46 protein-coding genes (1 of these 46 running past the window's edge) are annotated in these 57,671 nt (G+C 62.0%); 19 read left to right on the forward strand and 27 right to left on the reverse strand.

Annotation, left to right across the window (positions count from 1 at the left end):
• Positions 1-481 precede the first annotated feature (481 nt).
• The 3 genes from P3T25_RS09200 to P3T25_RS09210 all read left to right on the forward strand — a co-directional run bounded on the left by P3T25_RS09200 (position 482) and on the right by P3T25_RS09210 (position 5,658).
• Positions 482-3,166 carry a hybrid sensor histidine kinase/response regulator gene (locus P3T25_RS09200; RefSeq protein WP_154566911.1) on the forward strand — a complete coding sequence of 895 codons (2,685 nt, stop codon included), beginning with the start codon at positions 482-484 and terminating at the stop codon, positions 3,164-3,166.
• A gap of 36 nt (positions 3,167-3,202) precedes the next feature.
• Positions 3,203-4,123, forward strand: a complete 921-nt coding sequence (locus tag P3T25_RS09205) for a DUF72 domain-containing protein (RefSeq protein WP_154566910.1) — start codon at positions 3,203-3,205, stop codon at positions 4,121-4,123.
• A 104-nt stretch (positions 4,124-4,227) separates the two neighbouring features.
• Positions 4,228-5,658, forward strand: a complete 1,431-nt coding sequence (locus P3T25_RS09210; protein WP_429358045.1) for an IS1182 family transposase — start codon at positions 4,228-4,230, stop codon at positions 5,656-5,658.
• Between the two features lie 213 nt (positions 5,659-5,871).
• Here the strand turns inward: P3T25_RS09210 and P3T25_RS09215 are convergent, their stop codons facing one another.
• Positions 5,872-6,789 (reverse strand): AraC family transcriptional regulator, encoded by a 918-nt coding sequence (locus P3T25_RS09215; RefSeq protein ID WP_154559983.1) that lies wholly within the window; start codon positions 6,787-6,789, stop codon positions 5,872-5,874.
• 203 nt (positions 6,790-6,992) lie between these two features.
• Between P3T25_RS09215 and P3T25_RS09220 the strand changes: the two genes are divergently transcribed.
• Positions 6,993-7,835, forward strand: a complete 843-nt coding sequence (locus P3T25_RS09220; protein WP_154559984.1) for an SDR family oxidoreductase — start codon at positions 6,993-6,995, stop codon at positions 7,833-7,835.
• Positions 7,836-7,922: 87 nt separating this feature from the next.
• Here the strand turns inward: P3T25_RS09220 and P3T25_RS09225 are convergent, their stop codons facing one another.
• Positions 7,923-8,339, reverse strand: a complete 417-nt coding sequence (locus P3T25_RS09225; RefSeq protein ID WP_154559985.1) for an ester cyclase — start codon at positions 8,337-8,339, stop codon at positions 7,923-7,925.
• A gap of 199 nt (positions 8,340-8,538) precedes the next feature.
• Between P3T25_RS09225 and P3T25_RS09230 the strand changes: the two genes are divergently transcribed.
• Positions 8,539-9,423, forward strand: a complete 885-nt coding sequence (locus tag P3T25_RS09230; RefSeq protein WP_429357942.1) for a LysR family transcriptional regulator — start codon at positions 8,539-8,541, stop codon at positions 9,421-9,423.
• A gap of 367 nt (positions 9,424-9,790) precedes the next feature.
• On the opposite strand, the gene P3T25_RS09235 is transcribed toward P3T25_RS09230, so the two are convergent.
• The gene (locus tag P3T25_RS09235; protein ID WP_168435665.1) at positions 9,791-11,347 is read right to left on the reverse strand and encodes a sensor domain-containing diguanylate cyclase; all 1,557 of its coding nucleotides are present in this window, start codon (positions 11,345-11,347) and stop codon (positions 9,791-9,793) included.
• Positions 11,348-11,896: 549 nt separating this feature from the next.
• On the opposite strand from P3T25_RS09235, the gene P3T25_RS09240 reads away from it, so the two are divergent.
• Entirely contained in the window at positions 11,897-12,922 is a 1,026-nt protein-coding gene (locus P3T25_RS09240) for an SGNH/GDSL hydrolase family protein (protein ID WP_154559988.1), read from the forward strand.
• Between the two features lie 294 nt (positions 12,923-13,216).
• Positions 13,217-13,483, forward strand: a complete 267-nt coding sequence (locus P3T25_RS09245; protein ID WP_154559989.1) for a hypothetical protein — start codon at positions 13,217-13,219, stop codon at positions 13,481-13,483.
• On the opposite strand, the gene P3T25_RS09250 is transcribed toward P3T25_RS09245, so the two are convergent.
• Genes P3T25_RS09250 through P3T25_RS09275 form a run of 6 tightly spaced genes read right to left on the reverse strand, consistent with a single transcriptional unit; the run spans position 13,428 to position 21,757 of the window.
• On the reverse strand, positions 13,428-14,819 hold the full coding sequence (locus P3T25_RS09250; RefSeq protein ID WP_154559990.1) for an ATP-binding protein: 1,392 nt from the start codon (positions 14,817-14,819) through the stop codon (positions 13,428-13,430). The two genes, P3T25_RS09245 and P3T25_RS09250, sit on opposite strands and share 56 nt — an antisense overlap.
• Complete coding sequence (locus P3T25_RS09255; RefSeq protein ID WP_154559991.1) at positions 14,816-15,529, reverse strand: response regulator; 714 nt, start codon at positions 15,527-15,529, stop codon at positions 14,816-14,818. The genes P3T25_RS09250 and P3T25_RS09255 overlap by 4 nt, the downstream gene beginning before the upstream one ends.
• Positions 15,530-15,545: 16 nt before the next feature.
• Positions 15,546-18,677, reverse strand: coding sequence for an efflux RND transporter permease subunit (locus P3T25_RS09260; protein WP_429357943.1), 3,132 nt, complete (start codon positions 18,675-18,677; stop codon positions 15,546-15,548).
• Positions 18,674-19,840 (reverse strand): efflux RND transporter periplasmic adaptor subunit, encoded by a 1,167-nt coding sequence (locus P3T25_RS09265; protein ID WP_429357944.1) that lies wholly within the window; start codon positions 19,838-19,840, stop codon positions 18,674-18,676. Before P3T25_RS09265 ends, P3T25_RS09260 begins: the two co-directional genes overlap by 4 nt.
• A 4-nt stretch (positions 19,841-19,844) precedes the next feature.
• On the reverse strand, positions 19,845-21,413 hold the full coding sequence (locus P3T25_RS09270) for an efflux transporter outer membrane subunit (RefSeq protein ID WP_429357945.1): 1,569 nt from the start codon (positions 21,411-21,413) through the stop codon (positions 19,845-19,847).
• A gap of 50 nt (positions 21,414-21,463) precedes the next feature.
• Positions 21,464-21,757 (reverse strand): hypothetical protein, encoded by a 294-nt coding sequence (locus tag P3T25_RS09275; RefSeq protein ID WP_097393818.1) that lies wholly within the window; start codon positions 21,755-21,757, stop codon positions 21,464-21,466.
• A gap of 25 nt (positions 21,758-21,782) precedes the next feature.
• Here P3T25_RS09275 and P3T25_RS09280 point away from each other — a divergent pair, with 25 nt between their 5' ends.
• The 3 genes from P3T25_RS09280 (at position 21,783) to P3T25_RS09290 (ending at position 23,350) form a co-directional block, all read left to right on the forward strand.
• On the forward strand, positions 21,783-21,995 hold the full coding sequence (locus P3T25_RS09280) for a hypothetical protein (protein WP_429357946.1): 213 nt from the start codon (positions 21,783-21,785) through the stop codon (positions 21,993-21,995).
• A gap of 194 nt (positions 21,996-22,189) precedes the next feature.
• Positions 22,190-22,528: a hypothetical protein gene (locus tag P3T25_RS09285; protein WP_171927505.1), complete on the forward strand. Its 339-nt coding sequence runs from the start codon at positions 22,190-22,192 to the stop codon at positions 22,526-22,528.
• A 576-nt stretch (positions 22,529-23,104) separates the two neighbouring features.
• Positions 23,105-23,350, forward strand: coding sequence for a hypothetical protein (locus P3T25_RS09290; RefSeq protein WP_429357947.1), 246 nt, complete (start codon positions 23,105-23,107; stop codon positions 23,348-23,350).
• Positions 23,351-23,371: 21 nt separating this feature from the next.
• On the opposite strand, the gene P3T25_RS09295 is transcribed toward P3T25_RS09290, so the two are convergent.
• Positions 23,372-24,622, reverse strand: a complete 1,251-nt coding sequence (locus P3T25_RS09295) for an arsenic transporter (RefSeq protein ID WP_171927506.1) — start codon at positions 24,620-24,622, stop codon at positions 23,372-23,374.
• A gap of 456 nt (positions 24,623-25,078) precedes the next feature.
• Here P3T25_RS09295 and P3T25_RS09300 point away from each other — a divergent pair, with 456 nt between their 5' ends.
• The 3 genes from P3T25_RS09300 (at position 25,079) to P3T25_RS09310 (ending at position 26,920) form a co-directional block, all read left to right on the forward strand.
• Complete coding sequence (locus P3T25_RS09300) at positions 25,079-25,633, forward strand: cytochrome b (RefSeq protein WP_154559998.1); 555 nt, start codon at positions 25,079-25,081, stop codon at positions 25,631-25,633.
• A gap of 96 nt (positions 25,634-25,729) precedes the next feature.
• Positions 25,730-26,293, forward strand: a complete 564-nt coding sequence (locus tag P3T25_RS09305) for a YceI family protein (RefSeq protein ID WP_429357948.1) — start codon at positions 25,730-25,732, stop codon at positions 26,291-26,293.
• A 48-nt stretch (positions 26,294-26,341) separates the two neighbouring features.
• The gene (locus tag P3T25_RS09310) at positions 26,342-26,920 is read left to right on the forward strand and encodes a YceI family protein (RefSeq protein ID WP_154560000.1); all 579 of its coding nucleotides are present in this window, start codon (positions 26,342-26,344) and stop codon (positions 26,918-26,920) included.
• A 76-nt stretch (positions 26,921-26,996) separates the two neighbouring features.
• Here the strand turns inward: P3T25_RS09310 and P3T25_RS09315 are convergent, their stop codons facing one another.
• The 4 genes from P3T25_RS09315 to P3T25_RS09330 form a co-directional block, all read right to left on the reverse strand.
• Positions 26,997-28,346, reverse strand: coding sequence for a DUF1254 domain-containing protein (locus tag P3T25_RS09315; protein ID WP_429357949.1), 1,350 nt, complete (start codon positions 28,344-28,346; stop codon positions 26,997-26,999).
• 13 nt (positions 28,347-28,359) lie between these two features.
• Positions 28,360-29,682: a DUF1254 domain-containing protein gene (locus P3T25_RS09320; protein WP_429357950.1), complete on the reverse strand. Its 1,323-nt coding sequence runs from the start codon at positions 29,680-29,682 to the stop codon at positions 28,360-28,362.
• Positions 29,675-31,018 (reverse strand): MFS transporter, encoded by a 1,344-nt coding sequence (locus P3T25_RS09325; RefSeq protein ID WP_429357951.1) that lies wholly within the window; start codon positions 31,016-31,018, stop codon positions 29,675-29,677. The genes P3T25_RS09320 and P3T25_RS09325 overlap by 8 nt, the downstream gene beginning before the upstream one ends.
• 155 nt (positions 31,019-31,173) lie before the next feature.
• Positions 31,174-32,082 carry a LysR family transcriptional regulator gene (locus P3T25_RS09330; protein ID WP_429357952.1) on the reverse strand — a complete coding sequence of 303 codons (909 nt, stop codon included), beginning with the start codon at positions 32,080-32,082 and terminating at the stop codon, positions 31,174-31,176.
• A 247-nt stretch (positions 32,083-32,329) separates the two neighbouring features.
• On the opposite strand from P3T25_RS09330, the gene P3T25_RS09335 reads away from it, so the two are divergent.
• Positions 32,330-33,055: a DeoR/GlpR family DNA-binding transcription regulator gene (locus P3T25_RS09335; RefSeq protein WP_429357953.1), complete on the forward strand. Its 726-nt coding sequence runs from the start codon at positions 32,330-32,332 to the stop codon at positions 33,053-33,055.
• A gap of 66 nt (positions 33,056-33,121) precedes the next feature.
• On the opposite strand, the gene P3T25_RS09340 is transcribed toward P3T25_RS09335, so the two are convergent.
• The 7 genes from P3T25_RS09340 to deoC all read right to left on the reverse strand — a co-directional run bounded on the left by P3T25_RS09340 (position 33,122) and on the right by deoC (position 42,619).
• Complete coding sequence (locus tag P3T25_RS09340) at positions 33,122-34,180, reverse strand: ABC transporter permease (protein ID WP_154560006.1); 1,059 nt, start codon at positions 34,178-34,180, stop codon at positions 33,122-33,124.
• 15 nt (positions 34,181-34,195) lie between these two features.
• Positions 34,196-35,752, reverse strand: a complete 1,557-nt coding sequence (locus P3T25_RS09345; RefSeq protein ID WP_429357954.1) for a sugar ABC transporter ATP-binding protein — start codon at positions 35,750-35,752, stop codon at positions 34,196-34,198.
• A 96-nt stretch (positions 35,753-35,848) separates the two neighbouring features.
• Positions 35,849-36,853, reverse strand: a complete 1,005-nt coding sequence (locus P3T25_RS09350; RefSeq protein ID WP_429357955.1) for an autoinducer 2 ABC transporter substrate-binding protein — start codon at positions 36,851-36,853, stop codon at positions 35,849-35,851.
• A 124-nt stretch (positions 36,854-36,977) separates the two neighbouring features.
• The gene (locus tag P3T25_RS09355; protein ID WP_429357956.1) at positions 36,978-38,036 is read right to left on the reverse strand and encodes an ABC transporter permease; all 1,059 of its coding nucleotides are present in this window, start codon (positions 38,034-38,036) and stop codon (positions 36,978-36,980) included.
• A 34-nt stretch (positions 38,037-38,070) separates the two neighbouring features.
• Positions 38,071-39,036 carry a ribokinase gene (rbsK, locus tag P3T25_RS09360; protein WP_429357957.1) on the reverse strand — a complete coding sequence of 322 codons (966 nt, stop codon included), beginning with the start codon at positions 39,034-39,036 and terminating at the stop codon, positions 38,071-38,073.
• A gap of 162 nt (positions 39,037-39,198) precedes the next feature.
• Entirely contained in the window at positions 39,199-41,592 is a 2,394-nt protein-coding gene (locus P3T25_RS09365; RefSeq protein WP_429357958.1) for an aldehyde dehydrogenase family protein, read from the reverse strand.
• 16 nt (positions 41,593-41,608) lie between these two features.
• Positions 41,609-42,619 carry a deoxyribose-phosphate aldolase gene (gene deoC / locus P3T25_RS09370; protein WP_429357959.1) on the reverse strand — a complete coding sequence of 337 codons (1,011 nt, stop codon included), beginning with the start codon at positions 42,617-42,619 and terminating at the stop codon, positions 41,609-41,611.
• A 250-nt stretch (positions 42,620-42,869) separates the two neighbouring features.
• On the opposite strand from deoC, the gene P3T25_RS09375 reads away from it, so the two are divergent.
• The 4 genes from P3T25_RS09375 (at position 42,870) to dinB (ending at position 48,214) form a co-directional block, all read left to right on the forward strand.
• Positions 42,870-44,528, forward strand: a complete 1,659-nt coding sequence (locus P3T25_RS09375; RefSeq protein WP_429357960.1) for a sugar ABC transporter ATP-binding protein — start codon at positions 42,870-42,872, stop codon at positions 44,526-44,528.
• Complete coding sequence (locus P3T25_RS09380; RefSeq protein WP_154560014.1) at positions 44,525-45,526, forward strand: ABC transporter permease; 1,002 nt, start codon at positions 44,525-44,527, stop codon at positions 45,524-45,526. Before P3T25_RS09375 ends, P3T25_RS09380 begins: the two co-directional genes overlap by 4 nt.
• Positions 45,527-45,633: 107 nt before the next feature.
• Complete coding sequence (locus P3T25_RS09385) at positions 45,634-46,779, forward strand: substrate-binding domain-containing protein (RefSeq protein ID WP_154560015.1); 1,146 nt, start codon at positions 45,634-45,636, stop codon at positions 46,777-46,779.
• Between the two features lie 268 nt (positions 46,780-47,047).
• The gene (gene dinB, locus P3T25_RS09390; RefSeq protein ID WP_429357961.1) at positions 47,048-48,214 is read left to right on the forward strand and encodes a DNA polymerase IV; all 1,167 of its coding nucleotides are present in this window, start codon (positions 47,048-47,050) and stop codon (positions 48,212-48,214) included.
• On the opposite strand, the gene P3T25_RS09395 is transcribed toward dinB, so the two are convergent.
• The 6 genes from P3T25_RS09395 to P3T25_RS09420 all read right to left on the reverse strand — a co-directional run bounded on the left by P3T25_RS09395 (position 48,211) and on the right by P3T25_RS09420 (position 57,319).
• Complete coding sequence (locus P3T25_RS09395; RefSeq protein WP_171927522.1) at positions 48,211-49,635, reverse strand: heavy metal sensor histidine kinase; 1,425 nt, start codon at positions 49,633-49,635, stop codon at positions 48,211-48,213. The two genes, dinB and P3T25_RS09395, sit on opposite strands and share 4 nt — an antisense overlap.
• Positions 49,632-50,318, reverse strand: coding sequence for a heavy metal response regulator transcription factor (locus P3T25_RS09400; protein WP_007176723.1), 687 nt, complete (start codon positions 50,316-50,318; stop codon positions 49,632-49,634). Before P3T25_RS09400 ends, P3T25_RS09395 begins: the two co-directional genes overlap by 4 nt.
• A 79-nt stretch (positions 50,319-50,397) precedes the next feature.
• Positions 50,398-51,918: an efflux transporter outer membrane subunit gene (locus tag P3T25_RS09405; protein ID WP_429357962.1), complete on the reverse strand. Its 1,521-nt coding sequence runs from the start codon at positions 51,916-51,918 to the stop codon at positions 50,398-50,400.
• A gap of 50 nt (positions 51,919-51,968) precedes the next feature.
• Complete coding sequence (locus P3T25_RS09410) at positions 51,969-53,192, reverse strand: efflux RND transporter periplasmic adaptor subunit (RefSeq protein WP_154560019.1); 1,224 nt, start codon at positions 53,190-53,192, stop codon at positions 51,969-51,971.
• 41 nt (positions 53,193-53,233) lie between these two features.
• The gene (locus P3T25_RS09415) at positions 53,234-56,458 is read right to left on the reverse strand and encodes an efflux RND transporter permease subunit (RefSeq protein ID WP_429357963.1); all 3,225 of its coding nucleotides are present in this window, start codon (positions 56,456-56,458) and stop codon (positions 53,234-53,236) included.
• A 426-nt stretch (positions 56,459-56,884) separates the two neighbouring features.
• Positions 56,885-57,319 (reverse strand): VOC family protein, encoded by a 435-nt coding sequence (locus P3T25_RS09420; RefSeq protein ID WP_054038807.1) that lies wholly within the window; start codon positions 57,317-57,319, stop codon positions 56,885-56,887.
• Between the two features lie 155 nt (positions 57,320-57,474).
• Between P3T25_RS09420 and P3T25_RS09425 the strand changes: the two genes are divergently transcribed.
• A protein-coding gene (locus P3T25_RS09425) for a LysR family transcriptional regulator (protein ID WP_429357964.1) crosses the window boundary here: on the forward strand, positions 57,475-57,671 show its 5' portion. 679 nt of this gene lie beyond the right edge of the window; the window shows 197 of its 876 coding nt (coding positions 1-197); the start codon lies at positions 57,475-57,477; the stop codon falls past the right edge of the window.

Consider the following 57,671-nt stretch of genomic DNA (forward strand, 5'->3'; position numbering starts at 1 on the left):
CAGTTGGAGAATTATCCCCTTTAGAGGTGTCCACAGTCATTGAACCACTACAGTGCCGCCCCGCACAGGGGCAACGCTAATAGACCACTAACAATTCAAGGAAAGGCCAACACCCCAGGCACACAGACAGCAAGCGCCGCGCAGGCAACCAGCTCAAGAACAGGCCCCCCATTAAAAAAACACAAACCAAAAGACAGACAAAAAGGCGCCCTTCTTTCCGCTCTTCAACACCCCGCCTGCACAAGCCAGGTAAAAGTTCCCAACCCCTCCGCATACATCGGTTCGGCTAAACCCGCAAAGCCCTCTAGAGAGGGTCCCCACCCAACCGTTGTGACCTACAATTATTCCTGCCGCGTGGCCGCTTCGCGCCCGCTGTGCACGGCAGAAGATTCATCCCGCCTCCTGCTGAACATTCACGCGCCCCAGGCGCGCCGGCAGAGTGGGGACACACTCATTGACGTGACCTCTGTGGAGCGCAGCTATGCCATTTCCGGCACAAGACCATGGCTGCCCCGGCTGGAACGGGGAAATGGCGCGACGCATCAGCGAATTCGACTGGGCCGCCACCGACCTCGGCGCGATAGAAAACTGGCAGCGCAGTCTGACCGCCACCGTCCAGATGCTGCTCGCCTCACCCGTGCCCCTGGTACTTCTATGGGGCAAACCCGGCTACATGATCTACAACGACGCCTACGCGATATTCGCGGGCGGACGGCATCCGTATCTGCTCGGCTGTCCAGTCGAACACGGCTGGCCGGAGGTCGCCGATTTCAACCGTCATGTGATGACGACATGTCTTGCCGGCGGCACCCTGTCGTATCGCGACAAGGAACTGGTCCTGCTGCGCGACGGCAAGCCCGAAGACGTCTGGATGGACCTCTACTACAGCCCGGTCGCCGACGACAGCGGCGCACCCGCGGGCGTCCTCGCGATGGTCGTCGAAACCACCACGCGCGTCCTGACCGAACGCTGGCGGCAACATGCCGAGGCTGAACTGCGCGAAACCAACGAACGGCTGCAACTCGCGCTCAATACCGGCGCGGTGCTCGGTACATGGGTGCTCGATGCGCGCACCGGCACCCTCACCGGTGACGAACGTTTCGCGCGCACCTTTTCGTTTCCGTTGGAAGAGGCCGCGAAAGGGCTTGAACGCAATGCCGCGACACAAGTGATCCATCCTGACGACCAGCCGCTCAACGACCGCCTGACGGTCGAAGCGATGCGCACCGGCCAGCCGTTTCGCGCCGAATACCGGATTCGCCGCCCCGATGGCGATTACATGTGGGTGCAGGCAAACGGCCAGTGCGAGTTCGACGAACAGGGGGAGCCGACGCGCTTTCCCGGCGTGCTGATCGACATCCACGAACGCAAGATCGCCGAACAATCGCTGCGCCAGTTGACCGAAACGCTCGAACAACGCGTCGCCGATGAAGTCGCCGCACGGGCGCTCGCCGAAGAACAGTTGCGCCAGGCCCAGAAGATGGAAGCGATCGGCAGCCTCACAGGCGGGGTCGCGCACGACTTCAACAATGTGCTGCAAGTGATCAACGGCAATCTGCAGATGCTCGCGGCCGACGCCGGCGAGAGTCCGACCACGCTGCGGCGTTTGTCCGCCGCAACGGATGCCGTCAAACGCGGCGCAAAACTGGCCGCGCATCTGCTCGCCTTCGCGCGCCGTCAGCCGCTCTCGCCTACCGTGCTGAATCCGTGCCGCCTGCTCGCCGGCATGAGCGAGATGCTGCACCGAGCGCTCGGCGAGACCGTGAAGATCGAAACGGTGTTGAGCGACGACCTGTGGAATGTGCAGGCCGATCGCAATCAACTCGAAAACGCCCTGCTCAATCTCGCGATCAATGCACGCGACGCGATGCAAGCCGACGGCACGCTCACCGTTCGCGCGACAAACCGCGTGCTGGACCATGCGTTTTGCCGCGGCAAGCCGGAACTCTCGCCAGGCGAGTACGTAGTGTTCTCAGTAAACGACACGGGCACCGGCATGAAGCCCGAAATCCTGGAGCGCGTGTTCGAACCGTTCTTCACGACCAAGCCCGACGGCCACGGCACCGGCCTGGGCTTAAGCATGGTGTTCGGCTTCGTCAGGCAAAGCGGCGGCCATACGGTGATCGACAGTAAAGTGGGGCACGGCACGACCGTCTCGCTGTTTTTCCCGCGCTGCTGCGAGCCGGAAACCGTCGAAACCGTCGATCAGACCTCGGCGCCGGTGGGCGGCGGCGAAACGATTCTGGTGGTCGAAGACGATGCGGATGTGCGTCTGACCGCCGTCGAAATGCTCGCGCAACTCGGCTATAAAGTCCTCACTGCATCGAGTGGCGACGCGGCGCTCGAATTCATCGACAGCGACGTGCCAATCGATCTGCTGTTTACCGATGTCGTGATGCCCGGCCAGGTGAAAAGCGTGGAACTGGCGCAGCGTGCGGCGGCACGCTCGCCCACGGTGCCGACGCTCTTCACCTCGGGCTATACGCGCGACGAGATCGTCCATCACGGCAAGCTCGACGCCGGCATCACGCTGCTGTCCAAGCCTTACCGGCGCGACGACCTCGCGCGCAAGGTGCGCAGCGTGCTGCGCGGCGCCGGCGTCGCCAGCGTGAGTGACGGGCAGATTTCCCCCTGCGTACCGCGCACGGTCTACGATCCGGCCAGTGCAGCCGAAGCGTCCAACCCGCGCGAAAGCCTGCACGCGCCGGCCCCTTCGGGTGAAAAATCGCTCGCGCACGCCCCGGCGAATTCGCTGGCGGATTGCCTGGCAAGTCCGTCGTCGCACCCGCCCGGCACGCCGGCCCGCGTGCTGCTGGTCGAAGACGACGCCGATTCGCGCGACGCCCTCTGCGATCTGCTCGGTGCGCTGGGTCTCGACTGCACCGCGGTCGGGAGCGCCGAAGAAGCGCTGCCGCTCGTGCCCGCGCAACGTTTCGACGTCCTATTCACGGACCTGACCTTGCCCGGCATGTCCGGCGACAACCTGGCGCGCGCGGTGTTGAGCCGGCAGCCTGACATCCGCGTGTTGCTGGTGTCAGGTTATGGAGAGAACGCCGAGATCGGCGACACCATCCCGGGCGCACGGCAGCTCGGCAAGCCGCTCGATATCTCGCAGTTGCGGCGTGAACTCGCGGAGTGGCTCGATCACACGGAGGCGGCTTCCTAGGCTCGCCTACACCCGGCAACCAACACGACTCCGCCAATGGACATCCGCTGCGGCACCGCTGGCTGGACCGACAAAACGCTGATCGCCTGCAAGCGGTTTTACCCGCCCGGCAGCAGCAGCGCTGAAGCCCGGCTGCGCTTTTACGCATCGCAGTTTCCACTGGTCGAAGTCGATTCGGCCTACTACGCGATGCCGTCGGCAAGCAACGCGCAGTTGTGGACCGAACGCACGCCGGAAGGCTTCACGTTCAACTTCAAGGCGTTTCGGCTTTTTACCGGGCATCAGACTTCGCCCGACGTCCTGCCGAGAGACATTGCAATGGCGCTGCCGGAAGGCATCACGGGTCCGCGCAAGAAAAACGTTTATTACCGTGACATACCCGCCGAGATCCTCGACGAACTGTGGCGGCGCTATCTGGAAGCACTGGAGCCGTTGCGCGTGACCGGCCGGCTCGGCGCGGTGCTGTTCCAGTTCGCGCCGTGGATCACGCGGGCGCCGGACGGTCTCGCGCTCGTGGAAGAATGCCGGGCGCGCATGGCGGGCTACATGATGGCCGCCGAGTTTCGCAATCAGTCCTGGTTCGACGATCAGCACGCGCCATGGACGTTCGACTTTCTGCGCGAGCGCAGCCTCGTTCACGTGATCGTCGACGCACCGCCGGATGTGACGAACCGCGTGCACACCATCTGGGAAGCAACCCATCCTCAACTCGCGATGGTGCGTCTGCACGGCCGCAATACGCAGGCATGGAGCGCAACGGGTGCGGCGAGCGCGGCCGATCGCTTCGACTACGATTACAGCGACGACGAGCTGACCGGACTGGCCCCCTCGATCCGCGCAATCGCGACCCGGGCGGGCCGCACCCACGTCATCTTCAACAACTGCTTCGAGGACCAGGGGCAGCGCAACGCGCGGACGCTAATGAGCATTCTGGGGGCGGAGGCGAACCCGCCATGAAACGTTTCGATGGCCGGCTGCAAAGGCAGCAACCGGCCCAGAGTGTGTCAAAACGCCTTTTTGAAACGCTAGAATTGTTCATCCGATAGCGGAGGATGAGCAAGATGAAGCGGTTCGTTCAAGGTGACAATCGTACACAAAGCTTTCTCCTCCCCGAAGCACTTGACGACTACGTGACGGACACCAATCCCGTGCGCGTAGTCGATATTTTTGTAGATGAGCTCGATCTTCAGAAGCTCGGGTTTGAAGGTGTTGAGCCAGCGCTAACGGGTCGGCCTTCGTACCATCCGGAGGTGATGCTCAAGATCTACATTTACGGTTACCTGAACCGTATTCAATCTAGCCGTCGTCTTGAACGTGAGGCCCAGCGCAACGTTGAACTGATGTGGCTCACGGGCCGCCTGGCGCCGGACTTCAAGACCATTGCGCGGTTCCGCAAAGACAACGGCAAAGCGATCCGCAGTGTCTGTCGTCAGTTCGTGATGCTATGCCAACGTCTGGACCTCTTCGCAGACGCGCTCGTTGCGATCGACGGCAGCAAGTTCAAGGCGGTGAATCATCGCGACCGTAACTTCACGAGCGCAAAACTAGAACGACGGATGCGGGACATCGAGGCAAGCATCAGCCGCTATCTTGTGGAAATGGACACTGCCGATCGCCAGGAACCTACGATCGCGAAGGCGAAGACAGAACGGCTGCAAGACAAGATTGCAGCTCTCAAGGAGCAGATGCAAATCCTCAAGCAAGTCGAAGTTCAACTCGATGCGGCACCAGACAAGCAAGTGTCGCTCACGGACCCAGACTCGCGTTCGATGAAGACGCGGGGGACAGGCGTCGTCGGCTACAACGTCCAGGTAGCGGTCGATGCAAAGCACCATCTGATTGTCGCGCACGAGATCACCAACAACGGCATTGATCGTGACCAACTCACCTCGATGGCCAAGCTGGCGCGTAGCGAAATGGGTGTCGATGAACTCACGGCAGTTGCCGACCGAGGCTATTACAAGAGCGAGGAAATACTCGCATGCCACGAGGCCGGAATCACGGTGTTTGTTCCCAAGACGAAGACTTCGGGCGCGACCTTCGACGGGCGCTTCGGCAAAGACGATTTTATTTACGACGCTGAGACAAACGAGTATCGATGCCCGGCAGGCGAGCGCCTCATATGGCGCTACAAGACAACCGAACGTGGTCTGGAGTTTGATCGCTACTGGAGTTCGGAGTGCCAACAGTGCTCTTTGAAAGACAAATGCACTCCAAGTAGCGAACGTCGGGTAACGCGCCGGGAGCACGAAGGATTGCTCGAAGATATGCAGGTCCGGCTTGATCTTGCCCCGGACATGATGCGCATTCGACGACAGACAGTCGAGCATCCCTTCGGCACGATCAAGGCCTGGATGGGCGCAACTCATTTCCTAACTCGCACTATCGAGCGGGTGAGCACCGAGATGAGCTTGCACGTGCTCGCCTACAACATGAAGCGGGTTATCAAGCTTCTCGGTTCAGAAACGGTTATGAAAGCGATGCGGGTGTGAAACCCGTATGCGACTCACCGTCCCCGCAATACATTCGGCACTGAATTGACGTTTGTCGTGCCGCAATCGACTCGCCCCAATCTGCCAACGAGCCAGCGTGTCCTCAAATTTCCGCCGGCTGCGCGTTTTGACACACTCTGGGCCACAAACAGCCGTTCGACCCCGTGACCTGGATCGTCAACAATCGCTTCCTGCCGGTCGTGAACGTGCGCATCACGACAGCCGCAGTCGCCTCACGTCTTGCTGCGGAGGCGCGCCGAACAGACGGCTGTACTCGCGACTGAACTGCGAGGCGCTCTCGTAGCCGACCTGGATCGCGGCACTACCCGCGTCGATGCCAAGGTTGAGCATCAACTGCCGCGCTTCCTGCAGGCGCAACTGTTTCTGGTATTGCAGAGGACTTGTTCCGGTGATGTTGCGGAAATGCTGACGGAACGTCGAAGGACTCATGTGCGCGTGCGCGGCCAGGTCATCCACGTGGAGTCCCTTCGAGAAATTCTGCTTGAGCCATGTCACGGCCCTGGCGATTTGTTGGCTCGGCGATCCGTTGGCTGCAAGGTGCTGTAACTGCGGACTGTGGGGGCCAGCGAGAAGCCGCACAATAATTTCCTGCTGATAGAGCGGCGCTAATTGCGGAGCCAATGCCTGTTGGTCCAGCAATTCGATCAGCCGAATCAGCACGCCGATCAGGGCATCGTCAAGAGTTTCGATCGTGATGGGCGTGAAAGCTGGCGTTCGAGGCGGAGCCGGCAGCTGCATCTCCGCAGATGTCCTCACGATGTCACGGCTGTCCAGTGTCAGCATCAGGCCCAGCATCGGTTCCTCAATACTCGCGCGCGTGACGTGCGAGATCACAGGCAGGTCGATGCTTGCCAGCATCGACTGGCCGGGGCCGTAGTTCACCACCTGTTTTCCTACCAACGCCTGCTTATGGCCCTGCGCAACGACGCCCAGCCCGAGGCTAAAGATGCAGTGCAACGGCTCGGTTGGCCCCTTCCGGCGGTGAAGGGAAAGGGCTGGTATGGCTGTGGTGTAGTCGCCGTCAGACTGGGCAAAGCGGGCGATGGCTCGCGCGAGGCCGTGCGTGCGTGCGGTAGTCGTACTCATTGGCTCGGAAACCCGGTATTTCATGCGCAATCTCTAACGCCAAGACGATGGAAACACTTTACTCCGGTAGAAGACCATTCGCGTGGCTTTAAGCGCGCCTCGTCAGTTTAGGCAAGAAGTTCGGCGCTTTCGGCAACCTCCCTGGTGCCAATCGCGCGACACTGAAGCCAGTTAATTCATATCCGATGCTCGAATTTTGGGGCATCAAGAACACAAAGGACCAGCGTATGAATAGCAAGAAAGTGTGGCTGATTACCGGCGCCGGCCGCGGCATGGGCGTGGATATCGCCAAGGCAGCACTGGCGGCCGGCCACGATGTTGTGGCGACTGGGCGCAATCCCGAAAAGGTCAGGAGCGCCATCGGCGATCACGATAATCTTCTAGTCACCCAGCTCGACGTGACCAGCCCCGCCGATGCCGAGGCCGCCGTCGAAACTACCGTCCAGAGGTTTGGTCGCATTGACGTGCTGGTCAACAACGCGGGGAACTTCTATGGGGGCTTCTTCGAGGAGCTTAGCCCCGCCCAGGTGCGTAGCCAGCTCGAAACGCTTCTGTTCGGCCCGATGAATGTTGCCCGGGCCGTATTGCCGGTGATGCGCAAGCAGCACTCTGGCCTGTTAGTCACAATCTCATCGACGGCTGGCATTACTGCTGGCGTCTTTTGCAGTGCATATGCCGCTGCAAAGTTTGGCGTCGAAGGATGGATGGAGTCGCTTGCCCAGGAAATTGCTCCCTTTGGCATTCGCACCATGCTGGTGGAACCAGGTTTTTTTCGAACAGATCTCCTCAGCGCAGACTCAACTACCTACGCCGAACTCTCCATTGATGACTATGCGTCGCGCACTCGGGAGACCGTGACTGCGTGGAAGGGCATGAACGGCAAGCAAGGTGGCGATCCGGCCAAACTTGCCGCCGCGCTAGTGGAGTTGACGGCACAGGAAGAGCCGCCCGCTCGCTTCGCCGCCGGCGCGGATGCAGTTGAAGCTTTTGAATCCAAGGCGAACACCTTGCTCGCTCAGGCGAATGCCCACCGCGAGCTGTCTTCATCCCTTTCACACGACACAGAATAAAGACGGGCCTCGCCGGACAAGGGTTCGGCACCCTAGTCTTTGGTGCATCCGACCAGGGGGCGAGCGGCGGGCGCGACTATCTTCCGCTCAGGCAGGAATCGCACCGATTTGCTGCAAGAGGGCCAACAGGTCAGGTTGCGCGCGCTCTTCGACAATTTTTCCGTTGGAAAAGCGATAGAAGTTCACGGCCTGAACCTGAATCTTCTTTCCGCTCGCAGGCACGCCAAAGAAGGTGGCTTGGTGAGTACCGCGCATGATGAAACGTGCGGCAACCGTGTCGTTTTCCGCGATCATTTCTTCGAGCGTCCATTGAATGTCAGGGAAACCAGAACGCATCATGCCGAGGATTTCCATGTATCCGTGCGGCCCGATGAAAGGATCAGGGCTGACGGGGGCATGGAAGATTGCATTGGCATCAACAAGCTCTTCGGCAAGCACTTCGTTAGCTGTATTGATGAATTCAACAAAGCGGGACATCAACAGTTTGTTCGATTCGGCGGACATGATTTGAACCTTGTGAGTGAGTGTGGTCGCCCGCAACGGCGTCGTCTGCGTGCGCCGCCAAACGAGAGGCGGAGCAGGTTGCGGTAGGTCGCGTACGTGCCGGGTTCAGCCCGCTTACGACAACTGCAACAAGTCTAGACTGCAAATCCATTGAGATAAATGCGTGATATCTTTGGACATTCACAACAGGACGTTTCGAATGGATCGCCTCACGGGTATGAGCGTTTTCACGAAAGCAGTCGAGCTGGGTTCGTTCTCGGCGGCTGGGGATGCGCTTCAGATGTCGCCACAACTGGTCGGAAAACACGTCCAGGTGCTGGAACAGAGTCCCGGCGTGCGTCTGCTGAACAGAACGACCCGTAGGCAAAGCCCGACAGATATCGGCCGGGCTTATTACGAACGCGCCAAGATCATCCTCGCGGAGGTCGAGGCGGCCGAAAACCTCGTAGCCGAGACCCGTTCAATGCCGACTGGCCGTCTGAAGGTAAATGCGCCTGTGAGCTTCGGCATACACACCTTGGCGCCAAAATTGCCGGAGTACCTTAAGGCGTTTCCGCAGGTCGCAGTTGACGTGACTCTGTCGAATCGAGCCGTCGATCTGATTGACGAGGGTTATGACGCCGTGTTCAGGATTGGCGAACTGGGGGATAGCGGCCTGATTGCTCAGCCACTGGCTCCATACCAGTTAGTGCTCTGCGCCGCGCCGTCGTATCTTGCTGCAAACCCGCGCATAACAGTTCCCGCTGATCTCGAGCACCATGAGTGTCTTGGCTTTACGCATACGGAACTACGATCGGAGTGGACGTTTGATGGCCCTGAAGGCCGCGTCGCTGTGCAGGTCTCGGGGCGGTTCATGGGAGACCATGGTGAGGTGCTGCTGGCGGCCGCCGTGGCGGGCGTCGGGGTCATGCTTCAACCCGTGGAACTGGTGAAGGGCGAACTCGATCGGGGCAGTCTGGTTGTGGTGCTTCCGGACTATCAGGCGCCTTCGCGGCCATTACATGTTCTATATGCGCGTGATCGCCGCGTGACGCCCAAGTTGAGGAGCTTTCTGGATTTTGCGCGGGAGCACTTCGGAGCTTAGCGAAGTGATAGTTCCTCAGCGTTGTCCAAATGCCATCGGCGCCACACCCTGTCGAGCGGGCGCTGGTGGCAATGACCGCTTCCGGGAAAACTGAAGGTCTCGGATGGGTCGGCTACGGAAGTTCGGCACCAGGGGAAATCCAACACCATCCCGACGGCGCTGAACTTCCGGGTTCGTGGGCGAGCGAACCCAATGAGCGCCGGGCACTTTGTGACATCAATACATCAAGCGCCGGGGAGCGGTGCACGGAGGACTATTCGTCCCACATGGGATAGCCATATCGCCGCGATTGCCGCCGCCGGTAGTTCGGAGAATCCTAAATCCGATATTGCACGCGGCCTTCGCGAGACGCAACGGGTTGGGGCGCTCAGTTACGATGTGAAGCAGTAGTGGATGATGGAAAGTTACCCTTGGCGGCAAGTACTCGATTTCGCCCCATGTTCTTTGCCTCATACAAAGCCTTGTCGGCAGCCAGTATCAGCTCCGTAGGCTCGCCCGCGCCTCGAATCGGGATCCGGGCGTCAACACCTGCGCTTATCGTGACGAAGCCAGTTGGGTTGCCCGAATGTTCAATTTCCAGACTACGGATAGCGCTACGAATATTGTCCGCGATTGCTACAGCACGAGCTACATCGGTGTTCGGAAGAAGCACTGCAATCTCCTCTCCACCATAGCGGGCGGCAAGGTCTCCCGGACGTCCGGCTGTCAGGTCCCTGATGAGACCGCTAATCGTTCGCAGGCATTCGTCGCCCGCTGCATGCCCGTAAATGTCGTTGTATTGCTTGAAGCAATCGACATCCAGCATGATCAGTGCGAGAGCACTCGCGTGACGCGTGGCACGACTGAATTCGTTATGCAATGCGACATCGAATTGGCGGCGATTTGCGAGCCCCGTCAGGCCGTCCTGCATTGCAAGTCGTTCAAGGGTCTGATTGAGCTTTTCAAGGGAGGCGTGCGTCTTTGTCAGTTCCGCCTCGGCAGTCGTTCGCAATTCGATCTGCCGGATCAGATGCCAGCCGAACAGGCCCACCACAACGACAAGGCAAAGCACGCCAGCGGAATGCAAGATCGTGTCGCGCCACCACTCATGCAAAATCTCATCCTTGGACAACGCAGCTGCTACAAAGACCGGATAGTTCGGGAGGCTACGATAACTGTTCAGCCGCGTGACGCCGTCCTGCGCCGACTTGATGATCGCCGTTCCGGCCGGACCCTGCGTTGTGTAATAGCGGTACAGCTCGGTTCCCCGCATGTTTTTGCCGATCACTTTTTCATCGAACGGTCGACGAATCAGCATCACACCGCTATTCAGGACGAGCGCAACGGCTCCCGCGTTGCCAATCTGAAGGCTATTGTAGAAGGCTTTGAAAAAATCAATATCGACGGTTGCCAACACAACGCCGCCGAAACTGCCGTCCGGTTTATTGATTCTCCTTGAAACGGGAATAACCCACTTTCCACTCGATCGGCTTACTACTGGGACGCCAATGTGTGGACCAGGATCAGCGTTGTCTCGATGGAAGACGAAATATTCGCGATCCGAGTTATTGAATCGATTGAGTGGCGTCGATGTGGAATTGACGATCCAGATTCCGTTTTTGTCAAATACAAATAGACCGTCAAGCTGGGGAAGCCCCTGTCGGCGCATCACCAGGACGTCGTGCAGTCGTTTAAGAGCGGCCGGGCCGAGCCCGTCGTGCTGCACGCGCTCAACGATGCCCAGCAACGCCGTGTCTGCTTCCTTAAACGTGTCATCGGCCTGCTGAGCCATTGCCCGCGAGAGATTCGAGGTGGCGACGTCCATTTCGCCCAGCTCGACTGCCCGTGCATTCCAGCTTCGCCAGCCATCAAGCACAACGAGAGACAGGCAGACGATCACCACGAAGGTTATCGCGCGCCAGATGATGGACGGTCTATTCAAAATCAAACTATTCTCCGTGGACAGCCTGGATGCACTTGGCGGCGAGGCGTTTTCCGCTGGGAAAGTCGCCATAATCGCAAACGCATAGCGAGTATATCGGCATCCAGGCGCACATCTTGACGTTCGCCCGCTTGCGGGAGGTCTTGTGCCCCGCGCCGCGAGTTCGCCACCAGACACAGGTGAGCACGCGGTATACGCACCAGCTGCTTCGAAGATCAGGGGCAGCATAATGCGCGGACGCTGATGGGCCTTCTGGGCGACGCAGCCGTCGTGCCGGCGCGCTAGCCCGCGCAATCCATTTGCTCGTTGACGGCCAGACCCTCGCACGCAGTCGGCCAAGCGAGCTGCCACCTAACCGGTTGCCCAGCGCAGGGCATCGTCAATTATCTTTCGCCGATCTGACGCAGCCTCAATGCCCCGCCGACATTGTGCAATCAGGACGATAAGGCATCCTTTTTGCTCACCCAGAAGTACTGTCGAGAGAACGATATGCAGGCTGGCGATACGTCCGCCACATAGGGCAACCGCCCGTTCAATCTGTGGGGAGGCGCTATGCAGGGAAGCAATGACACGGTACGTGCTGTAATTCTTGCCACGGTGATGTCGCTATTGACAGCATGCGGCGGGGGCGGGGGTGGAGGCTCGAGCAACGGCAGTAGCGCGGCCACGCCACCGGGCGGCGTTAATCTGCAAGTTGTGTCATTCGGCGACAGCCTGTCGGACGTCGGGACCTATACGCCGCTCGCGAGCGCGGTGGGTGGCGGGCGTTTCACGACCAATCCGGGCCAGGTGTGGACTCAGAACGTCGCGCAATACTACGGCGGCTCGCTAAGCGCCGCGTTCACGATCGACATCACTCACAAGTTGAACGCGCAAAACGGTCTCGGCTATGCCGAGGGCGGCTCCACAGTGGCGACGCCGGCAAACCAGAACGACTTTCTTACCGACGTGATCGGCAATGTCGAAATGCCGGTCAATCAGCAGGTTTCGAGCTATCTGGCCACGCACGGGAGTTTCAATTCCGGTCAACTGGTCCTGATGTGGGCCGGCGCGAACGACGTGCTTCGCGCCGGTTCGCTGCCGGCCGCGGCGCCGACGGTGCAAACGGCGGCAACCACCCTCGCTCAGCTTGTCGGGCAGATCGTTCAGAACGGCGCCACGCATGTGGTGGTGGTCAATGTTCCAAATGTCGGCCTGTCGCCCAAAGGCCTCGCCGCGGCCGACGGCGGGGTCAATCTGACCCAGCTATCGCAACTCTTCAACCAGGACCTGAACGCTGCCTTGCAGGCCGATGGCCTGCAAGGCAAGGTCATCCAGATCGATTCCTATACATGGGTGAATCAGATCATCGCGAACTTTCAGGCTAATGGCTTCGTCGTGGCAAACACGGCCCAAGCCTGCGACCCTAAGAAAACGCCGGATGACACAGCATTGCTGTGCTCGCCGGCAACCTATGTGACGGCCAATGCCGATCAGACATACATGTTCGCCGACGACCTTCATCCGACGACGCATCTGCACGCGCTGTTCGCCCAATTCGTCGAGCAGCAGATCGCCAGCAGCGGTCTTGGGCACTGAGCCCTCAGGACGATGACGACTCGCCGACAGAATCGTCAGGTTCGCTGTAACGGGGCGCGAGGGCGACGCCGCGCCGACGTCAGGCTTTCTCGCTGAATTCCGGCGACTTGCGCTTCGTCTGGCGTGTGATACGTTAGTGTTAGGGACGTTCGTGTGCGGCACGAACGTCCCCTGGTATGATGCCAATCGCACGCCGGTCGGCGTTCGATTCATCGCCACGTTTCGCCGCAGGGTTTTGTAATTGCATTTCCAGCCGCGTTTTGCGCGGCAGGTCTTCCAGCCTCGAGAACCATCATGCCCGCCCAACACGACGAAGTCCCCACTACCAGCACCACGCCGGGCAAGGCTAAGCGCAAGGATCTGTCCATTGTGGCGCGCAATCTTCTGATGGTTGCCGTCGGCGTCATCGTCTTCGCGATCGTTGCGACCGTCGTGCTCTACGGTCCGATCACTTACGGCGACGAGATTCCCAACTTCGGCATCATCCTCATGCTGACCGTGCCGGTCATCGCGGGCGTGGCCTTCCGGGTGGGACTGGATGCGTGGCTGGACCGGGAATGAGCGGCAACACCACCCACACTTCCAGCCCGCCGCCCTCGCGCGCGTGAAACTGCAGGCTGCCGCCGTGCAGCCGCGCGATCCGCTCGACTATCGCCAGCCCCAGCCCGGTGCCGCCGCTATGCGCGCGAGCATTGCGGCCACGCTGAAACGGCGCTTTCAGTTGCTCCAGCTCCTCTGCCGACAGACCTTTGCCGCGATCGCCCACCGCGACATACACGGCTTCACCTGTAGCCCAACTCCGCACAGCGAGTCCGCTGCCGCCATAGACGATCGCGTTCTGCATCAGGTTCATCAGGAGCCGCATCATGCTGATCGGCCGGTAGAGAATCGCGGGCAGAACCGCGAGCGTGAGCTCGAACTCATGACCCAGCCCGGCGAAATCGCCGGCAAGCCGCTCGACCAACGCATTGAGATCGCCGGGCTCCGGCGCTTCACGCTCGCCACTTCCGGCGTAATCCATGAACTGCTGCAAGATCGTCTCGATCTGGTCCAGGTATGACTCGGCGGCGACCACGAAGCTGCTGTCGCTGCCGTCGGGCATCGCCATGGCCATCGAGAGCCGCAGTTTGGTGAGCGGCGTGCGGATGTCGTGCGAGATGCCCGCCAGCATCAGCGCGCGCGTCGCCTCGGCCTGCTGCAACGCATGCGTCATCTGATTGAAAGCGTTGCTTACCGTGGCGATCTCGACAGGACCGTCGGTCGACAACGGCGCGGGCGTTTCACCGGCACTCACGCGACGCGCCGCCTGCGTCAACGCCTGGAGCGGCTGGTTGAGGTGGCGCTGGATCACATAGCCGGTCAGCGCCGCCAGTGCGCCCAAACCGAGCGATAGCAGAATCGCGGCGTCGAGTCCGTTGCCTTGCGCGTCCTCGGGAATCGGCAGCGCGATCCAGTACGGCGTGTGCGGCGCATCGGCCGGAGCATGCATGCGAATCCACAAGCGTTGACCGCCTTCGGACTGCCAGAGCGCGGGCATGTCGGCAGGCAGATGCTCGCGCAAGCTGTCGAGAAACACGTTGCGCTGATACGTGCGATAAGCGCGCGTCAGACTGGGCGGCGGTTCAACGGCGGCATCGGCGGGTAGTTGCGTGCGAGCGTCGAGACGTGCCGTCAATTGAGCGCGCGCGCCCGGCGGCGTGGCTTGAAGCAGGCTATCGAGCGTTGTCACGTAAGTGGCGAACACCGTGGCCGCCCGTTCAACGCGGGGCCGCTGCACATAGTGCAGCAACACCGCAAGCGCGCAGAGCTGGCTCAGCATCACCAGCACGATCAGCAAGAGGATATTGCGCGCCAGCAGCGTTTTCGGCAGCGCCCTCTGCAGCCACGCGCGCGTCATGAGTCGACGTCCGCGACCAGCATGTAGCCGACGCCCCACACGGTCTTGATGAAGCGCGGCTTCGACGGGTCGTCCTCGATAATCTGCCTGAGCCGCAGCACCTGCACGTCGATGCTGCGATCGAGCGCATCGTGATCACGCCCACGGGCGCGCGCCAGCAGATTGTCACGGCTCACGGGCCGGTTCGGCGACGAGGCCAACGCGACCAGCAGCAGCATCTGCGCAGAATGAATCTCCAGCAGTTCGCCGGTACGCGACAACTGCTGCTTGCCGACATCGAGACTGAAATCGCCGAAACGCACGCTCTGCGAGGTCACGGTGACATCGCCCGAGGCGATCTTCTGGCGGCGCAGCAGCGCATTGATCCGCGCGACCAGTTCACGCGGCAGGAAGGGTTTGGCGAGGTAGTCGTCGGCGCCGGTTTCGAGGCCGAGCACCCTGTCGAGCGGATCGCCCTTCGCGGTCAGCATCAGGATCGGCAGCGTCTGCCCTTGCTCGCGCAAACGGGCGCAGATGGCGAGGCCGTCCTCTTCGCCGATCATCAGATCGAGCACTAGCAGATCGAACGGCTCACGTTCCAGATAGCGGTCGAGCCGTTTGCCGTCCTCCGCGATCCGGACGTCGAAGCCATGCCCGCGCAGAAAACGCTGCAGCATATTGCGCAGTTCGGCTTCGTCGTCGAGCACGATGATTTTTGCGGGGCGATCCATACGAAAGCTCCTCGGTTTAAGCGTCGGGCGGTGCATGCCGCGCCGCGTGCCGTTCGGCCTGGCGCTGCAACAGCACGTAGAACGACGGAATGAACAGCACGGCAATGCACGTTGAAGCGAGCATCCCCGAAAATACCGCAATCCCAAGCGAACGGCGCGCGCTCGCACTCGCGCCGGTGGCGATCACGAGCGGCACCACGCCGAGAATAAACGCGAACGAGGTCATCATGATCGGCCGGAACCGCAAGCGCGCCGCTTCCACCGCGGCCTCGGCGATGCTCACGCCCTGCGCGCGCAGATGCCGTGCGAACTCGACAATCAGAATCGCGTTCTTCGCCGACAGCGCGATCAGCAATACGAGGCCGATCTGCGTGTAGAGGTTGTTGGCAGCCCCCAGGATGGCAAGCGTGCCGGCTGTACCGAGCAACGCCAGCGGCACGGCGAGCACCACCGCCACCGGCAGCAACCAGCTTTCGTATTGCGCGGCCAGCACGCAGAACACCAGCAACACACCCACGGCAAACACCCAATACGCCGAATTGCCGACCAGTTTCTCCTGATACGACATCGCGGTCCATTCGTAACCGATACCCGCGGGCAGCACGCGCGCGGCTTCCTGCTCGAACGCGGCAATCGCCTGGCCGGTGCTATAGCCGTTCGCCGGATTGCCGTTGATGGCCGCTGCCGGCGCGAGGTTATACAGCGTCGCCACTGCCGGGCCGACGCTCGTATGCGCATCGATGAACGTGCCAAGCTCCACCATATGACCACTGTTGCTGCGAATCTGCAAACGGCGGATGTCGTCGGTTTCGCGGCGAAACGCGCCGTCGGCCTGCACGAACACGGGGAACGTATGGTTGAACGTCGTGAACTGGTTCACATAGCTCGAGCCGACGTAATCCTGCAGCAGGTCGAACACATTGCCGACCGGCACCTGCAGCGACTCGGCCTTGGCGCGATCGAGCGTAAGTTCGACGGTCGGCACCGACGCGCGAAACGGGCTGAACACGCGCTGCAGTTCGGGCCGCTTCGAAACGCTGGCGATCAGCGCGTCGGTGGCATCCTGCAAACGCCGATAGTTCTGCGAACCGTCCGTGAGCATCACCTGCATCTGCACGCCGCCGCTATTGCCGAGGCCCTGGATCGGCGGCGGCACGATCACCACGGAGCGCACGTCGGGCAGTTTCGCAAGTTCGCTATTCATGCGCAAATACAGCGAGCGCAGGTCCTCGCCTTTGCCGCGCTTGCTCCAGTCGTCGAGCGTGACGTAGATCAGCGCGGAATTCGGCAGCGATGCGTTGTTATCGAGCGGCGAGATGCCACCGATCGACACCACATGACTCACGCCAGGAATCGCGCCGATGCGCTTTTCGATCTGCGTGCTCGCCTCGCGGGTGCGGCCGAGCGAAGCGGCATCGGCCAGTTGCGCGGCGATCAGGATATAGCCCTGATCTTCGAGCGGAATGAAGCTGGTGGGCACACGCGTCAGCAAAAACGCAGACGCCGCGCCGAGCACCAGCGCGATGCCGAGCGCGAGGCCACAACGCTGCACGAACCACGAAACAATGCGCACATAGCCCTTTTCGACACGGGCGTACCCCTTGTCGAACACGCGATACACGATGTTCGGCTTGCCGGGCCGCGCATGCCGCAGCCAGCGCACGCTTTGCACCGGTTTGAGCGTTACCGCATTGATCGCGCTGATGATGGTCGTTGCGACGACAACCAGCGCGAACTGCCGGTACATCTGGCCCGTGACGCCGCCGAGAAACGCCGATGGCAGGAACACCGAGATCAGCACCAGCGTGATGCCGACGATCGGCCCGAGCAACTCGTGCATCGCGTCGATGGCAGCCTGCTTCGGCGTCTTGCCCTGCTCGATATGCTGCGTAATCCCTTCCACCACCACGATCGCGTCGTCCACCACGATGCCGATTGCCAGCACGATCGCGAACAGCGTCAGCAGGTTGATCGAAAAGCCGAGCATGTAGATCGCGCCGAACGTGCCGATGATCGTCACCGGAATCGTCGTGGCAGGCACCAGCATCGCGCGCCAGTTCTGCAGGAACAGCAGGATCACTGCGAGCACCAGCAGCGCGGCCTCGAACAGCGTCTTGTACACGTCGATCACCGACTGCCGCACGAAGGTCGTCGTATCGAACGGCAATTGATAGCTGACGCCCTTCGGCATATCTTTGGCCAGCCGCGCCATGGTCGCTTTCACGGCATTGCCGACTTCCAGCGCGTTGGCTTCGGGCAGTTGATAGATGGCAATGCCTGCAGCCGGTTTGCCGTCGAGATTGAAGAACTGCCCATAGCTCGACGAACCGAGTTCAGTGTGACCCACATCGCGAATGCGCACGAAGTGGCCACCGTCGTTGGGATCGACTTTAACGATGACGTCGTCGAACTCGTGCGGATCGGACAGCGCGCCCTGCATCGCCACCGTGAGCTGGAACGCCTGGCCGCCCGCGTTCGGTTCCGAACCGAGTTGGCCGGCGCTCACGTCCTTGCTTTGGCTCTGGATCGCCTGCATCACATCGGCGGCGGTCAGACCGCGCTCGCTCAGCTTCTGCGGATCGAGCCACACGCGCATGCTGTATTGGCCCGTGCCGAACACGGTGACGTCGCCGACACCCGGCAAACGCGCGAGTGTGTCGCGCAGATAAATTACCGCGTAGTTGCTCAGAAACAGCGAATCGTATTTCGGATCAGGCGACTGCAGCGTGTACAACTGCAGGATCGCCGTGGAGCGTTTACGCACGGTCACGCCCTGCTGCTGCACCGCTTGCGGCAATTGCGCGGTGGCGGCCGACACGCGGTTTTGCACCAGCACCTGCGCTTTATCGACATCCGTGCCGACGGCGAAGGTGACCGTGAGCGTGTAGGTGCCGTCATTGGTGCTGGTCGATTGCATGTACAGCGCGTTTTCCACGCCATTGACCTGCGTTTCGATCGGTAAGGCCACACGGTCGATCACGGTCGCAGCGCTCGCACCCGGAAAGCGTGCGACAACCTGCACGGTCGGCGGCGTGATCGGCGGATACTGCGCGATAGGCAGGTTGATCAGCGCGACAGCGCCGAGCAGCATTACGATCAACGCGATCACATTGGCGAGGACCGGGCGCTCGACAAAGAAGCGGATCATGACTGGCCCTGCGCCGCCGCGGCAACCACCTGCACCTTGGCGCCGGGCGCGACAGCCAGCGCACCGCCGGTCACGACCTGGTCGTTCGCCGTGAGACCCGAGGTGACCGCCCGCTGCGAGCCGTACAAGCCACCAATGACCACCGCGCGTTTTTCGATCACGCCGGCGCCGTTCACGAGCAGCACCGACGCACCCGCCTGATCGCGCAGCAATGCCGTGTCCGGCACCAGCAGCACGTTTTGCGGTGCGCCTGCCGGAATGTGCACTTCAACCGACATGCCGGGAATCATGTGGGCGTCCCGATTGGCGATATCGGCGCGCAGCTTGACCGCCCCGCTATTCGGATCGACGCGTGTGTCGACAAATTCGAGCGCGGCGTCCTCACCTTGCCCTTGCCCCTGCCCCGCGGCCGCGCCGAGCACATTGACGCGCACCGTGCGGGGTGGCTGCGTGAAAAGCCCGATGCGGTTCGCGTCGCGCTCGTTGAGTGTGAAATTCACGTACACCGGCTGGATGCGGTCCAACGTGGCGAGCTTGGTGGAGTCGGAAGCGCCCACCAGATTGCCGACGTCGAATGCACGTGCACCGATGCGGCCCGCAAACGGTGCGCGTATTTCCGTGTAAGCGAGATTGATGCGCGACATGTCACGTTTGGCGAGCGCCTGGTCGCGTGTGGTCTGGGCTTTTTGCAGCGTCGATTCGGAGGTGGCGTTATCCGACGTGAGTTGCTTTTGCCGGACCAGTTCCTGGTTGGCATTGTCGAGCGCGGACTGGTCGTAGGTCAGTTGCGCGCGATACGTATCCGGCTCGATGCGAAACAGCACCTGCCCTTGCTTGACGTAAGCGCCATCGGCAAAGCCAATTTCCTTCAGCACGCCCTGCACGCGCGCGATTAGCGTGACGGTCGCCGAGGGCGCGACGGTGCCGCTCAGATCAAGTTGTTCGCGCACCTCGCGCGGCACTGGTCGTGTCACGCTGACTTGCGGCAGGGGCACGGCTTGCGCCGATTGTGCCGATTGTGCGGCAGGCGCGCTGCCGTCGTGGCACGCGGCGAGCGCCATTGCCGCTGCCAGCACGATGCAAAGCGTCGCTCCCAAGTGCCGGCTTGGCTCATTCCTGTTGGCCACGTTACCGCATACCCCGCTCGTGCTCGTCTCTGCCATGTTGTTATTTCCCATTCTCGAGCTGGCCTCCACTGGCGCGCGCCAGCGCGGAATTCGCCGGCGGGTTCAGCAAGCGGCCCCAGTCCGTGCGCTGCGCCATCTGTTCGGCGATCTGTTCGCTCACCACCTGCTGCCCCTCTGCCACTTCCCAGCCGCCACCCAACGCGCGATACAAAGACACCGCCGCAAGCGCGGCGATCCCCTGGTTCTGCGCGAGCGAATCGCCATCGCGCAACATCGAACGCGACGCATCGAGCACCGTGTCGTACGTGACCGATCCCGCGCGATACTGGATATTGGCGAGCTTCAAAGCGCGTTGCGACGCATCGGACGCACGCGACGACGCCGCCAGCGCGTCGAGCGAGGTACGCAGTGCGGCAATCGCGTCCTCCACTTCTTTCTGCGCTTGCAGCACCGTGTTCTGATAGTCGAGCACGGCCTCCTGGAAGGCGGCGTCCTGAATCCGTACGGCGTTCTTCAACTGGCCGCGATCGAGGATCGGCAGCGTGATGCCCGCGGAGAAGAGACCGATCGTCTTGCTACCCCACTGCGACAATCCGATGCCATGCTGTTCGCCCGACGAAAGCCCGAACAGTCCCGTCAACGACAGCGACGGATACAGCTTTGCCTTGGCCGCGCCGATCAGCGCCGATTGCGCCGCTGCGTTGAGCGCGGCCTGGCGCACGTCGGGACGGCGGCGCAGCAGATCGGCGGGAATACCGACATCGATCTGCGTCGGCGGCACCGGAATCGCGCTGCTGCCTTTGAGTTGCGCATCGACTGCGTCGGGGGGATCGGCGAGCAGCACGGCGAGCGTGTCGCGGTCTTGTGCGCGTGCCTTGATGAGCGGCGGAATCTGCGCCTCGGTTTCAGCCACCAGCGTAGCGGCCTGTTCGACGTCGAGCTGGCTCGACGCGCCACGTTTGTAGCGCGCCTGGGTCAGCGTGAGACTCTGCTGCACCGCCTTCAGGTTTTGCTGCGCGACCGCGATACGTTGTTCGAGCGCGCGCAGATCGATGTACGCATTGGCGACATCGGCGAACAGCGACACGAGCGCGTTGTCATACGCGGCTTCGGACACGCGCAATTGCGCGCGATCCGATTCGATCTGCCGGCGATACTTGCCCCAGAAATCGATTTCCCAACCCACGTTCACACGCAGATGCTCGGCCCACAGATGCGTTGGCGGAATCGGACCGACGCCGCTTGTGTTGATATGGTCCGCGCCAACGGACACGCTGCCGGATTGTGGCAGCAGATTCTCGGCGCTGACCGCGAGTTGCGCGCGCGCCTTGAAGATATGCAAACCCGCCACCTGCAGCGACAGATTGCGCTCGTACGCACGCTGTTCCAGCGCGCTCAGCACCGGATCGTTGAATGCGGTCCACCAGGCCGCCTGAGCACCGGGCGCAGTCTGCGCCTCGCCGGCCAGGCTCTCGAGCCACTGGTTCTCGAGCGTCACGTCCGGCTGTTTGAAGTCGGGGCCAACCGTCACGCAACCCGTCAGTGCCACACTCATCGATACGATCAGCGCGCAGGCGATGGACAGGCGGCAGGACGTGGCTGGTTTCATCGCGCATTGAGGCGTCAAATATCCTACGATCCCGCCGATGCCCGCGCGGCTCAGTGCGCTGCCCCGCGTTCCTGCATGAATGCCGCGATCTGCGGCAAGGTGATGTAGCCCGCCTTCTGCGTGTCGATTTCATCGAAATGCTTGGCGACCATCGGCATGCCCGCGGCGGCCTGTTCCCGGGTGAGCTTGCCGTCGTGCGTGGTGTTGGCATTCGCAAAGCGTGTTTGCAACTGCTGCGCCATGCGCTCCATGCGCTGAGGATTGCCGCCCTGCGGTGCGGCCGTTTGGGCGAACGTGACGGTGGATGCGCAGCACAGCAGCACGACGGCGAGAAACTTTTTCATGACTGACTCCTTGGATTGAGCCATCGTGCGTCGCCTGCAAACCGCCGCGATCCGTTCGATGACAGGCCGAATTCTTGAGGATGTGCCGCCGGAAGGCAATTTGAGAATCATGTCGCCTTATGTCATGGCTTTTCGCGGCGCCGGCGCAGCAGATGTTCTCGCTGTCGTCGCAACACAGCATGCGCTTCATACACCTGCATGCTTATCTCATGGTCCACTTTCGCGCGACATTGAATGAAATAAGTTCGCGCTGCCGTTTTCAGGGCGGTTTGCGTATCTTTCGTCTGCCGGCGCTATCAGTGCCGCAAGTGCCTTAAGTGCATCAAGCGCGGCGCCTCAACGGTTCGGAAGGGTTCTCAAGCAATCCGAATCAGTCGCACGGCTTCTTCACCGGAAGACGCTCCGCACCGCTCAACGTCTCAGGAGTATCAAGTGAGTATTCGTCTCGTCTGCGCCTCTACCTTCACCGCCATCGGTCTCGCCTGTTCGTCGACGGCGTTCGCCCGGGTGGTCGTCTATATGCCGGCTGCCGTGGTCTACGCGCCGCCGCCGCGCCCGGTCTATTACTACGCGCCGGTCAAGCCCGTCTATGTGGTAGCGCCTCCGCCGGCTCCAATTCCCGTTGCTGTAGCGGTCGGCACGCCCGTGCCGTTGCCTCCGAAACCCGTCACCTTGTACACGACGGTCGTGGTTCCCGCGCCGACCAACTATGCAATCGTGCCCGCCCCTGCCGTCACCTACGCGCAACCCGTGATGGTGGTGCCGCGCTGAATGTGCCGGATGCGAGTCCCGACACACCATCCCCGCACTGTATCCAACGTATTGATTACATAAATCGCCGTTGAACCAGCATAGGACATGCTGTACGCAAGAATGCCTGGTGAATTCCCGTTGTGCTGAAGAATGGCCGGCGCGCCGCGCGAGAACGGGTTGTTCCGCTTGCGCGGCGCGCTGAGTCGCGCACTGATCGCACATTGAACCAGTACGTCGGCGCGCTGGACTCCCGGCGATCGGTCGCTTGTGCTCTCCGACACAATTCTTACCGGCAAAGACGTGAGATGGACTCGCTTTTTGGCTGTCCCGGGACGTATTGGGTGGATTAAAACAGGTGGAAGACCAGTCTTCTCCAGAGGCCCGCCTGACTGGGCGGCGCCGATACATCATATAAATGTATGGCGTTCGAAAGCTCGATGTTAGCTCGACATCGTGGACGCGTGGTACGGCGCTTGCTGCACTCTTCACCACCGTCAGGCGCGCCCATTAGTCGGACCTATCTGTCCAGCTACCGGCGTCTGGCTCGCACGCGCTTGATCGCCCGTCCACTTCCTCTTCTGGAACTTTAGTTAGATGAGCTATCACGACATAGACAAAGAAATCGCCCATCTCGAACTCGTCTTCGGGAAGATTTCCACCAACGATCGCATTCCACTGTCGTATTGGCGCAATCGGCTGGGCATGTTTCCCAAAACGTTGCTGATGACGACACAGCGCGCCCGCCTCGCGCGGCTCGAAGCCGCCCTGCGCTCACTCGAGCAGTCCGCGCAAACGCCGGCAGCCGAGCGGCCCATGCGAGCGACGGGCACCCGGTCATGACGCGTTGCCCTTTATTTACCCTTAACCGATCAGGATCCGCGCGGCGAGCGCTAGCGCGAGGGCGGGCAGCATCACCACCACGCCCACTTTGAAAAACTTCATGAAGCTCACGTCTTCGCCTTCGCGGCGAATTGCGTTGAGCCAGAGGATCGTTGCGAGCGAACCGGTGATCGACAGGTTCGGACCCAGATCGACGCCGATCAGCAGCGCGTCGATCACGCGCTCAGGACTATGCGCCTGCATCACGGTCGAACTGGCGACCAGACCCGCCGGCAGGTTGTTCATCAGATTGCTGCCGATCGCGATGACGCTGCCCGCCCAGCCAGCCGTCGTGGCTTCACTGTGTTGCGTCGCATCTTGCAGCAGATGGACGAATGTCTTGATGACGCCGGTGTGATCGAGCATCTCGACCAGCACGAACAACGCGGCGACCAACGGCAGCACGCTCCACGATATTTCCCGGATCATCGGCAGCGGCGATTTGCGCTCCTGGATCAGCACGACCGCGGCGGTCAGCGCGCCGAGTATCGCGGTGGGCAGGCCGAGCGGGACATCGAAGGCGGACACTGCCAGCAGCACGACGGCCGTCACCGCGATACCCGCAAGCGCAACGCGCCCACTCGACGACAACTCGAGTGGTTCGAGATCGGCCTCGCAGGTGCCGGCGAGCGCGTCGCGCTGAGTCCAGCGCAACAGCACATAGGTCGCGACGATCGACAGCAGCGAAGGCAGCGTGAAGCGGATCAGCCAGGCGCCGAGCGCGGGCGTGTGATTGCCGTACAGTACGATGTTGGCCGGATTCGAGATCGGCAGCACGAAGCTCGCGGCATTCGCAATGAACGCGCAGACGAAGAGCAAGGGCAGCGGAGGCGTCTTCGCTTTTTTGGCGGCGGCAAAAACGGCAGGCGTGAGCACGACCGCGGTGGCGTCATTGGAAAGGAAAGCGGTGATGACCACGCCGACCAGGTAGACCAGCAGAAAGAGCTTTCGCGGCGATCCTTTGGCGTGGTTGACCGCGAAAACGGCGACCCAATCGAACAGACCTTCGCGGCGCCCGACTTCGGATAGCAGCATCATGCCGACCAGGAAGAGGTAGACGTCCGTGCCTTTGCCGACTGCCTCGACGGCCAGATCGACGGGAAGCAGGCCCAGCGATACGAGTAAAAGCGCGCCGGCGACGGCCCACACGGCCTCGGGCCATTTGAACGGGCGGGTGATGACGCCAGCCGTGGCGGCTATGGCAATACCCCAAGACAGGAAGACGGAATTCACCAAGCAGGTCCTTGATTCTGATTGCGCGCGAGCGCGGAATGGGAGCGCAGCATAACCCATGGCCGGGATGCTGCAGGCGGTCGCGGCGCAAGTTGTGTGCCACGCAATACCGCCGTGTCTGCCACGGTATCCCCCCGATTCACGGCGGCAATACAATTCCGTCCGTTATCCTTGCCGTGGTACAACTGCGCCGGGCGCGACGCTGTTCTTCTCATTGCCATTCATGGGTCGAACCTTTTGAAGCGATTGACCCGGAAAATTAACACAGTGCCACGTCTTTTCGTCAAATCAGACCGCCGTCCGGCTTTATTTCATCCCCATTAGCGTCACGGCTAGAACAATCTGTTCTCTTCTCCTGGTCTATTCAATTTTCATTGGCATCCCTACTATCCGCATTTACACGCGACACACCGCACGCGGCACGCGGCTCGCACCACGAATAGTGAGCATGAACCCATGAATCCCCGTCCTTCAGACGTCAAGCACTACAGCGGCCCTGCCGTCGCATTGCACTGGCTAATCGCATTGCTGATCATCTGCGGGTTCTATATCGGCTGGATCATGACCGATATCCCTGGCTTCACGCCTACCAAGCTGAAGTACTTCTCGTGGCACAAGTGGATCGGCGTGACGGTCTTCGTGCTGGCCGTGGCGCGCGTGCTGTGGCGCACCACTCACCGCGCGCCGGCGCTCGACAGCGCTACACCCGCATGGCAGAAGGCTGCGGCCCATCTCGTGCACGGCGTGCTCTACGTTCTGATGCTGGCAATTCCGCTGTCCGGCTACTTCTATAGCTCGGCCGCGGGCATTCAGGTGGTGTACCTCGGCATCGTGCCGCTGCCCACCTTCATCGGCCCGGACCAGGCGCTCAAGGCAAGCCTGCGCACGGTCCATGTGCTGCTCAACTACACGCTGTTGGCACTCGTTGGGATGCACGTACTCGCGGCGCTCAAGCATCAATTTGTCGACCGCGACGGATTACTCGCACGGATGATTCCGTTCCTCAAATAACACACGAGCAACGGCCGATTGGCTACAGCCTGTTGGCAATCTAATTCCCAGCGGTGCGCAATCAGCGCGCGTGGGTTCGATAGGATGCGTACCACCATGAAATCAAACTTTTACCACTCCATTCTGGCCGGCGTCGCCGCCTTTTCATTCTTCGGCGCAGGCCTTGCGCACGCCGATGTCGACACGAGCAAAAGCACTGTCGTCGCCACGACGAAGCAGATGAACGTGCCGGTGGACGGCAAATTCAAAAAATTCTCGGCGCAACTGAATTTCGATCCCGCCAAGCCGACCGCCGGCAGCGCCAATGTGTCGATCGACACCGGCAGCTACGACCTCGGTGCCGACGACTACAACAAGCAGGCCCAGGGCAAGGAATGGTTCGATAGCACGACCTATCCGGCCGCGACGTTCGTCTCGAGCGCGATTGCGCCGGCCGGCGGCAATCAGTACAAGATCACCGGCAAGCTCACCATCAAGGGCAAATCGCAGACCGTCGTGGTGCCGGTCACCATCGCCAGCCAGGGCAATACGCAGACATTCGACGGCGCATTGCCGATCAAGCGTTCGCAGTTCGACGTCGGGACGGGCGAATGGAAAGACACGTCGGTGGTCGCCGACGAAGTCGTCATCGAATTTCACATCGTTGCTTCGAAGAAGTAACGGAACACACCTAAGCGTCACAGCACTTTCTGAAACCTGGAGAATAACTTGAAGAAACAACTTTTGCTCGCCGCGGGCGCGCTGACCGCAGCCATGTCGTTCAACGCAATGGCCGCCGATACGTATCAGCTTGACCCGATGCACACCTACCCGAGCTTCGAAACCGACCACTTCGGCGGACTGTCGAACTGGCGCGGCAAGTTCAAGAAGAGCAGCGGCACCGTGGTGCTGGATCGCGCGGCGAAAACCGGCACGGTGGACGTGACGATCGATATGAGCTCGGTGGATATCGGTAACGACAAGCTCGACTCGGAACTGGTCACGGACAAGTTCTTCGACGCCGCCAAGTACCCGACCGCGACCTACAAGGGCACGCAGATCCGCTTCGACGGCGACAAGCCCGTGGAAGTGATCGGCACGCTGACCATGCATGGCGTGACCAAGCCGGCCAACCTGAAGATCGAATCGTTCAAGTGCATCATGAACCCGATGCTCAAGCGCGAAGTGTGCGGCACCGAATCGACCCTGACGTTCAATCGCGACGATTTCGGCGTCGACTTCGGCAAGACCTATGGCTTCAAGATGCTGACCACGCTGAATATTCAGGCTGAAGGCATCAAGCAGTAATAGCTGCTCCCCTGTAGCTTGCGGCAGGCGGCGGAATAACTCCCCGCCTGCCCGTTCGACGTCGCGACGTGACCATTTACTGTCGCTCAACAGGCGGATAGGCGAACGTGAGCGAAAGATGCGGGGCTCGCGGCACGTAGAGACGCAACGCCAGATAGAACCCTGCAGACGGCGCCGGTAACCAGTTGCTACGCAGCGCGGGGTCCACAGGCTCCTTTGCAGAAATGGCGATACGCAAACCTCCGTCGCTGTCATAGCGCAGTCCCTGCGTACGGTCGCCAATCGAATAGCGCTGAAGCGGATTTTCGACGAGCATTCGCGTCGTCTTGTCGTACATCGTAATTGACCAGAACGCGTCAGTTTGCGGCAGCGCCTCCGGCAGGAAGTGGAGCAGGTATTGCATGCGTCCGTCGAGCGGCGCGTCCGCGGCATCGCGATCGGCGATGATGTACATGGCTTCTTCGACCCCAAGCGCGCCAATATAGTTGTGCGCAACCTGCGCCCGTTCGCGATACCGGGTACCGAACGAATCGCTCACAGCGACAGGCAGTGCCCACCCTCCCCCCAGCGCGGACGGCAACGCCCCGCTCAATTCATCAAGCGCTTCTGTCAGCGCCCTTTCGATCGCATCGTGTTGCTGATGACTCAACGCGTCCGCATCCAGACCCGGGCCGATGCCGCAGATGGCGAAGCACGCGAGATCGTCCTCGGCTTCAGCAGGTGGAGGGCATTCCGCCAGCGCACGATTGACCACGCGCACGAATAGCGTGGTGTCCCCTGGCCTGTCACCCGGTTGCATACCCGCATCGATCAGGCTGGGCACCCTCGCACCGGAACCCGGCAGTGGCCGTAATTTCAGACGATCCTGTAGTGCAACCACTTGCGCGACATCGTCCGCGCCATCCACCAGAATGCGTCCGATCAACCACGTACTGTCCGTCGGGCAGGCAATCGCCTGTACACCGTCCGGCACCGTGCCGTCCCAGTCGGGACCGTGCAGCAGAAATACCCCACCGTCGTTTCCGGTGGTCCGGGTGCCAACATAGGCAAACGGGTTGGTATAGAAATCCAGCAGGCCCAGCACGAAATAGCGCCCCAGCATGGGTGGCACATCCAGCAGCAACGGGCCATGAGCAAGATCGAGCCAGGTGCTCGAGTAAAGGGTGTCGTTATTCGGCGTGACCACTTCCCGATTCCGGGGACCCAGCGGTTCTCGCGTGTGGACCCATTGATTGGCCCATCGCCAGGTTGATTCCGGCGAGCCGCCGGCAAAGTGACCCGCGCTGTCGCGCCGCGCCGAGGTCGCGGATCGCATGCGCGACATTTCGTAAAGCGGCAGGGTGAAGAGCACGGCTGCACGCGCGGCGGCGACGAGGTCCTGGTTTTCCGCCAGCGTGGCTTGAGCGTGGGTATCGAACGTAGACATAGGTTAGTTTCAGTTAGCAGTTGAGATTGCGGACAGCCGGAATCTCGTAGCGGTTTTCAAGGAACGCCGCGCGAGGCTGATAGAGCCGAAGGATCAGATAGAACCGCGCTGAGGGAGCGGGAAGCCAGTTCGCCTCAACGGCTGGCGCGTCGTGCTGGATGAGAATGCGCAGGCCGCCGTCCGCTTCGTAGCGTAGGCCCTCGGTTCGATCGCCAATCGCGTGACGCGCGAGCGGATTCTCGACGAAGAAACGATCCGCGCCGTAAAGCGAGATCGACCACAACGCGCGCACCGGCGGCAGGCCACCCGGCGGGAAATACAACTCGTAGCGATGGCGCCCGTTCAGGTGCTCGCCCGCGCCATCGAAATCGGCTACGGCGTAGACGGCCTCAGTCGCGCTGAGTGCGCCTAGTCCCTTCATGGCCGTGCAGGCGCGCAGCAGATAGTCGCTGCCATAGCGGCCGAGCTTCAGGTTGTAGCCCCAACTGCGCCGCCCACGGCTTTCGGTGTGAGCGGCGATCAGCCGGTGAGCGTCCTCATAGGCGAGTTGCAAACCGCGTCGCACGAAGGGCGAAAGCATCTCAACATCGATCGGTTTGCCGGGGTACAGGTCGGCGCGTGCGAGGAGGCCGAACAAAGCCGTTTCGTCAGCGCGTGGTGGCACATCTTGAAGCGCATTGAACAGGTTCTGGAAAAAATCAAGCGCCGGCTCGGTGCTCGCGCGCCAGTCTCGCACGCAGGCGAATCCCACTGCGTCACGCCCGCTGAGAGCAAATCCTGACGCTGCCTGCTGAGCCTCAGGCAAGTCATCGTCTCCCTTGACAAGCACGCGCCCCAGCATCCACACGAGGGGCGTCGGGCAAGCGATCGGCTCTGCGTTCAGGCTCGCGGGTGCTGCCTCGCTCGCGCGATGCAGCACGTACCGTTTGCCGGAAGAGCCCGCGTTAAGCGGACTCAAATTGACGAAATTGTTGGTGAACGCATCAAGCAACTCGATGACGTAATACCGGTCCACGTCCACCGCGGGAATGTCCAGCACGACCGGACCGTCAGTGAGATCGATCCACGCGTTCAGATAAAGAAAGTCGTTCGCTGGTGTAACGATGTCGCGATCCTGATGTGTCCAGCGGCGCATGCTTGCGTGGATCGAATTGAACGGCGCACACAGGGGGCTCGTCGAGACGGGAGATGTATGCATTGCACACGTACGTATCACCTCGACAAGCGGATAACCATATATGGCAACCGGCGCCGCGGCCATCCTGACGAACGCCACCCTGGGGTCGTCGTCCTGCGTCGAAATTGCCTCGCGTGTCTCTATCGCATTGCTATTCATGAGTGTTCCGTACAAAAGTGGTCGGGATCGCGCCGATCTGCGCGCAGGTCGACGCCAGACCCGCAAAGCGGCGCCGGTCTCCGGCCGGGTCTACCAGGCACGCCGACGCGACGCCCGCGACCACGGCGAACCCGCCGGCCAGTGCGATGCCCAAGCGATAGCCCGTTAAGGCGTCGCCAGCCACGTCGATGATCTGGCCCATGACAGCCGGCGTAATGAGTCCCGCCAGGGTGGTCACGCAGATATTGATGCCGAGCACGCCCCCGCGCTGACGGGCGGGCACCACCTCGCCCGCCAACGCGACACCCGTCGTGAAGGCAAACGACGCGAGCGAGAAACCGACCGTCACGGCGGCGATCAGCGCCGCACCAGGCGGCAATACCGGCATCAGAAGGAGTGCGCTGCCCGACACCACGACGGCCGCCGCACCCAGCGTGCCCCGCGCATGACGGCTGGCGATGCCGCGCTTCATCAAGCGTTGCGACCACCAGCCGAGCAGCGGCGCCATGACCATCTGGCCGAACGCGGGCAATACAACAATCCATCCCACTTGCATCAGCGAATAGCGCGCTACTCTGACCAGATAACTTGGCAGCCAGATCGTCGAGAGCGCGAGCACGACGTACGCCGCAAATCCGGACAGATTGCAACCAAGGCATGTGCGCGATAGCAGCAATACGCGTAGCGGTATCTTTTCCTCCAGCGATGCGGCCTGCGCGACCAGGGCGCCGGGCGCACGATCGCCGGCCGATTCGAGCGGTCCTTCACGGCCGATAGCGAGCCAGACGACGCTCCAGACGAGACCCACCACCGCGAGGGTCAGGAAAGCCGCGCGCCAGCCAAAATTCAGAATGATTGCGGTAATAACGGGCGCGATGAACCCGGCCCCGAACGCCGCGCCGATCGTCAGCAGCGCGGTCGGCAAGGTCCGCTCCGCGTCCGGAAACCATTTGTAGAGCGAGTGAATCGCGACTGGATAAGCCGGGCCTTCACTCGCGCCGAGCAGGATTCGCGACATCACAAGCGTGGTGGGCACCGCGGCGAGGAGCAGCGGCGCCTGGGACACGGACCAGACGACGGCCATGGCCAGCAACAGCCAGCGAGTTTTCACGCGGTCCGACAACAGCCCGACCAGCAGAGACGAAAGCGAAAACAGCAGGAAAAAGCTGGCGGCGATACGCCCGAACTGAGTATGCGTCAGGCCGAGTTCACGCATGATCGGCTCGGCTGCAAGCCCCATCAGCGCCTTATCGGCAAAGTTGATCGCAAGGAAAAAAAACAGACCGGTCACCACGATCCACCGGTGACGGATGTCGTACGTCGAGAGTTGCATCATGTCTCCAGTCGCGGCTATCCGGGAAGTCGCCCTCAAGCTGAAGGCGGCCTCGTTGCCGCGTCGAAGACATTGAACGATGCCTTGATCAATAAGACAATTGCATAGTTTTCATCGAATTAATGTGTTTTCAACATTTATTCGACTGGGTGCCGCGTTCACGCAGGTTTCACCGCCGCCACACGCTTGATGGCCATGATCGCCTGCTCGGCTGCCGGCGAAAGCGTACGTCCAGCCAGATGGACGATTGCGAACTGCAGCCACAGATGCGACCGGGATGGCACCGACAGCGCCACCAGACCGGCCGAGCGCTCCCGTTCCCAATGCGTCTGCTCGGTGAGCAGCAGCAGCGCATCCGTCTTGCGGGCGTACTCACGCAGCACGTTGACGTCGTTGCAGGTCAGATGAAACTCCATTTCCTGTGTGGGCGGAAAACGCAACCACTTGCGCAGCGACTCGCGCATCGCCTCCGGCAGCGGAACCGATACGACGGGATAACCTGAGAGTTGCTGTACCTCGATCGGATCGTGCCGGGTCAGTGGGTGACCCTCGCGAACAAACCAGGCCGCTCGATGCCTCGGCAATGCAATGACCTCGAGCTTGCTGCTCGACGGCACGCCGCGAATGTCGACGATCAGAAAATCCAGTTGCTCCGCGTGTAACAACTCCAGCAGATTCTTCCAGTTGTCGACGGCAGCGTTGATGCGCAGATTCGGATGGCTTTGGGCGAGTTCGTCCAGCGCCGCGGGCAACAGCATTGCGGCCGGATAGGGCCCGGAGCCGAAGTTGACCGAACCGAGGTCGTGGCTTTTCAGTAAATCCACGTCGCGTAACAGGCAGCGTGCTTCGAACAGGACCTTCCGCGCGCGCTGCACGACCGTCTGGCCGGCGGGCGTGATGCGTACTTCGCGGGTGCTGCGGTCAAACAGCACCATGTCCAGATGCTCTTCGATGGCCTGAATACTTCTGCTCAGCGCCGGCTGACTCAGATGGACGCGCACGGCGGCTCGCGCAAAGCTGCCCTCTTCTGCGAGCGCAACGACGTGTTCGAGTTGGCGAAGATTCATGGGATCGGGAGGAATAGTTGGATTTCGGCCGCGCTCGTTCAGGCGCGGCGTGACGATGCATCGGAGTGTCACATAGTTCGGCTCGGCGGCAGACCCCGTTCTTCGCAACACGCCCCGTTTTCGAGGCTTAAACCGAGGCTCAAACAGGCTCGCCGCCCAGACAACCTCTTGTTATAATTCTCTCATCAACGCGAACAAAACATAACGCGCCCCCACACTGCGCTCCACACCACGCGACAGGACCTCCATGCTGAAACCCGACCGCCTCCGCGCCCTCGCCGATGCGCTGGCCAAGCAGAACGTGATGCGCCTGCGCGACGCCGCCAGCCTGCTAGACGTATCGGAAATGACTGTCCGGCGCGATATCGCAGGCAGTCCGGAGCGATTCACGTATCTCGGCGGCTACATCGTCAGCGCGACCGACGTACCCAATAACGCCGGCTATTCACTCGAAGAAGAGAAGGATCATTTCGCGCAGGCCAAGGCGGAAGCCTCCGCGATTGCGGCGAAACTCGTCGTCGACCACGAAACGATTTTCATCGATTGCGGTACGACGCTCACCACGCTTGCGCGCCTGATTCCGCTCGAACGTCACGTCACTGTGGTCTGCTATTCGCTGAATGTGGCGGAGATTCTGCGGCGCAAGCCGAATGTACGGATGATTCTGCTGGGCGGCGTCTACGTGCCCTCGTCAGATTCGTTTGCGGGCGAAGAGAGTCTGGAGATGCTGCGCCGCATGGGCATCAACAAGGCGTTCATTTCCGCGGGCGGTGTGGATAACGCGCGCGGCGTGACGTGCTGGAACTTTCACGAAGTCGCGCTCAAGCAGGCGGCCATGGCAAGTGCCGTCGAACGGCATCTGGTCGTGGACCAGAGCAAGTTCGGCGTCGTCAAGGCGGTGCGCTTCTCGCAAATCGACGACTTCGATTCCATCATCACCGAGAAAGGCCAGGAGCTTCGCAAGCGCAAATGAATGCGCTAGCCGCACGCCGTCGCGTCACGGTGCCGGTGAGCGGCCGACGTGACTGGCTTTCAGTCTTCAGCTTTTGCGCTGCAATGCGAACAGCGTCCCGGCGATCAGAATGAACGCGCCGATGATCACCTTCTGCCAGGTGCTCGGCACGCCGACCAGAATCAGCACACTGTTGATCAACGTGACCAGCACCACACCGAGCAACGTGCCGGCCACCGTACCCGTTCCCCCCGTAATGCGCGCGCCGCCCAGGATCACCGCGGCGATCACATCGAGCTCCGAGCCGACCAGATCGAACGGATTCGCGAGCCGGTTGTTCGATACATGCAGAATGCCCGCTATGCCGGCGAGCATGCCGGTATAGCCGAACACGAACAGATGGATCGCGCGCAGGTTATAGCCGAGCCGCTCGGCAATCGCGAGGCTGCCGCCCATTGCATAGACACCGCGTCCCATCATGGTCCGGTTCAACAGCCACCACGTGACACCGGCGGCCGCCACCAGCGCCAGCACCGAAACAGGCAGCACCGCGCGCAGGCCTTCGCTGGTGTGATAGAAAAACAGCGGAATCCGGCCGAAGTGATCCATGCTGTGCGGAATGTTCATGAAGAACGTCGTGCCGATGAACGTCAACAGCAGGCCGCGATACAGATACTGCGTGCCGATCGTGACGATCAGTGAAGGCGCTTTCAAGCGATGCACCAGCAGGCCGTTGATGAGACCCAGCAGCACGCCGCCCAGCGCGCCGGTGATCAGGATCAGCGCGAACGGCGCGTCCGGCCACCAGGCAAACACCGCCTTGGTAATGCCGTACATCGTCAGCGCTGCGATCGCCGTGAACGAGACGTCGATGCCGCCGGACGCCAGCACAACGAGCGTGCCCAGCGCGAAAAGCGACATCGTGGTGGCCGAATGCAGCAGATCGAATAGCGTCGCCAGTTGAAAGAAGCGTGGGTTGATCGCGCCGACAATCAGGCACGTCGCCGCGATCAACGCGACGGTGAACCATTCGGGGTTGCGCGAGAGCCTGGCCCACAAGGTGGGCGGCTTGACCTCGGGTGCGACTTCGACAACGGTCGGGGTGGTCATGGTCTGGTTCATGCGCGAAGGGATCCGCGAGTTCATGGGTATCGGCGTCCTTTATGCGGCTTCCGAAAGCAGCGCGTGATACAGGTCGGCTTCGCTCAACGTGTCGGCCTGATATTCACTGGCCACACGCCCCTTCTTCATCATCAGGATGCGATCGCAGTTCTGCAGCAACTCGGGCAGATCGTCGCTGATCAGAATGATGCCGATGCCGCTTTGCGACAGACGCTGCATGATGCGGTAGATGATGTCTTTCGATCCAACGTCGACACCGACCGTCGGTCCATGCAGAATCAGCACGCGCGGATCGATGGCGAGCCAGCGGCCGATCAGCACGCGCTGCTGGTTGCCGCCCGAGAGCGATTGCACGGGTTTGTCGACGCCGGGCGTCGCGATCTGCAAATCGTTCACCGTCTGTTCCGCGAGCGCTTGCGCGCGCGTGCGATCGATCTGGCCAAAGCGATCCCGCAAGCTGGAGATCATTGCCGTGATCACGTTGTCGCGAATCGACTTGTCGAGAAACAGCCCTTCGTTCAGGCGGTCTTCGGGCACATAGCCAATGCGATGATGTTTCGCGTCCGAGGGCGTGCGCAATGCAATCGCCTTGCCGTCGAGCAACACCTGCCCCGATTGCGCCGCCGCAACGCCCGCGAGTGCGCGCGCGAGTTCGTTGCGCCCCGAATCGAGCAAGCCGGTGATGCCGAGAATCTCGCCTCGATGCAGCGTAAACGACACGTCGCTGAACTGGCCAACGCGCGTGAAGCCGCGCACGTCGAGTACGACATCCTGGCCCAACGTGCCTTCACGATAGCGCTCGTTCGTCAGATGGCGTCCTGTCATCAGTTCGCTGATCTGCGCTTTGGTGAATTGCGCGATCGGTCCCTGCGCCATCTTCTGGCCGTCGCGCAGCACGATGACTTCGCCGCCGATCGCATAACACTCATCGAGCTTGTGGCTCACGAACAGCACCGTCACGCCCTGCGAGCGCAGGTTCGCGAGCACGGCGATCAGATTGTCGACTTCTTTCTGCGTAAGCGACGTGGTGGGCTCATCCATGATGACGAACTTTGCCTCGCTGGCAATCGCGCGAGCAATGGCGACGAGTTGGCGCGTGGCGAGCGGTAATTGCTCGATCAAGGTCGCCTGAAACTCGGCGTCGCCGGGCAAGCCGACCGATTCCAGCGCACGCGCCGCCGTGCGTGCGAGTGCGCGCTGGTCGAACGTACGCGCAAGCCGGCCTTCGTGCGTGGCCAGCTCGGCGGTAAGCGCGACGTTTTCCGCCACGTTCATGTTGGGCAGCAGCGAGAGATCCTGATAGACGGTTTCGATGCCTGCCGCCAGCGATTCCAATGCGGACAGCCGTGCATGCCGGACGCCTTCGATCACGAGTTCGCCTTCGTCGGGCGGCTGCGCGCCGGAGATGATCTTGATCAGCGTGCTCTTGCCACAGCCGTTTTCACCGAGCAGGTGATAGATCTGACCACGCTCGAACGACAGGCTCACCCCGCGCAATGCATGTACGCCGGTGAAACGCTTGTGCACGCCGACCACCTGCAGAAACGGCTGCGAGGTATCGGACTGCGGCTGCGAAGACGATACGTCTTGATTCATGATGGCGAGTCGCAAGTTAAGGCGTGCCCACATGGGCATGCCTTGAAGGAAGTCCCCCGAGGGGGACGCCGTGACACATGAAGCAAAACAGCCCGATCAGAACGGATACTGCTTGTAGTTCGACTTGTCGACGTTCACCCAGCCCTGACCGCGCACGATGATTCCTTTGCCCGGCCCCTTGGCGACGGTGACTTTGGTGTAGCCCGGAATGCCGAGATCGGCGCCGTTCTCGACCGTCTTGCCATCGATCAGCATCTGCGCGACCTTATTCATCGCGATGCCCGCGAGCTTCGGATCCCAGAACGCAATGCCGTTGATCGCGCCGCTCTCGAGGAACTTGCCGGCTTCCGTCGGCAGGCCCGTACCGTAGACGCAGATCTTGCCCTGCATGCCGGCTTCTTCCACCGCGCGGCCGATGCCGATCACGTCGAGCGAGGACGAACCCTGGAAGCCCTTCAGGTCCGGATGCTTGCGCAGCACTTCCTTCGCGACTTCATAGGCGCGCTCGCCGTCGTTATTGGTTTCGAGTTTCGGTTCGACCAGATCCATCTTCGGATATTTGGCTTTGGCGTTGCCGATGCCGCCGTCGGCCCATTGCACCTGCGAGCGGCTGCCGAGCGAACCGACCAGCGCAACCCACTTGCCGTCGTCGTGCATGCACGAGGCGAGACGCTCGTTCAGGCCAGCGCCGTAGGCCGTGTTGTCGAATGCTTCGATGTCGACCATCGTGTTCTTCGCGTTGTCGGCCTCGTGGGTCACCACCTTGATGCCGCGATCCATCGCCTTCTTCAGCGCCGGTTCGAGCGTCGGCGGATCGTAGGGCACCACGGCAATCGCGGAAACCTTCTTCGCGATCAGGTCTTCGATGATCTTCAGTTGCTGTGCCGCATCCGCGCGGCCCGGACCGGTCTGATACGCGTTCACGCCCGGGTTGTCCTTTGCGAACTGCTTGACGCCGTCGTCCATCCGGTTGAACCAGTTGATGCCGGTCACCTTGACGACCGTGACGATCGTCTCGTTGATTGCAGCCTGTGCAGCGGCGATCACGCCCACGGTAAGAGCGCCTGCTGCAAGCGCGGCACCCAGTCGAGTCAATTTCATGCGATGTCTCCTTTATCGTTCGATGTAGTCCGATGTCGCCCCACTTCACCATCACGGACAGTCAGGGCTCGTTGTCCGCCGCGTACTGAAACCCGGGTTGTGCCTGCTAAGTCTGTTTGACGCGCTAACGTTTCGGGACTGAGCCGGAGCTTGCGGCACTAGCACTTCCACCGCCACCGCCGCCAAAACCGAAGATCGCGCGCACTCGCTCGCCGCCAGCGAACGCGAGCGACAGCAACAACAAAAATCCCCACGCGCAATCGCCGAAAAACTGCGATACGCCCAGCAGATTGAACAGACTCGAGAGGAACTGCAGCACCGTTGAGGCAAAGAACACGCAGATGATGCGGCCGTGGCCGCCGGCGGGATTCACGCCACCCATCACCGCGATCAGGATGGCGATCAGCAGATAGGAGTTGCCGTAGTCCCATTTCGCACTGGACGTATGGGTCGCGCTGATCAAACCTGCGAGCGACGCAAGCACGCCGCACATCGCATAAGTCATGATCAGCATCCGCGCGCGCGGAATGCCCGCGTAGAACGCCGCTTTGGGGTTGGTGCCCATCAGATAGAGACGCAGGCCGAACGGGCTGCGTCTGAGCAACCAGCCGAGCACGACCACGGCCGCGATAAAGATACAGAATGCGATCGGCACCTGAAACACGGTACCGTTGCCGATATTCGACAACGGGTCGACATAGTCGACATGCACCGAGGCGCCGTTGCTGAGCACCACGGCAAAGCCCGTGAACAGCAACTGCGTGCCGAGCGTGCAGAGAATCGGCGTGAGCCGCAGGCGCGCGATCACCACGCCGTTCAGGAGGCCGCCGAGCAGTCCCATCGCCACGACGAGCGCGCAGAAGAGCGACGTGTAGAGCACCGGCGAATCGTCGCCGTTGACGAAGCGCGGCACGACGAGCGCGGCAACCATCCCGGACAGGTTCGCGAGCCCGACGCCTGACAGGTCGATCCCGCCGTTGCCCGACACCATCGACAACATGATGCCCAGCGCCAACAAGCCGAGTTCGGGCAACTGCCCGCCCATCGACTGCAGGTTGTCGATGTCGACGAATTGCCCGTGCGAAAGCCACGTCGCGACCAGCACGACGAGTACATTGACGATCAGCAGAAAATTCAGTTGCCGGTCGCCGAACATTTTTCCAGCGGTGAACGAGGACTTCATGGTCAGCACGATCTCCTTCAGTCTTCGCGAACGGTCAGGACAATGGCGAGGCGGCCTCGGCCGGCTGGCTCAACACGCGGTTCACTTCGTCGAGCGTCGGCATGGAAGGCGCCGTGCCCGGACGCGTGACGGAAATGCCCGCGAGCGCGCAGCCGAAGCGCAGCGCCGAGACGGCGTCGTCGCCACGTGCGAGGGCCGCCGCGAAGCCGCCCGTGAAGCCGTCGCCGGCGCCGGCGGTCTCCACCACGCGGCCGCATTGATAGGCCGGCACGAGTATCGATTGAGTTGCCGAGTGCAGCAGCGCACCGCCTTCCCCCAGTGTGACGATCACCGCGCCGACACCTTTGGCAAGCAGTACGTCGGCGGCACGGCGCGCGTCGTCGGCATTCGCGATCGGCACGCCGGTGAGCGCAGTGGCCTCGGTTTCGTTCGGGGTGATGTAGTCGCACAACGGAAAGATGTCGTCGTCGAGCGGCAAGGCGGGCGCCGGATTGAACACGGTGATGACGCCGTGCCGGCGCGCCACTTCGAGCCCGCGACGCGCGGCAGCAAGCGGCTGTTCGAGCTGCGTGACAAATACGCGCGCGGCGGCGATATCGGCTTCGATCGCGTCGACGTCGGCTGCTTCCATCGTCCCGGCCGCGCCGGAGGCGACGATGATCGCGTTCATACCGGTGTTGTCGTCGACGAAGATATGCGCGGCGCCCGTGGACACGCCCTCGACCACGGAGGCGCGTGCCGTAATGCCTTCAGCGGCCCATGTGGCGCGCGCAATCTCGCCGAACGCATCGTTGCCGATGCGCGTGCAGAACACCACTTCAGCGCCGGCGCGCGCCGCCGCCACCGCCTGATTTGAGCCCTTGCCGCCCGGCCCCATCGCGAACGCCGTGCCGGCAATCGTCTCGCCGATCAGCGGCATCCGCCCGGCGCGAAACGTCAGATCGGTGACGTAGATGCCGAGAATGACGACACGCCCGTTTCGTTGCAAAGACGTGTTCATTCGCGTTCCCCTTGAGGCGCGTTGATCGTGAAGCATGCGTGCGGGGTATGCGTTGCGCGCAGCGCCGCCGTGTTCAATTGCAGATCCAGATGCTTCAGCACGTTGTCTCCTCCATTTTCTGGTTGGCGTGCAGGGTGTTCAGGCGTAAGCGCCGACTTTCAATCAGTCTCCGTACGGTATCCAGATGTTCTTCACCTGCACGGCCTGACGCAAAAACGGCCGGCCTTCGCTCGAACGGTCGAACCAGTCGAACTGGCGGCCGTGATCGACAAAGGTACGCTTCAGATTACCGACCGACTCGCGCTCGACCAGCGTCGAATCCGCCGCGTTGCCGAAACACCAGACGGCATCGACGTCGTCGTGTTTGGCGAGCGCCGGCAGCAGCGCGCTACGTTCACCCGTGACGATGTTCAGCACACCGGCCGGCACATCCGAGGTTTCGGCTACCTGATAAAAGTCAGTCACCGTGAGCGGACACGCCGCGCTCGGCAGCACCACCACACGATTGCCCATGGCCAGCGCGGGCGCCGCCAGCGACACGAAACCGAGCAACGGCGCTTCGTCCGGACAGGCAATGCCGATCACGCCGAGCGGCTCATGCATGGCCAGCGCGACGCCGCGCAGCGGCGGCGTATGCACGGCGCCGTCGAACTTGTCGGCCCACGCCGCGTAAGTGAAGAGACGCGCTACCGCCGCCTCGACTTCCGCATGCGCTGCCGCTTCCGTCGCACCGTTTCTCGTCACGAGTTGCCGCGCGAACTCGTCCGCGCGAATGGCCAGGTTCTCCGCGAGATAGAACAGAACCTGAGCACGATTGTGCGTGCTCGCCTGCGACCACTTCTGAGCCGCGCGCGCCGCTTCGACCGCGTTGCGGATGTCCTTGCGGTTGCCCTCGCCCACTTCACCGACCAGCGTCCCATCCGGTGCGTGAACCGGGAACGAATAGCCGCTGTCCGGACGCACCTGCTTGCCGCCGATAAAGAGCTTCGCGGTGCGGTCGATCAGCGTGACGTTCGACAACGGATCGCGCTCGCCTGCGCCTGCCGTCTGTTCAGCGCGCGCGGCCTGACGGACAGCAAGATTGAGCCACGCTCGCGGTTTCAGATATTCGTAGATGCCCTCACGGCCGCCTTCGCGACCATAGCCCGACTCGCGGTACCCACCGAAGCCGACCGCCGCGTCGAACAGATTGGTCGCGTTGATCCATACGACACCGCACGCGAGGCGCGGCGCGATATCGAGCGCGCGGCCGATGGTTTCACTCCACACGCTCGCGGCGAGTCCGTAGCGCGAATTGTTGGCGAGCGCAATCGCTTCATCCGGCGTGCGAAAGCTCATCGTGACCAGCACCGGTCCGAAGATTTCTTCCTGCGCGAGAGTAGACGCCGGCGCGACGCCGGTGACGAGCGTGGGCGGATAGAAGCAGCCGCCGGTGGGCATCGTCGTATCGGGCGACTGCCACACCGCACAACCTTCGCGCCGCCCGGTTTCCACCAACGACTCGATACGTTCGAGCTGCACCGGATCGACGATCGCACCGATATCGATACTCTTATCGAGCGACGTGCCGACGCGCAGCGTTTCCATGCGGCGCTTCAGCTTCGCGATGAAGCGCGCTTCGATCCCCTCCTGCACGAGCAGTCGCGAGCCCGCGCAGCAGACCTGCCCCTGGTTGAACCAGATCGCGTCGACGACACCTTCGACTGCGCCGTCGAGATCGGCGTCGTCGAACACGATGAAAGGCGACTTGCCACCGAGTTCGAGCGTCAGCGATTTGCACGTGCCGGCCGTAGCCGCGCGAATCAGGCGCCCGACTTCCGTCGAACCCGTAAATGCGATCTTGTCCACCCGCGGATGTTCGACGAGCGCCGCGCCGGTGCGACCATCACCGGTGACGACGTTCAGCACGCCCGCCGGCAAACCCGCTCGATGAGCGAGTTCGGCGAACAGCAACGCGGTGAGCGGCGTGTATTCAGCCGGCTTCAATACGACGCAGTTGCCTGTTGCAATCGCCGGTGCGATCTTCCATGCGAGCATCAGCAGCGGAAAATTCCACGGCACGATCTGCCCGACCACACCGAGTGGCGCGTAATCGGCGAATTCGCTCTCCTGCAACTGCGCCCAACCCGCGTGATGCAGGAAGTGCCGCGCGACGAGCGGCACGTCGATATCGCGTGTCTCGCGGATCGGCTTGCCGTTGTCGAGCGCTTCCAGCACGGCAAAGAGGCGGCTATGACGCTGGACCATGCGCGCGAGCGCATACAGATGCCGCGCCCGTCCGGCGCCGCCAAGCGCGAGCCAGCCCGGCTGCGCGGCACGTGCGGCCGCTACCGCCGCGTCGACGTCGGCCGCATCGCCCTGGGCGACCTCGGCGAGCCGCCCGCCCGTGGCGGGTGCGTGCGAAACGAAGTGTTCGCCGGCGGCGGGCGCATGCCACGCCCCGCCGATGAAATGCCCGAAGCGCGCCTCATGCTGCGCGAGCCAGGCGCACGCGGGCTGATCGTCCTCGGGTGCGGGACCGTACTCCATCGATGAAAAATACTCGGCTACGCTCATGGGATCGATCTTCTGTTCAGGCTACGGGGTGACGGTTGAAAGCGGAGTAACGACCGCTCACGTGATGTTCGAGCTGGCGTTCGATATCGGCCAGCAGGCTCGAGGCGCCGATACGGAACAGTTCCGGCTCGAGCCACGGGCGGCCGAGCTCTTCCTTCATGAGGATCTGATAGGACAGCACCGACTTCGCGCTCGACACGCCGCCCGCCGGTTTGAAGCCGATCGGCACGCCAGTGCGCTCCTGGTACTCGCGAATCATGCGCACCATCACCAGCGAAACATCCAGCGTGGCGTTGACGCCTTCTTTGCCGGTCGACGTCTTGATGAAGTCGGCGCCGGCCATCATGCAGACCATCGAGGCGCGCGCCACGTTAGAGAGCGTGCGGATGTCGCCGGTCGCCAGAATCGTCTTCAGGTGCGCCGGGCCGCAGGCCGCGCGGAAGTCGCGCACTTCGTCGTACAGCGCCTGCCAGTTGCCGGTCAGCACATATTCACGCGTGACAACGATGTCGATTTCCTGCGCCCCATCCGCGACCGAAGCCTCGATCTCTTTCAGCTTCAATGGATGCGGAATCAGCCCGGCGGGAAACCCTGTCGATACTGCCGCGACCGGAATGCCGCTGCCCTGCAGCGCGTCCACCGCCGCCGCGACGAAACGGTGATAGACGCAGACCGCCCCCGTCGTAATGCCTTGCGGCACGATACCGAGCGCTTCGAGCAGATCGGCCCGCACGGGTTGGCGCGCCTTCGCGCACAGGCGGCGCACGCGGCCTTCGGTGTCGTCGCCGTTGAGCGTGGTGAGGTCGATGCAGGTGACGGCCTTCAGCAGCCAGGCGGCCTGCGCATCTTTCTTGACGGTACGGCGCGTGGCAAGCGTTGCCGTACGCCGTTCGACCGCCGACTGGTTGACGCGCAAGCCGTCCAGCCAGGACGCGTCGAACGGCATGCCCGGGTTGCGCGCCGGGTGAATGAGCGGACCGCCGCGCAGCGCGACGACCGAAGAAGAAAGCACAGGGGCTTCAGGCATAAGACATCCGAAAATTTGATGCGGCGCACAACGGCCGCCGACAATTTGTTCCCACTTATGCTACAACGATTGATAGAATCATAACAAGCTTTCCGATTCAATCATCACATAAGCAGGCATCTAAGCCCTGTCAGCGCCGCCAATGTTATTGACGCACCATATTCATGATGCGAAGATCACAACTCGGCTTTGGCCGATAGCACCATACAAAGAAAAGAATGTCGTCGTCTTGACGAAGGAGACATGCCAGATGAGTGAGCCGGTTGCGGTCGCGGCCGCGTCATCGCCTCAGGTTCCATTGATCCGTGTTGCGGGCGTCACCAAGCGATTTGGCGGCGTGCAGGCGCTGCGCGGCGTCAGCCTTGACGTGTTGCGCGGCGAAGTGCACGCCTTGCTCGGCGAAAACGGCGCGGGCAAATCCACGCTAATCAAGATTCTCAGCGGCGTTCACACCTACGACGACGGCGTCATCGAGATCGATGGCCAGAAAGTGGCATTCGACTCACCGGCGCGATCGCGCGAGGCGGGTGTTGCCGTGGTCTACCAGGATCTGAGCCTCGTCGAATCGCTGTCGGTCGGCGCCAATCTGATGCTGGGGCGCGAGCCTCGCACACGTCTCGGCTTTGTGAAAAACCGCCAGCTCATGGCAACGGTCAGCGAGTTTCTCCGCTCGCACGGCATCCCGCTCGACCCGCGCACCGCCGTTGGCGCATTGCCGTTCGCGTACCGGCAAATGACCGAGATCTGCAAAGCGCTAATGGGCGACGTGCGGGTTCTGATCCTCGACGAACCCACGTCGGCACTGACGGGCGGTGAAGAGCAGATTCTGTTCGACGCGATTCGCGCGGTCACGAACCGCGGCGTGGGCGTGATCTACGTGACGCATCGGTTAAATGAGGTGTTTCGGATTTCGCAGCGCGTCACCGTGTTCCGCGATGGCGCCAATGCCGGCACGTTCTCGACGGCGGAAACCGATATGAAAGAGCTGGTCGCGGCGATCGTCGGTCTCGGTCATGCCGCGTTGCAGGCGCGGGAGAGGACGGCTGTCGGTGCTGCCGGCGATGAATCCGCTGTCGGACCGCAAACATCGGCCACGCCCAATGCCCCCACTGTCCCCGTTCTCAAGTTGTCGAACGTGAGCAATGACAGGCTTCACGACGTCGACCTCACGGTTCGTCCTGGCGAGATCCACGGGCTCGCGGGATTGATCGGCAGCGGGCGCACGGAAATTCTGCAAACCATCTTTGGCATTCGCAGGATCGACGCAGGCGCCATCGAGATCGGCGGTCAATCCCGCTCGCGTATCACGCCTGCAGAAGCCATCCAGCTCGGCGTAGCGCTGGTGCCGGAGGATCGTCATCTCGAAGGGCTCGTCCTCGATCATTCGATCGAACGCAACCTGACCTTGCCGCGATTGCCGCAATTTTCTCGCTGGGGATGGCTGCGCAGCCAGGCGGCCGTCAACCAGGCGAAGCGCTCGATGAAAGAGCTGGCCGTCAAGGCCCCCGGCTCCTCGACCGCGGTCAAGTTTTTATCCGGCGGCAACCAGCAGAAAGTGGTCTTTGCCAAGTGGAACCATCCGCGCCCCACGCTTCTTTTACTCGACGAACCGACTGTCGGCGTCGACGTCGGTGCACGCGAGGAGATCTACGGCGTGGTCCATGACGCCGCGCGAGCGGGCACCGCCGTGCTCGTCGTGTCCTCGGACCTCGATGAACTGCTGCGCCTGTGCGGCCGGATTTCGATCGTCGCGGACGGCGCTATCGTCAAGACCGTCGAGCGCGCCGAACTCGCCAACGCCGAAGCGCTTCATCACCTGATCCAACTGTCCCGTTCTTCCATCGAGTCCCCCGAGGGGACTTCCTTCGAGTCCCCCAAGGGGACTTCCTTCGGGGCGCACACAAAATGAACGACTCCGTCTCGCCGCTGACGGCTAAACGGCAGGCATCGCCACCGCAGAAGAGCCGTATGCGGCGCCTCGCGCAACTCCTCCTGCAAGGCGACCGGCCCTATGCGCTCTACGGCGCGTTCGCGATCCTGCTGGTGGTGTTCAGCTTCGCCTCGCCGTGGTTTCTCTCCATCGACAACTTCCTGAATATCGGCCGGCAGACCGCACTGGTGTCGATCGTCGCGATCGGCATGACCTTCGTGATCATTGCGCGGCAGATCGATCTGTCCGTGGGGTCGACATTGGCACTGTCGGGCATGTCCGCGGCGCTCGCCATGGCGCATGTCGGCGATAGCTGGATCATCGGCGCGATTGCCGGCATCGGCACCGGCGCAATCGTCGGCGCGATCAATGGCGTCGTGACCACGCGGCTGAACATTCCCTCGTTCCTCGTGACGCTCGGCACCTTGAGCGCGGCACGCGGACTCGCCCTGATGGTGACGACAACGCGGCCCGAGATCATCACTAACGACTCATTCATCTCGATCTTCGGCGAGGGCGACATTGCCGGTGTGCCGGTGCCGATCATCTGGACGGTGCTGACCGTGATCGCCGGCATCCTGCTGCTGCATTACAGCGTGTTCGGTCGGCAGATTTATGCGGCCGGCGGCAATCCGACTGCGGCGCTCTACTCCGGCATCAACACGCGACGCGTGACCACCCTCGCCTTCATTCTCACCGGCGCGCTGGCCGGGCTCGCCGCGCTCGTGCTCGCCGCGCGCTCGCATGCGGCGCGGCCCGATGTCGTGCAAGGGCTGGAGCTCGATGTGATTGCTTCCGTGACGCTGGGCGGTTGCAGCCTGTTCGGCGGCCGCGGTTTCGTACTTGGAACGCTGCTCGGCAGTCTCATCATCGGCACGCTCAATAACGGGCTGGTCCTGCTGGGCGTCAGTTCGTCGCTGCAACTGGTGATCAAGGGCGCCATCATCGTCGCGGCTGTGGCCTTTACCAGGAAGTAACCAGGGAAATAAGGAAAGCACGTCGATCACGCGAGATGTCACGTGCCCGCGTTGTTCGTGAATGGCAGGAGACGTAACACAAACATGAAGACCAACGGAGAAGAATCATGAAACATCGTCGTGGCTCAGGAAGTGTTCTACCCACTCTCATGGCGGCGGCGGCCGTCGTGGCGCTGGCGTCGTCGGGCGCCTACGCGCAATGCGTGACCAGCCTGCCGGCCGGTTCGATCGGACCGAAGACGATTGTCGGACAAGGGCCGAACGGCGAAAAAGCGGCCTCGGTGGATGCCGTGAAGCTGAGCGACGCCGACATCGCCAAAATCAAGGCAGGCAAGTTCAAGGTCGGCATTTCGATGCAGACCATGAATCTCGACTGGTCGCAACTGCAGGTGCAAGGCATCACGGACACCCTCAAAAAATACGGCGTGGAAGTGATCGGCACGGCTTCGGCGGAATACCAGGTCGACAAGCAGATCGCGGATATCGAGAACACCATCCAGCGTCACCCGGACGGCATCATCTCCATTCCGGTCGACGGGACGGCCACGGCCGCCACCTACAAGAAAGTGTCCGAGGCCGGGATCAAACTCGTGTTCATGGACAACGTGCCGACTGGCCTCAAGCATCCTGAACAATACGCGTCGATGATTTCCGCCGACAGCGAAGGCAACGGCCAGATCGCGGCGAAAGTGCTCGCTTCGTGCGTCCCGCAGGGTGCCACGATCGGGCTGGTGAATTTCGGCGTGGATTACTTCAGCACGACGGAACGCACCAAGGCCGTCAACGACTGGATCAAGAAGAATCGTCCGGACATCAAGGTCAAACAGGTCGCGTTTACGGATCCGTCGAAAGTGGGCCAGATCGCTGGCGATTTCCTCACCGGGAATCCGGACGTCAAGGGGCTGTTCGCCGTCTGGGATCAACCGGCGCTCGACACGCTGACTTCAATGCGTGCGCAAGGTGTGACCATTCCCGTCACGACGGTCGACCTGGGCCTTCAATCCGCTATCGAGATCGCCAAGGGTGGACCGCTCAAGGCAACCGGCTCGCAACGCCCGTATGATCAAGGCGTGGCCGAAGCCACGGCGATGATGAAGGCGCTGATCGGCCAGACGCCGCCGGCGTGGATCGGCGTGCAGTCTCTACCGGTGGTTCAGTCGAACGTGCTCGAGTCTTATAAGACGGTGTTCAAGAAAGACCCGCCGCCCCAGCTTGCGGACGCATGCAAGAAAGCCAAACCGGCTTGTGGGTGATGCTTGCGGGTAACACCAGGCATGGGTGATCCGGGCGCCATTCCAGCGCCCGGATGAGCATGGCCGCGTGTGAGGGGTTATGAGACCCTCAGGCGCGACACCAGGCCCGGCGGAGCAAGGTACTATTACGGTTTGAAGTCCGCCGTGCCGCGCGCCGATTGTGCGAATGCGGACACCCGACGCAGCAAGCCGCCATACGACAGGGCAGCACGGGAAGCGCATCGACTGTTATGCTCGCTGCCCGCACCGTCACCCGTTTCCGCCAACCATGAGTTCTGCAAGCCGCCACATCGCGCACCTGGACATGGACGCGTTCTACGCATCCGTTGAACTCTTGCGCTATCCGGAACTGCGCGGCAAGGCGGTGGTGATCGGCGGCGGCCGCAATGCTGTGCCGCAAACGCTTGAAGACGGCAGCCTTCGCTTTGCGAAGCTGCGCGATTATGCCGGCCGCGGCGTGGTGACCACCTCCACCTATGAAGCCCGCGCGCTCGGCGTGTTCTCCGCGATGGGCATGATGAAAGCCGCCGTGCTCGCGCCGGACGCGATTCTGCTGCCCACCGATTTCGAGTCGTATCGCCACTACTCGCGCCTGTTCAAAGCAGCGGTCGCCGCATTCACGGACCGGATCGAAGACCGCGGCATCGACGAAATCTATATCGACCTCACCGAATTGCCGGGCGAGCCGCGTGAGATCGCCGCGCGCATCAAGCAGGCCGTCAATCAGGCGACCGGCCTCACCTGCTCCATTTGCGTGGCGCCGAACAAGCTGCTGGCGAAGATCGGTTCCGAACTCGACAAACCCGACGGCCTCACGATCCTCACACCCGCGGATGTGCCGTTGCGCGTCTGGCCGTTACCGGTGCGCAAGGTCAACGGGATCGGCCCGAAGGCCGCGGAAAAACTCACCGCGCTCGGCCTCGCCACGGTCGGCGATCTGGCGGCAGCGGACGCGGGCTTGTTGCAGGATCACTTCGGGCGCAGCTATTCGGCGTGGCTCATGCAGGTCGCACAAGGCTACGACGAACGGCCGGTCGTGGTCGAATCGGAACCCAAGTCGATGAGCCGTGAGACGACCTTCGAACGTGATCTGCATCCACGTCATGATCGGCCGGCCCTATCCAGTTCGTTTACCAGCTTGTGCGTGCGGGTCGCGGAAGACCTGGTGAGGAAGGGCTATGTGGGCCGCACCGTGGGCATCAAGCTGCGCTACGACGACTTCCGCACGGTCACACGCGACCTGACGCTCGACGAACCAACCGCCGATGCCACCGAGATCCGGCGCGCCGCAACCGAATGTCTGAGACGGGTGGAATTGAACCGCAAGCTGCGGCTCTTGGGCGTGCGTGTGAGCGCATTGACGCCGGCCAACGCGCAACCGGCGAAGCGGCGCGTACCGGTTCAAGCCGACTTGCCTTTTACCAGTGACGATTAACCCGCGGCTTCGGCCGGGACACCGGCCTTCGTGCGCGCCGCCGGCAGGCTGGCTTCCACACTCGACGCCGCAATCGAAAACGCAAACGTGTTGACGCCGTTCGCGCTTTCCACCGACACCGTGCCGCGATGCATCTCGGCAATCGCCTTCACGATCGCAAGACCCAGGCCGTGGTTTTCGCGGCTATTGGTGCGAGACACTTCCGCGCGAAAGAACCGGTCGAACAGGTGTTCGAGCACGGCCGGCTCGATCGGCTCGCCCGGGTTGGCCACCGCTACGCGCAACTGATCCGCTGCTTCCGAGATCGTCACGGTAATCGCCGCGCCGGGCGCGCAGTGCTGGATCGCGTTCATCAGCAGATTCGTGCAGGCGCGGCCGAACAGCGAGCGGTTCACACGCGCCACCGCATCGCCGCGCAACTGCGCATGCACGCGCGCTTCTTCCAGCGGAATCTCCAGGAATTCCAGCGTATGCGCAACTTCCGCGGCCAGCGACACCTCAACGAGACCCGTCGCGCGTTCGCCCTGGTCGGCGCGAGCGAGAAACAGCATGTCGTTGATAATCGCGCGCATGCGTTCGAACTCTTCGAGATTCGATTGCAGCGTATGGCGCAAATCGTCGACCGAACGGTTACGTGTCAACGCCACTTCGGTCTGGCCGATCAGAATCGTCACCGGTGTACGCAGTTCATGGGCGACGTCCGCGTTGAACGATTCGAGGCGGCCGTATGCGCCGTCCAGACGTTCGAGCGCGCCGTTGAACGAGTTGGCCAGATCGCTCAATTCGAGCGGCAGCGAGGCCGTATTCAGACGCTGTGAGCGGTTATTCGGGCTCACAGCGGATGCGTCTCGCGTCAGACGCGTCAACGGAGCGAGCCCGAGTCGCGTCACCGAGTAACTCAGCAACAGCACAGCGAGACTACCCAACGCGGACAGCGCGGCGAGCGCCGCCCCGAACACGCGCATGGTGCGGGTATTCGGCGAACAACTGGCGGCGACCTGCAATTGCACAGGTGGGCGAGCCCCGTAAGCCGGTATCGTCACCGTGATGGTCAGCATGTCCGCGCCGCCGCCGATCGGCGAAACCCTCGTGTAGCCACCCGGCCAGTTCGACACCACGGGCCCCTCGATGGGCTTGCCATAGTGGAAATACGGATCGGTGCTCGACACCGCATACACGGTGCTGCCGTCGTGCGGCATCATGTCCGTGAGCTTTTCGCGCGCCATGCGCCACTTCTCCGGCGTCACCGCGTGATAGACGATGATGCGCGCGATCTCGGTGCGATCGTCGAGCGATTCGCGCAAATGGTGTTCGAGTTGCGTGCGCAGCACCAGAAACAGCCCGGTGCCGACCAGCGTGAACACCAGTAGCGCCACGAGTGCGAACATCAACGCAAGGCGGCGCGCGATTGAACGGTTCATGATTGCTCTGCCTCTTCACGCACTTCGAGCACGTAGCCCATGCCGCGCACGGTGTGCAGCAGCTTCGAGGGAAACGGGCCGTCGAGCTTGGCGCGCAATCGTTTGATCGCGGTTTCGACCACGTTCGTATGGCTGTCGAAGTTGACGTCCCACACGAGTTCAGTAATGGCGGTCTTCGAGAGGATGTCGCCTTGCCGGCGCGCCAGCACGCTCAGCAACTGGAATTCCTTGGCGGTCAGATCAAGCCGTACGCCGTCGCGGGTGGCGCGTCGGCCGATCAGATCGACGAACAGATCGCCGACGGAAATCAGCGTCGACTCCTGCGAACGCGTGCGGCGCGCCAGCGCATGCAGCCGCTCGACCAGCTCGAGAAAGGAAAAGGGCTTGGTGAGGTAGTCGTCGGCGCCTTCGCGCAAACCCCGCACACGGTCGTTCACGTGATCGCGGGCGGTCAGCATGATGACCGGCGTCGACTTGCGCATGCGCAGCGCCTTCAGCACGCTGAAGCCGTCGCGTTTAGGCAGCATGACGTCGAGGACGATCACGTCGTAATCGAATTCGGTGGCCAGATGCATGCCCTCTTCGCCATCGAGCGCGACGTCGACGACCCAGCCCTGCTCTGTCAAACCGGAGCGCAGGTAGTCCACCACCTTATGCTCGTCTTCAACGATCAGCAATTTCATGCGCGTCCCCTTGTATCTGCATTATACGAAACGCCTCGTTTTTCCTTTTTCCTGTCTGGCTGTGTCATTGTCGGGCGGCTCACTTCGCGGGAGCCATCGCCTCCTTCGTGTCCGCTGTGTTTGCTGTGTTCGCTGCGTCTGCCGTGTTCGGTGCATTGCTCGGCGGCTGTGCGCCCGCCAGGTCCGTGCCGGCATCCCAGCCGCCGCCCAGCGCCTTCACCAATGAAACCGAGAGGGTCATCTGCTGGCCGTGGATCTGCACGTCCTGACGCTCGCTGGTGAGCAACGACTGCTGCGCGGTGATGACGTCGAGGTAGGCGACCAGGCCGCCCGAATAACGGTCGTTGGCGAGCGCCAGAAGATGCTGCGCATCGGTCACTGCCTCACGCGACTGCTTCGACGCGCCATCCAGAACGGAGAGGCCCGTGATGCCGTCCTGCACCTGCTGGAATGCGTTGAGCACGGTTTGCCGATAGTTTGCCTCGGTGGCCTTGTAGCCTTCGCTCGCAAATTGCACGTTCGCCGCACGGCGGCCGCCGTCGAACAGCACCTGGCCCACTGTCGCGCCGAGCGTCCACATCAGCGTCGGCGCGCCAAACAGGCTCGCGAACTGCGCGCTTTCCCAGCCGATGCTCGGCGTCAGCGTCAGGCTCGGAAAGAACGCTGCTTTGGCGACGCCGATCTGCGCGTTCGCCGCGGCCATCGCGCGCTCCGCCGAGGCGATATCCGGGCGGCGTTGCAAGACGTCGCTCGGCAAACCGAGTGGAATCGCCGGCACCTGCGTGTCGAGCACTTTGGGCTCGATCGCGAATTGCGGCGCGGGCACGCCGACCAAGGCGGCAATCGCATGTTCAAACTGCGCGCGCTGATTCAGCAGGAGTTGCGCCTGCACGCGCGTCGAATCGAGCAGCGACTTCTGCTGCAACACGTCGAGCCCGGACACCGAACCGAGATCGTGCTCGGTCGTGACGTAATCGAGCGCCTTTTGCTGCAGTTTCACCGATTGATTCAGCACGTCGATCTCGGCGTCGAGCTCACGCAGCGAGAAATAGTCGGTGGCGAGATCGGTGGTGAGGACGAGCCGTGCGTTGGCGAGGTCGTCGGCCGATTGCTGCGCGGAGGCCGCGGCGCCTTCCACTTCACGACGTATCCGGCCGAATAGATCGGTGTCGTAGTTGATCGTCGGGCCGAGTTGCAGGTTGTTCTGTACCGTCGACGTGGTCGGCGTGCCGTAATTGGTCAGCGGGCGATCATGCGAAATTCTGAAGCGCGACCCGGACGCCCCCAGATCGACTTCAGGAATCTGCTGCGCACGGGTGTTCGCCAGCGTCGCTTTGGCCTGCGCGTAATGTGCGCTCGCCGCGGCCAGTGTCTGATTCTGCGCGAGCGCCTGCGTTTCCAGCGTACCGAGCGTCTGATCGCCGAAGGCGCTCCACCAGTCCAGCGAAATCGGCGCATGCGAAGGCGCTGCGACGCGCCAGTACGAATCGGTTTGCCAGGTCGGCGGCACCTCGGCTTGCGGCCGCTGATAATCCGGGCCGACTGTGCACGCGGCCAGCAAGGCCGCGCTCGCGGTGGCCGCCAGCGCCATGAGCGACATTCGTGACGCTCGTGTCGTTCGTGCCCGATAAGCGCCCGCCTGCTTCGCGATCACGACGCCCCCTTGCCGTTTTTCTGCGGCTGCGTGATCCGCACGTGGTCGCCGTCCGCGATCGAATCACTTGGGTTGATGATGATCTTGTCGTTCGCCTCGATCCCGCTTTCGATTTCGAGCGACTGCCCCAAATCCTGCGCGATCACGACCTTGTGCAAAGCCACATTGCCATTCGCATCGACCACCGCGAGCCGCGGACCTTCGGCGCGGAACAGCAGCGCATTGCCGGGCACCGTCAGTTGCGCATGGGCTGCCGCCGGCACGGCCACCTGGACATACGCGCCGGGCCGTAGCTTGTTGTCAGGATTCGGCAAGGTCACTTCGACTTGCAATGAACGGGTCGGCACGTCGATCGCGCCAGAGATGTGCGTGATCGTGCCGTGGAACTGCTGCCCCGGCAATTCGGCCTGCGTCACCACCACGTTCTGCCCGACCGACACGTTTTGCGCGTACGCCTGCGGCAGTTGCACATAGACCCGCAACGGATCCGATTGCGCCAGCGCGAACAGCGCGCGGCTCGTGCCGCTGCCCGCGTCGATCAGATCGCCGACATCGACATTGCGCTGCGTGACCACGCCCGAAAACGGCGCGACGATGCGCTTGAACGATTCGAGTTGCTGCAGGCGTTTCACGTTGGCATCGGCGGCGGCGAGGTTGGCCAGGTCCTGCGTGTAGGTGCTTGTCCGTTCGTCGAGTTCCTGCTGCGAAACCGCATCGCGTTGCCGCAGTTGCTGCCAGCGTTCCATCGAGCTTTTGGCGAGGCCGAGACTCGAACTGGTTTGCGCGCGCTGCGCCAACGACTGTGCGAGTTCCTGATCGATCTCAGGCGTGTCCAGATCGGCGAGCAGCTGCCCCTGCTTCACGCGCGTGCCGATATCGGCGTACCAGTGCAGCAGATAACCGGTGGAGCGCGCATAGATCGGCGACTCGACAAAGCCGCGCAACGTGCCCGGCAACAAGGTGTTGCCACCTCCCTCCGTTTGCGTCGGGCTCACCACGTTCACATACTGCGTGGCGTTCTGCTTCGTCGTCTCGGCGACCGAGCGGCTTTGCAGAACGTTCGCGATCACGGTGCGCAACGCGCCCACGGCGAGCAGCGCCAGCACGATCCAGATGGCGATTTTGGCGCGCTTCCATTCGCGATTGCGCGGCGGCAAGGCGTGGCCGCCTTCGGTCTCTCGCGCGGGAATCGCCAGCGATGCATGGGTTTTTTCGGTCATCTCAGTCAGCCATCTCAGTCAGCCGTCATTTACATTGAACGTTACGCGGGCTTGCCTGCGCCGTCGTGGTCCGGCGCGGGGCCGTCGTTGCCGTGGCCGCCCGTGGTATCCGTGTCGTCATCGTCGCGATGGTGCCGCGCGAGGCGGGTATGAATGCCCGCGAACACCAGTGGCACGAAAAACAGCGTGGACACGGTGGCGAACAGCAAACCACCGATCACCGCGCGGCCCAGCGGCGCGTTCTGCTCGGCGCCCTCGCCGAGACCCAACGCCATCGGAATCATGCCGATGATCATTGCGAACGCCGTCATCAGCACCGGCCTGATCCGGCTTGCGCCGGCTTCGAGCGCGGCGGTGAGCGGCGGCGCACCAGAGGAGAGCCGCTGGCGCGCGAACGACACCATCAAAATACTGTTGGCGGTAGCGACGCCCATCGTCATGATCGCTCCCGTCAAGGCAGGCACGCTCAAGTGCGTGCCGGTCAGGAACAGCATCCATACGATGCCCGCCAGTGCCGCGGGCAACGCGCTGATGATGATCAGCGGATCGACCCACGACTGAAAATTCACCACGATCAGCAGGTACACCAGCACGATGGCCATCGCCACGCCGATCCCGAGACCGAAGAAGGAACTGCGCATGGTCTGCACCTGCCCGCGCAAGGTGATCTGGCTACCGCGCGGCAACGAGGCCCGCACGTTGTTCACCAGCTTGTCGACCTGAGTGGCCACGCTGCCCAGGTCGCGCTTTTCAACGCTCACGTACAGGTCGATCACCGGCCTGATGTTGTAGTGCGTGACTACCGCGAACTGATTCTGCGGCGCGACCCGCACGAGGTTGCCGAGCAGTTGCGTCGGACCGTTGGCCGAACCCGAGACGGGTGTGCGCAACAACTCATCGATCGACGAGATCTGATACTGCGGCGTTTGCACCGCGACGCTGTATTCGACACCGTTCTTGTTGTTGAACCAGAAACCCGGCGAAGTCTGCGAACTGCCCGACAAGGAAATCAGTACATTTTGCGCCACATTGCTCGCGCTCAGATTGAGTTGTTGCAGGCGCGTGCGATCCATCTGAAGATTGATCGCCGGCTCGTCCAGTTTCTGCTGAATGTGGGTGTCGACGGTGCCGGGAATCATCCGCACCTGTTTCAGCAGCTTGCGCGCAACGTCGAAGTTGCCCTGCTGATCCGTGCCGGAAATCTGCACGTCCACAGCGGCGGGCAAGCCGAAGTTGAGAATCTGCGTAACGATGTCGGCCGGCTGAAAGAAGAACTCGACGCCCGGAAAACGCTGCGGCAGGATCGCGCGCAGTTTGTCCATGTAGATTTGCGTCGGGTGGTGGTCTTGATTCAGGGCCACCTGAATTTCGCCGTCGAGCGTGCCGATCGTGCCCGCGTTGCTATACGAAAGATTGATACCGCTATACGGCAAACCGAGGTTGTCGAGGATCGTGCCGAGTTCGTCGGCCGGCACGACCTCGCGGATCACCTTCTCGACCTCGTCCGCGAGACGCGCGGTTTCCTCGATGCGCGTACCTGTCGGCGCACGCATGTGGAGACGAATGTCGCCGGCGTCGACGCTCGGAAAGAAGTCTTCACCGAGCACGAAAACCAGACCCATCGAGACCACGCAGAAACCGAGGAACAGGCTGCCGAACATGCCGCGCCGCACCAGCACGCTGCTGAGAATCACGATGTAGGTGGACCGCATGCGCTCGAAACCGTGATCGAAACGCAGATAGATGCGCCGGAACAGACTCGGCCTGGCATCGGCCTTGGGCTTGTGCGCATGGCCCATCAGCAGCATGGCCAGCGTCGGCACCAGCGTACGCGACAGAACGTACGAGGCGAGCATCGCGAACACCACCGCTTCGGCAAGCGGCACGAACAGATAACGCGCGACTCCGGTCAGGAAAAACATCGGCACGAACACGATACAGATACACAGCGTCGAGACGAGCGCCGGTATCGCGATTTCGCCGGCGCCGTCGAGAATCGCATCGTGCAGATTCGTGCCCATCTGCAGGTGCCGTTCGATGTTCTCGATCGTCACCGTCGCATCGTCGACCAGAATCCCGACCGCGAGTGCAAGGCCGCCCAGCGTCATGATGTTGATGGTTTGCCCGAGCGCGTGCAGGGCGATCAGCGAGGACAGAATCGATAGCGGAATCGAGATCGCGATGATGCAGGTGCTGCGCCAATTGCCGAGGAACAGCAGGATCATCGCGGCGGTCAATGCCGCGGCGACCAGCGCTTCACGCACCACGCCCTGCACCGCCGCTTTCACGAACACGGACTGATCGAACAAAGCCGTGATGCTCAAGTCCGGCGGCAACGCGGCGCGCGCGGCCGGCAGAATGCCTTGCAGTGTATTGACGATCGAAAGCGTCGACGCGCTGCCGTTCTTCAGCACCGACATCAGCACGCCGCGGTGTCCGTCCTGCCGCACGATATTGGTCTGCGGCGAGAAGCCGTCGCGCACGTGAGCGACTTCACGCAGGTACGTCGTCGCGCCGTTGAGCGTGCGCACAGGAATGTCGTTGAGCCCTTCCACCGTGGCGGGCGAGCCGTTCATATTGATCGTGTATTCCTTCGGCCCGATCTTGGCCGTACCGGTCGGCAGAATCAGGTTTTGCGCGTTGAACGCGCTGACCACATCCGAAGGCGTCAGGCCTTTTGCGAGCAAGGCGCGCGTGTCGAGGTCGACCGAGATCAACCGCGATTTGCCGCCGTACGGGTACGGTACGGCCGCGCCGGGAATCGTCACCAGTTGCGGGCGCAGGAAGTTCAGTGCCGTGTCGTTGAGTGCCTGCTCGGAGAGCTTCGGGCTCGACAAGCCGAGCTGGATCACCGGAATGCTGGAGGCCGAGTAGCTGATCACCAGAGGCGGCGTCGCGCCTGGCGGCATCTGCTTGAGCTGCGCCTGTTCAACCGCTACGGTTTGCGCGATCGCGGTCTGGATGTTTGCGTTCGGCTGCAGGAACACCTTGAGAATCGTGATGCCCGCCAACGACTGCGATTCAATGTGCTCGATGTCATTGACCGTGGTGGTCAGGCTGCGCTCGTTGACGGACGTGATGCGGTTGGCCATGTCTTCGGCCGACAACCCGGTGTAATTCCAAATGATGCTGACCACCGGAATGTTGATCTCCGGCAGCACGTCGACCGGCGTGGTCAACAGCACGAATGGCGTCGCCAGCAAGATCAGAATGGCCATCACGATGAACGTGTATGGCCGCTTAAGCGCAACGTTGACGATCCACATGAAACGCGCCCGAGAGAATGCAGGTAAGGGATGGGTGAATCCGTACCTATGCTAGATCGATAGCACCAACGCCTGCATGGCGCCAAAATGGCTAAATTGTCAGGAAGGCTAATGTAAGGATAGACAGCGCTTCAAACGCCCGCAACATCATGATGTGCAAACGTTTGATGAGCGGTAGATAAGCTCTTTTAAGGGTATTGCTAAATGCATGTCTCGCCGAACTGCCGCGAGACATGCCTTCAGAATAAATTGCGCAAAGCAAATACGCTACGCTCCGGCGGCGATTCTGGGGTTCATTCCGGCGCGGCGGGTGAATTGCCGAGCTTTGGCGCCAGGCAAAAAAAGGCCGGTCAACACGATTGTTGACCGGCCTTTTCGTTTCGAAGCGCCGGCGTGTGCCGCCGGCGCCCTCGCACCTACATCACTTCACTTCGCAAACAACGACGACATATCGGCAAACGCCTTGAACTCCAACGCGTTGCCCGACGGATCGAGGAAGAACATCGTCGCCTGTTCGCCGACCTCGCCCTTGAAGCGCACATGCGGCTCGATGATGAAGTCGATGCCGGCCTTTTGCAGCTTGTCCGCGGCGGCCTGCCATTGCGCCATCGAGAGCACCGCGCCAAAGTGGCGCACCGGCACCGCGTCGCCGTCGACCTTGCTGGTCTGACGGTGGCCGATTTCCTCGGGTGCGAGGTGCGCGACGATCTGATGGCCATAGAAGTTGAAGTCGACCCAATCCGGAGAGCTACGCCCTTCCGGACAGCCGAGCAGCTCGCCATAGAACTCGCGGGCCGCGGCGAGGCTATGCACGGGAAACGCCAGATGGAACGGCGGCAAAACGGTGTCGGCAACGCTCATGGTTGGAAAACTCGCAGAAAGTAAAGGGGGCTCGTGTGTCGGTCAATGAAGTGGCCCGGAAAGGCGCACGCGTGAGGCAAATTCTAACCATGATTAAAAATGGTGAAAAACGATATATATTTGATCTGACCAACACCAAAATCGATCAATCAACGATGCTCAGCGAACTCAGAACATTTATAGCCGTCAGCCAATACGGCACGTTTTCCGCTGCCGGCGCGCGCATCGGCCTGACGCAATCCGCCGTGAGCGCGCAAATGCAGCGGCTCGAACAGGAACTCGGTTTCGCGCTGTTCGACCGCACGGGCCGCTCCGCCACGCTCAACGACGCCGGCCGCGAAACGCTCGCGCT

Source organism: Paraburkholderia sp. GAS32 (assembly GCF_050434225.1).
GTDB classification, from domain to species: Bacteria; Pseudomonadota; Gammaproteobacteria; order Burkholderiales; family Burkholderiaceae; genus Paraburkholderia; species Paraburkholderia madseniana.

Coding starts and splice junctions, on each gene's coding strand:
- P3T25_RS09350 (WP_429357955.1), bottom strand. CDS start 36,853: ATGAAATTGACTCGACTGGGTGCCGCGCTTGCAGCAGGCGCTCTTACC.
- P3T25_RS09220 (WP_154559984.1), top strand. CDS start 6,993: ATGAATAGCAAGAAAGTGTGGCTGATTACCGGCGCCGGCCGCGGCATG.
- P3T25_RS09355 (WP_429357956.1), bottom strand. CDS start 38,036: ATGAAGTCCTCGTTCACCGCTGGAAAAATGTTCGGCGACCGGCAACTG.
- dinB (WP_429357961.1), top strand. CDS start 47,048: ATGAGTTCTGCAAGCCGCCACATCGCGCACCTGGACATGGACGCGTTC.
- P3T25_RS09215 (WP_154559983.1), bottom strand. CDS start 6,789: ATGAAATACCGGGTTTCCGAGCCAATGAGTACGACTACCGCACGCACG.
- P3T25_RS09290 (WP_429357947.1), top strand. CDS start 23,105: ATGAGCTATCACGACATAGACAAAGAAATCGCCCATCTCGAACTCGTC.
- P3T25_RS09400 (WP_007176723.1), bottom strand. CDS start 50,318: ATGAAATTGCTGATCGTTGAAGACGAGCATAAGGTGGTGGACTACCTG.
- P3T25_RS09255 (WP_154559991.1), bottom strand. CDS start 15,529: ATGGATCGCCCCGCAAAAATCATCGTGCTCGACGACGAAGCCGAACTG.
- rbsK (WP_429357957.1), bottom strand. CDS start 39,036: ATGAACACGTCTTTGCAACGAAACGGGCGTGTCGTCATTCTCGGCATC.
- P3T25_RS09365 (WP_429357958.1), bottom strand. CDS start 41,592: ATGAGCGTAGCCGAGTATTTTTCATCGATGGAGTACGGTCCCGCACCC.
- P3T25_RS09265 (WP_429357944.1), bottom strand. CDS start 19,840: ATGGCAGAGACGAGCACGAGCGGGGTATGCGGTAACGTGGCCAACAGG.
- P3T25_RS09260 (WP_429357943.1), bottom strand. CDS start 18,677: ATGATCCGCTTCTTTGTCGAGCGCCCGGTCCTCGCCAATGTGATCGCG.
- P3T25_RS09325 (WP_429357951.1), bottom strand. CDS start 31,018: ATGATGCAACTCTCGACGTACGACATCCGTCACCGGTGGATCGTGGTG.
- P3T25_RS09300 (WP_154559998.1), top strand. CDS start 25,079: ATGAATCCCCGTCCTTCAGACGTCAAGCACTACAGCGGCCCTGCCGTC.
- P3T25_RS09315 (WP_429357949.1), bottom strand. CDS start 28,346: ATGTCTACGTTCGATACCCACGCTCAAGCCACGCTGGCGGAAAACCAG.
- P3T25_RS09330 (WP_429357952.1), bottom strand. CDS start 32,082: ATGAATCTTCGCCAACTCGAACACGTCGTTGCGCTCGCAGAAGAGGGC.
- P3T25_RS09305 (WP_429357948.1), top strand. CDS start 25,730: ATGAAATCAAACTTTTACCACTCCATTCTGGCCGGCGTCGCCGCCTTT.
- P3T25_RS09410 (WP_154560019.1), bottom strand. CDS start 53,192: ATGACCGAAAAAACCCATGCATCGCTGGCGATTCCCGCGCGAGAGACC.
- P3T25_RS09200 (WP_154566911.1), top strand. CDS start 482: ATGCCATTTCCGGCACAAGACCATGGCTGCCCCGGCTGGAACGGGGAA.
- P3T25_RS09345 (WP_429357954.1), bottom strand. CDS start 35,752: ATGAATCAAGACGTATCGTCTTCGCAGCCGCAGTCCGATACCTCGCAG.
- P3T25_RS09270 (WP_429357945.1), bottom strand. CDS start 21,413: ATGAAACCAGCCACGTCCTGCCGCCTGTCCATCGCCTGCGCGCTGATC.
- P3T25_RS09335 (WP_429357953.1), top strand. CDS start 32,330: ATGCTGAAACCCGACCGCCTCCGCGCCCTCGCCGATGCGCTGGCCAAG.
- deoC (WP_429357959.1), bottom strand. CDS start 42,619: ATGCCTGAAGCCCCTGTGCTTTCTTCTTCGGTCGTCGCGCTGCGCGGC.
- P3T25_RS09380 (WP_154560014.1), top strand. CDS start 44,525: ATGAACGACTCCGTCTCGCCGCTGACGGCTAAACGGCAGGCATCGCCA.
- P3T25_RS09415 (WP_429357963.1), bottom strand. CDS start 56,458: ATGTGGATCGTCAACGTTGCGCTTAAGCGGCCATACACGTTCATCGTG.
- P3T25_RS09230 (WP_429357942.1), top strand. CDS start 8,539: ATGGATCGCCTCACGGGTATGAGCGTTTTCACGAAAGCAGTCGAGCTG.
- P3T25_RS09340 (WP_154560006.1), bottom strand. CDS start 34,180: ATGAACTCGCGGATCCCTTCGCGCATGAACCAGACCATGACCACCCCG.
- P3T25_RS09275 (WP_097393818.1), bottom strand. CDS start 21,757: ATGAAAAAGTTTCTCGCCGTCGTGCTGCTGTGCTGCGCATCCACCGTC.
- P3T25_RS09250 (WP_154559990.1), bottom strand. CDS start 14,819: ATGACGCGCGCGTGGCTGCAGAGGGCGCTGCCGAAAACGCTGCTGGCG.
- P3T25_RS09320 (WP_429357950.1), bottom strand. CDS start 29,682: ATGAATAGCAATGCGATAGAGACACGCGAGGCAATTTCGACGCAGGAC.
- P3T25_RS09205 (WP_154566910.1), top strand. CDS start 3,203: ATGGACATCCGCTGCGGCACCGCTGGCTGGACCGACAAAACGCTGATC.
- P3T25_RS09395 (WP_171927522.1), bottom strand. CDS start 49,635: ATGAACCGTTCAATCGCGCGCCGCCTTGCGTTGATGTTCGCACTCGTG.
- P3T25_RS09225 (WP_154559985.1), bottom strand. CDS start 8,339: ATGTCCGCCGAATCGAACAAACTGTTGATGTCCCGCTTTGTTGAATTC.
- P3T25_RS09405 (WP_429357962.1), bottom strand. CDS start 51,918: ATGTCGCTCATGGCGCTGGCGGCCACCGCGAGCGCGGCCTTGCTGGCC.
- P3T25_RS09210 (WP_429358045.1), top strand. CDS start 4,228: ATGAAGCGGTTCGTTCAAGGTGACAATCGTACACAAAGCTTTCTCCTC.
- P3T25_RS09245 (WP_154559989.1), top strand. CDS start 13,217: ATGCCCGCCCAACACGACGAAGTCCCCACTACCAGCACCACGCCGGGC.
- P3T25_RS09420 (WP_054038807.1), bottom strand. CDS start 57,319: ATGAGCGTTGCCGACACCGTTTTGCCGCCGTTCCATCTGGCGTTTCCC.
- P3T25_RS09375 (WP_429357960.1), top strand. CDS start 42,870: ATGAGTGAGCCGGTTGCGGTCGCGGCCGCGTCATCGCCTCAGGTTCCA.
- P3T25_RS09385 (WP_154560015.1), top strand. CDS start 45,634: ATGAAACATCGTCGTGGCTCAGGAAGTGTTCTACCCACTCTCATGGCG.
- P3T25_RS09240 (WP_154559988.1), top strand. CDS start 11,897: ATGCAGGGAAGCAATGACACGGTACGTGCTGTAATTCTTGCCACGGTG.